59 protein-coding genes and 3 pseudogenes (2 of these 62 running past the window's edge) are annotated in these 57,671 nt (G+C 37.5%); 43 read left to right on the top strand and 19 right to left on the bottom strand.

Annotation, left to right across the window (positions count from 1 at the left end; translation table 11 throughout):
* From I585_RS13755 to I585_RS13740, 4 genes are all read left to right on the top strand, one after another.
* Positions 1–619: the 3' portion of a MurR/RpiR family transcriptional regulator gene (locus I585_RS13755; protein WP_010742397.1), read on the top strand. The gene continues 125 nt to the left of window position 1, outside the view; only the last 619 of its 744 coding nucleotides appear in the window; its start codon lies beyond the left edge, outside the window; its stop codon occupies positions 617–619.
* Positions 620–739: 120 nt separating this feature from the next.
* Positions 740–2,065 (top strand): 6-phospho-alpha-glucosidase, encoded by a 1,326-nt coding sequence (locus I585_RS13750; protein WP_010742396.1) that lies wholly within the window; start codon positions 740–742, stop codon positions 2,063–2,065.
* Between the two features lie 71 nt (positions 2,066–2,136).
* On the top strand, positions 2,137–3,702 hold the full coding sequence (locus I585_RS13745; protein WP_010742395.1) for a PTS transporter subunit EIIC: 1,566 nt from the start codon (positions 2,137–2,139) through the stop codon (positions 3,700–3,702).
* A gap of 26 nt (positions 3,703–3,728) precedes the next feature.
* On the top strand, positions 3,729–4,217 hold the full coding sequence (locus I585_RS13740) for a PTS sugar transporter subunit IIA (protein WP_010742394.1): 489 nt from the start codon (positions 3,729–3,731) through the stop codon (positions 4,215–4,217).
* 623 nt (positions 4,218–4,840) lie between these two features.
* On the opposite strand, the gene istB (I585_RS13735) is transcribed toward I585_RS13740, so the two are convergent.
* Positions 4,841–5,602 (bottom strand): IS21-like element helper ATPase IstB, encoded by a 762-nt coding sequence (istB, locus tag I585_RS13735; protein ID WP_003129321.1) that lies wholly within the window; start codon positions 5,600–5,602, stop codon positions 4,841–4,843.
* 10 nt (positions 5,603–5,612) lie between these two features.
* Positions 5,613–6,839 (bottom strand): annotated as a pseudogene (istA, locus tag I585_RS13730) (IS21 family transposase).
* A 104-nt stretch (positions 6,840–6,943) separates the two neighbouring features.
* Between istA (I585_RS13730) and I585_RS13725 the strand changes: the two are divergent.
* A pseudogene (locus tag I585_RS13725) lies at positions 6,944–7,783 on the top strand (arginine deiminase); the annotation flags it as partial.
* 447 nt (positions 7,784–8,230) lie between these two features.
* Positions 8,231–8,842, top strand: a complete 612-nt coding sequence (locus I585_RS13720) for a DUF6287 domain-containing protein (protein WP_010742392.1) — start codon at positions 8,231–8,233, stop codon at positions 8,840–8,842.
* 105 nt (positions 8,843–8,947) lie between these two features.
* Here the strand turns inward: I585_RS13720 and I585_RS13715 are convergent, their stop codons facing one another.
* The 3 genes from I585_RS13715 to I585_RS13705 form a co-directional block, all read right to left on the bottom strand.
* Positions 8,948–9,232, bottom strand: coding sequence for a hypothetical protein (locus I585_RS13715; RefSeq protein ID WP_010742391.1), 285 nt, complete (start codon positions 9,230–9,232; stop codon positions 8,948–8,950).
* 86 nt (positions 9,233–9,318) lie between these two features.
* On the bottom strand, positions 9,319–9,561 hold the full coding sequence (locus tag I585_RS13710) for a hypothetical protein (protein WP_010742390.1): 243 nt from the start codon (positions 9,559–9,561) through the stop codon (positions 9,319–9,321).
* 160 nt (positions 9,562–9,721) lie between these two features.
* Complete coding sequence (locus I585_RS13705; RefSeq protein ID WP_010742389.1) at positions 9,722–10,333, bottom strand: Type 1 glutamine amidotransferase-like domain-containing protein; 612 nt, start codon at positions 10,331–10,333, stop codon at positions 9,722–9,724.
* Positions 10,334–10,856: 523 nt separating this feature from the next.
* Here I585_RS13705 and I585_RS13700 point away from each other — a divergent pair.
* Positions 10,857–11,678 (top strand): CPBP family intramembrane glutamic endopeptidase, encoded by an 822-nt coding sequence (locus I585_RS13700; RefSeq protein ID WP_010742388.1) that lies wholly within the window; start codon positions 10,857–10,859, stop codon positions 11,676–11,678.
* An 87-nt stretch (positions 11,679–11,765) separates the two neighbouring features.
* On the opposite strand, the gene I585_RS13695 is transcribed toward I585_RS13700, so the two are convergent.
* The 5 genes from I585_RS13695 to I585_RS13670 form a co-directional block, all read right to left on the bottom strand.
* Positions 11,766–12,089: a carboxymuconolactone decarboxylase family protein gene (locus I585_RS13695; RefSeq protein ID WP_010742387.1), complete on the bottom strand. Its 324-nt coding sequence runs from the start codon at positions 12,087–12,089 to the stop codon at positions 11,766–11,768.
* A 394-nt stretch (positions 12,090–12,483) separates the two neighbouring features.
* Positions 12,484–13,128 (bottom strand): 5'-methylthioadenosine/S-adenosylhomocysteine nucleosidase, encoded by a 645-nt coding sequence (locus I585_RS13690; protein WP_010742386.1) that lies wholly within the window; start codon positions 13,126–13,128, stop codon positions 12,484–12,486.
* A 69-nt stretch (positions 13,129–13,197) separates the two neighbouring features.
* Complete coding sequence (locus I585_RS13685) at positions 13,198–13,605, bottom strand: hypothetical protein (protein WP_010742385.1); 408 nt, start codon at positions 13,603–13,605, stop codon at positions 13,198–13,200.
* 209 nt (positions 13,606–13,814) lie between these two features.
* On the bottom strand, positions 13,815–14,138 hold the full coding sequence (locus tag I585_RS13680) for a tRNA-binding protein (protein ID WP_010742384.1): 324 nt from the start codon (positions 14,136–14,138) through the stop codon (positions 13,815–13,817).
* 689 nt (positions 14,139–14,827) lie between these two features.
* Positions 14,828–15,970 (bottom strand): helix-turn-helix domain-containing protein, encoded by a 1,143-nt coding sequence (locus tag I585_RS13670; RefSeq protein ID WP_010742383.1) that lies wholly within the window; start codon positions 15,968–15,970, stop codon positions 14,828–14,830.
* Positions 15,971–16,453: 483 nt separating this feature from the next.
* Here I585_RS13670 and I585_RS13665 point away from each other — a divergent pair, with 483 nt between their 5' ends.
* On the top strand, positions 16,454–16,807 hold the full coding sequence (locus I585_RS13665) for a hypothetical protein (RefSeq protein ID WP_010742382.1): 354 nt from the start codon (positions 16,454–16,456) through the stop codon (positions 16,805–16,807).
* A gap of 137 nt (positions 16,808–16,944) precedes the next feature.
* Here the strand turns inward: I585_RS13665 and I585_RS13660 are convergent, their stop codons facing one another.
* Positions 16,945–17,439, bottom strand: a complete 495-nt coding sequence (locus tag I585_RS13660; RefSeq protein ID WP_010742381.1) for a hypothetical protein — start codon at positions 17,437–17,439, stop codon at positions 16,945–16,947.
* A 1,224-nt stretch (positions 17,440–18,663) separates the two neighbouring features.
* Positions 18,664–18,843, bottom strand: a complete 180-nt coding sequence (locus I585_RS13655; RefSeq protein ID WP_010742380.1) for a hypothetical protein — start codon at positions 18,841–18,843, stop codon at positions 18,664–18,666.
* Between the two features lie 265 nt (positions 18,844–19,108).
* Between I585_RS13655 and I585_RS13650 the strand changes: the two genes are divergently transcribed.
* From I585_RS13650 to I585_RS13620, 8 genes are all read left to right on the top strand, one after another.
* Positions 19,109–20,626, top strand: a complete 1,518-nt coding sequence (locus I585_RS13650; protein WP_010742379.1) for a helix-turn-helix domain-containing protein — start codon at positions 19,109–19,111, stop codon at positions 20,624–20,626.
* Positions 20,627–20,817: 191 nt separating this feature from the next.
* Entirely contained in the window at positions 20,818–21,453 is a 636-nt protein-coding gene (locus tag I585_RS13645; protein ID WP_010742378.1) for an InlB B-repeat-containing protein, read from the top strand.
* Positions 21,454–21,465: 12 nt separating this feature from the next.
* The gene (locus I585_RS13640) at positions 21,466–21,942 is read left to right on the top strand and encodes a hypothetical protein (protein ID WP_010742377.1); all 477 of its coding nucleotides are present in this window, start codon (positions 21,466–21,468) and stop codon (positions 21,940–21,942) included.
* Between the two features lie 28 nt (positions 21,943–21,970).
* Complete coding sequence (locus I585_RS13635; protein ID WP_010742376.1) at positions 21,971–22,447, top strand: hypothetical protein; 477 nt, start codon at positions 21,971–21,973, stop codon at positions 22,445–22,447.
* Between the two features lie 23 nt (positions 22,448–22,470).
* Positions 22,471–22,815: a hypothetical protein gene (locus I585_RS13630; protein WP_010742375.1), complete on the top strand. Its 345-nt coding sequence runs from the start codon at positions 22,471–22,473 to the stop codon at positions 22,813–22,815.
* A 7-nt stretch (positions 22,816–22,822) separates the two neighbouring features.
* The gene (locus I585_RS23420) at positions 22,823–22,969 is read left to right on the top strand and encodes a hypothetical protein (RefSeq protein WP_010742374.1); all 147 of its coding nucleotides are present in this window, start codon (positions 22,823–22,825) and stop codon (positions 22,967–22,969) included.
* Between the two features lie 125 nt (positions 22,970–23,094).
* The gene (locus tag I585_RS13625; protein ID WP_010742373.1) at positions 23,095–24,441 is read left to right on the top strand and encodes a GH25 family lysozyme; all 1,347 of its coding nucleotides are present in this window, start codon (positions 23,095–23,097) and stop codon (positions 24,439–24,441) included.
* A gap of 658 nt (positions 24,442–25,099) precedes the next feature.
* A complete protein-coding gene (locus I585_RS13620; RefSeq protein ID WP_010742372.1) occupies positions 25,100–25,636 on the top strand; it encodes a hypothetical protein in 537 nt (178 codons plus the stop codon).
* 141 nt (positions 25,637–25,777) lie between these two features.
* On the opposite strand, the gene I585_RS13615 is transcribed toward I585_RS13620, so the two are convergent.
* Positions 25,778–26,545 carry a DeoR/GlpR family DNA-binding transcription regulator gene (locus tag I585_RS13615; protein WP_010742371.1) on the bottom strand — a complete coding sequence of 256 codons (768 nt, stop codon included), beginning with the start codon at positions 26,543–26,545 and terminating at the stop codon, positions 25,778–25,780.
* Positions 26,546–26,724: 179 nt separating this feature from the next.
* Here I585_RS13615 and rpiB point away from each other — a divergent pair, with 179 nt between their 5' ends.
* The 6 genes from rpiB to I585_RS13585 are packed head-to-tail and all read left to right on the top strand — an operon-like array spanning position 26,725 to position 29,877.
* The gene (gene rpiB / locus I585_RS13610) at positions 26,725–27,195 is read left to right on the top strand and encodes a ribose 5-phosphate isomerase B (RefSeq protein WP_010742370.1); all 471 of its coding nucleotides are present in this window, start codon (positions 26,725–26,727) and stop codon (positions 27,193–27,195) included.
* A complete protein-coding gene (gene fsa, locus I585_RS13605) occupies positions 27,192–27,839 on the top strand; it encodes a fructose-6-phosphate aldolase (RefSeq protein WP_010742369.1) in 648 nt (215 codons plus the stop codon). The genes rpiB and fsa overlap by 4 nt, the downstream gene beginning before the upstream one ends.
* Positions 27,840–27,855: 16 nt before the next feature.
* On the top strand, positions 27,856–28,638 hold the full coding sequence (locus I585_RS13600; protein WP_010742368.1) for a triose-phosphate isomerase family protein: 783 nt from the start codon (positions 27,856–27,858) through the stop codon (positions 28,636–28,638).
* 1 nt (position 28,639) lies between these two features.
* Positions 28,640–29,020 (top strand): dihydroxyacetone kinase phosphoryl donor subunit DhaM, encoded by a 381-nt coding sequence (dhaM, locus tag I585_RS13595; protein WP_010742367.1) that lies wholly within the window; start codon positions 28,640–28,642, stop codon positions 29,018–29,020.
* 13 nt (positions 29,021–29,033) lie between these two features.
* Positions 29,034–29,534, top strand: a complete 501-nt coding sequence (locus I585_RS13590) for a Lin0368 family putative glycerol transporter subunit (RefSeq protein ID WP_010742366.1) — start codon at positions 29,034–29,036, stop codon at positions 29,532–29,534.
* A 1-nt stretch (position 29,535) separates the two neighbouring features.
* Positions 29,536–29,877 carry a Lin0368 family putative glycerol transporter subunit gene (locus tag I585_RS13585; RefSeq protein ID WP_010742365.1) on the top strand — a complete coding sequence of 114 codons (342 nt, stop codon included), beginning with the start codon at positions 29,536–29,538 and terminating at the stop codon, positions 29,875–29,877.
* A gap of 152 nt (positions 29,878–30,029) precedes the next feature.
* On the opposite strand, the gene istB (I585_RS13580) is transcribed toward I585_RS13585, so the two are convergent.
* Together istB (I585_RS13580) and istA (I585_RS13575) are read right to left on the bottom strand one after the other, a co-directional pair.
* Complete coding sequence (istB, locus tag I585_RS13580) at positions 30,030–30,791, bottom strand: IS21-like element helper ATPase IstB (protein ID WP_003129321.1); 762 nt, start codon at positions 30,789–30,791, stop codon at positions 30,030–30,032.
* Positions 30,792–30,801: 10 nt separating this feature from the next.
* Entirely contained in the window at positions 30,802–32,028 is a 1,227-nt protein-coding gene (gene istA, locus I585_RS13575) for an IS21 family transposase (protein WP_010741239.1), read from the bottom strand.
* Between the two features lie 34 nt (positions 32,029–32,062).
* Between istA (I585_RS13575) and I585_RS13570 the strand changes: the two genes are divergently transcribed.
* The 7 genes and pseudogenes from I585_RS13570 to I585_RS13540 all read left to right on the top strand — a co-directional run.
* Positions 32,063–33,064, top strand: a complete 1,002-nt coding sequence (locus I585_RS13570; RefSeq protein ID WP_306453779.1) for a dihydroxyacetone kinase subunit DhaK — start codon at positions 32,063–32,065, stop codon at positions 33,062–33,064.
* A 32-nt stretch (positions 33,065–33,096) separates the two neighbouring features.
* Positions 33,097–33,750 (top strand): dihydroxyacetone kinase subunit DhaL, encoded by a 654-nt coding sequence (dhaL, locus tag I585_RS13565; protein WP_010742359.1) that lies wholly within the window; start codon positions 33,097–33,099, stop codon positions 33,748–33,750.
* Between the two features lie 5 nt (positions 33,751–33,755).
* Positions 33,756–34,541, top strand: a complete 786-nt coding sequence (locus I585_RS13560; RefSeq protein ID WP_010742358.1) for a triose-phosphate isomerase family protein — start codon at positions 33,756–33,758, stop codon at positions 34,539–34,541.
* Between the two features lie 104 nt (positions 34,542–34,645).
* The gene (locus I585_RS13555; RefSeq protein ID WP_002330482.1) at positions 34,646–35,605 is read left to right on the top strand and encodes an IS30 family transposase; all 960 of its coding nucleotides are present in this window, start codon (positions 34,646–34,648) and stop codon (positions 35,603–35,605) included.
* A 364-nt stretch (positions 35,606–35,969) separates the two neighbouring features.
* Positions 35,970–36,554 carry an RNA polymerase sigma factor gene (locus I585_RS13550; protein ID WP_010742357.1) on the top strand — a complete coding sequence of 195 codons (585 nt, stop codon included), beginning with the start codon at positions 35,970–35,972 and terminating at the stop codon, positions 36,552–36,554.
* Positions 36,538–37,254 (top strand): hypothetical protein, encoded by a 717-nt coding sequence (locus tag I585_RS13545; RefSeq protein WP_010742356.1) that lies wholly within the window; start codon positions 36,538–36,540, stop codon positions 37,252–37,254. Before I585_RS13550 ends, I585_RS13545 begins: the two co-directional genes overlap by 17 nt.
* A gap of 34 nt (positions 37,255–37,288) precedes the next feature.
* Positions 37,289–37,717 (top strand): annotated as a pseudogene (locus I585_RS13540) (IS3 family transposase); the annotation flags it as partial.
* A 10-nt stretch (positions 37,718–37,727) separates the two neighbouring features.
* Here I585_RS13540 and I585_RS13535 read toward each other — a convergent pair.
* Positions 37,728–38,720 carry an IS30 family transposase gene (locus I585_RS13535; protein ID WP_010740092.1) on the bottom strand — a complete coding sequence of 331 codons (993 nt, stop codon included), beginning with the start codon at positions 38,718–38,720 and terminating at the stop codon, positions 37,728–37,730.
* Between the two features lie 68 nt (positions 38,721–38,788).
* On the opposite strand from I585_RS13535, the gene I585_RS13530 reads away from it, so the two are divergent.
* Together I585_RS13530 and I585_RS13525 are read left to right on the top strand one after the other, a co-directional pair.
* A complete protein-coding gene (locus I585_RS13530; protein ID WP_010742354.1) occupies positions 38,789–39,802 on the top strand; it encodes an IS3 family transposase in 1,014 nt (337 codons plus the stop codon).
* A gap of 293 nt (positions 39,803–40,095) precedes the next feature.
* Positions 40,096–40,692 (top strand): hypothetical protein, encoded by a 597-nt coding sequence (locus I585_RS13525; RefSeq protein WP_146751071.1) that lies wholly within the window; start codon positions 40,096–40,098, stop codon positions 40,690–40,692.
* Positions 40,693–41,064: 372 nt separating this feature from the next.
* Here I585_RS13525 and I585_RS22920 read toward each other — a convergent pair whose 3' ends face one another.
* The 3 genes from I585_RS22920 to I585_RS13505 all read right to left on the bottom strand — a co-directional run bounded on the left by I585_RS22920 (position 41,065) and on the right by I585_RS13505 (position 43,250).
* On the bottom strand, positions 41,065–41,652 hold the full coding sequence (locus tag I585_RS22920; protein ID WP_010742352.1) for a DUF2922 domain-containing protein: 588 nt from the start codon (positions 41,650–41,652) through the stop codon (positions 41,065–41,067).
* A gap of 47 nt (positions 41,653–41,699) precedes the next feature.
* On the bottom strand, positions 41,700–42,083 hold the full coding sequence (locus tag I585_RS13515; protein WP_010742351.1) for a hypothetical protein: 384 nt from the start codon (positions 42,081–42,083) through the stop codon (positions 41,700–41,702).
* A 519-nt stretch (positions 42,084–42,602) separates the two neighbouring features.
* A complete protein-coding gene (locus I585_RS13505) occupies positions 42,603–43,250 on the bottom strand; it encodes a CPBP family intramembrane glutamic endopeptidase (protein WP_010742350.1) in 648 nt (215 codons plus the stop codon).
* Positions 43,251–43,835: 585 nt separating this feature from the next.
* On the opposite strand from I585_RS13505, the gene amaP reads away from it, so the two are divergent.
* The 12 genes from amaP to I585_RS13445 all read left to right on the top strand — a co-directional run.
* The gene (amaP, locus tag I585_RS13500; protein ID WP_010742349.1) at positions 43,836–44,411 is read left to right on the top strand and encodes an alkaline shock response membrane anchor protein AmaP; all 576 of its coding nucleotides are present in this window, start codon (positions 43,836–43,838) and stop codon (positions 44,409–44,411) included.
* Between the two features lie 12 nt (positions 44,412–44,423).
* A complete protein-coding gene (locus I585_RS13495; RefSeq protein ID WP_010742348.1) occupies positions 44,424–44,621 on the top strand; it encodes a DUF2273 domain-containing protein in 198 nt (65 codons plus the stop codon).
* Positions 44,622–44,699: 78 nt separating this feature from the next.
* Positions 44,700–45,281 carry an Asp23/Gls24 family envelope stress response protein gene (locus I585_RS13490; RefSeq protein ID WP_010742347.1) on the top strand — a complete coding sequence of 194 codons (582 nt, stop codon included), beginning with the start codon at positions 44,700–44,702 and terminating at the stop codon, positions 45,279–45,281.
* Between the two features lie 23 nt (positions 45,282–45,304).
* On the top strand, positions 45,305–45,550 hold the full coding sequence (locus I585_RS13485; RefSeq protein WP_010742346.1) for a GlsB/YeaQ/YmgE family stress response membrane protein: 246 nt from the start codon (positions 45,305–45,307) through the stop codon (positions 45,548–45,550).
* A gap of 380 nt (positions 45,551–45,930) precedes the next feature.
* Positions 45,931–46,401 (top strand): PTS sugar transporter subunit IIA, encoded by a 471-nt coding sequence (locus I585_RS13480; protein WP_010742345.1) that lies wholly within the window; start codon positions 45,931–45,933, stop codon positions 46,399–46,401.
* A 174-nt stretch (positions 46,402–46,575) separates the two neighbouring features.
* On the top strand, positions 46,576–48,129 hold the full coding sequence (locus I585_RS13475; RefSeq protein WP_010742344.1) for a PTS transporter subunit EIIC: 1,554 nt from the start codon (positions 46,576–46,578) through the stop codon (positions 48,127–48,129).
* A 36-nt stretch (positions 48,130–48,165) separates the two neighbouring features.
* Positions 48,166–49,503: a 6-phospho-alpha-glucosidase gene (locus I585_RS13470; protein WP_010742343.1), complete on the top strand. Its 1,338-nt coding sequence runs from the start codon at positions 48,166–48,168 to the stop codon at positions 49,501–49,503.
* Between the two features lie 129 nt (positions 49,504–49,632).
* A complete protein-coding gene (locus tag I585_RS13465; protein ID WP_010742342.1) occupies positions 49,633–50,397 on the top strand; it encodes a MurR/RpiR family transcriptional regulator in 765 nt (254 codons plus the stop codon).
* Between the two features lie 457 nt (positions 50,398–50,854).
* Entirely contained in the window at positions 50,855–52,333 is a 1,479-nt protein-coding gene (locus I585_RS13460) for a helix-turn-helix domain-containing protein (RefSeq protein ID WP_010742341.1), read from the top strand.
* 1 nt (position 52,334) lies between these two features.
* Positions 52,335–52,664, top strand: a complete 330-nt coding sequence (locus I585_RS13455) for a hypothetical protein (RefSeq protein WP_010742340.1) — start codon at positions 52,335–52,337, stop codon at positions 52,662–52,664.
* A 34-nt stretch (positions 52,665–52,698) separates the two neighbouring features.
* On the top strand, positions 52,699–56,676 hold the full coding sequence (locus I585_RS13450) for a SpaA isopeptide-forming pilin-related protein (RefSeq protein ID WP_010742339.1): 3,978 nt from the start codon (positions 52,699–52,701) through the stop codon (positions 56,674–56,676).
* Between the two features lie 322 nt (positions 56,677–56,998).
* Positions 56,999–57,671 carry the 5' portion of a Gfo/Idh/MocA family oxidoreductase gene (locus I585_RS13445; RefSeq protein ID WP_010742338.1) on the top strand. 353 nt of this gene lie beyond the right edge of the window, so the window shows 673 of its 1,026 coding nt (coding positions 1–673); its start codon is at positions 56,999–57,001; the stop codon falls past the right edge of the window.

Raw genomic sequence — 57,671 nt, 5'->3', positions numbered from 1 at the left:
AGCAGACAGACTCTATGTCTCGCCGAATACGATTGTCAGAATGGCTAAAAAATTGGACTATCGTGGGTATACTGAATTAAAATTAGCTATTGAAACGGAACATAATAAGAGTAGTTTTTTAAAAAAAGGGAACCGGCTAAAACTTATTGATCAAATGAATCGAACAGAGGAGTTATTGAGTTCGAGTACAGTAAAAGAAGTATTACGATTAATTTTAGCTGCTAATCATATTTACTTTTTTAGTTGTGGACCTTCTAAGTTTCCTTGCGAGGAAATGAAAGAGAAATTAAGAATATTAGGTTTTGAGTCGTCTCTTTATTATGAGCCTCATGTGATGAGACAACGAGCTAAAAAACTGAAAGAAAATGATTTAGTATTTGTAGTAAGTCTAAGTGGTGAGACTAAAACCCCTTTAGATGCGGCTCGTTTAGTTAAACTGACTAAGGCAAAGATGATTTCGATTACAGGATTTTCTCAAAATTCAATTTCTCAGATAGCTGATGTTACTATGTATACTTTTTATGACAAATTAACTTACGCCGATATGGATGTTTCTTCTAGATTAGGTATTTATTATGTATTAAATTATATTTTTGAAGAATTAGCACCGTTGTGTTGAGTAACACAACGGTGTTTTTTTTTATTTTATGGGTGTTGTTGATATAGAGTCATCAAAAAAGCGTTTTTTTGATTAAAAATTGTATAGACTAGGATTATCAAATGAAACGGAGTGGTTCGAATGAAAAAAAAGAATAATATTGTTATTGTTGGAGGAGGATCTACTTGGTCTCCAGGAATTTTAAAAGCTTTGACAAAACATCAAGATATCTTTCCTTTTGATAAAATAACTTTGTATGATATTGATGAAAAAAGACAAGAAGTTATTGGGAAATTTGGTGAGATTTTATTTAGGGAGGAAACACCAGATATAGAGTTTATCTATACAACTGATAAGGAAGAAGCTTTTAGAGATGTTGATTTTGTTTTCTGTCAAATGCGTACGGGTGGTTATCCAATGCGTGAAAAAGATGAAAAAATTCCTTTGTCTATGGATCTTATTGGACAAGAAACATGTGGACCAGGTGGGTTTGCTTATGGAATGAGATCAATTAGAGACATGATAGAATTAGTTGAAGATGTTCGTAAATTAAGTCCAGAAGCATGGATTTTAAATTACACAAATCCAGCGGCTATTGTTGCCCATGCATTAAATATGGTGTTCCCAGATGATAAACGTATTTTAAATATTTGTGATCAGCCCGTCAATCTATTGCGTTCGTTTGGACGTTTAATCAATCGTGATTTTAACGAATTTGAACCAACTTATTTTGGATTGAACCATTTTGGTTGGTTCACACATGTGTATGATAAAGAAGGAAATGATTTATTACCTGAAATCAAAAATTATACGATTAAGAATGGCTTCTTACCTGTTGATGCAGAACAACGTGATCAATCATGGCTAGATACTTATGCTATGGTGGAAGATATGATTAAAGACTTTCCAGATTATCTACCAAATACTTACTTACAGTATTATTTATATCCTGAATACAAGTTATCTACATTAGATCCTAATTATACACGAGCTAATGAGGTAATGGATGGACGTGAAAAACGTGTGTTTGAAGAGTGTGAGAGAATTGCTCAGGTTGGAACAGCAAAAGACTCCCATATTGTTCATAATGATGCCCACGGAGATATGATTGTTGAAGTTGCAGCTTCTATCTATGGTAATTTAAGAAAAACCTTTATTGTGATTGTTCAAAATAATGGGATTGTTTCTAATTTACCAAATGATTTAATGATTGAAGTCGCAGCATCATTAGGTGCTAATGGACCACAACCATACGCAGTAGGTGAAATAGGTACTTTTTACAAAGGATTAATCGAAGGCCAATATGCTTACGAAAAATTAACATGTGAAGCTTATTTAGAAAAATCATATACAAAAGCATTACAAGCTTTAACTTTAAATAGAACTATAGGAGATGCTAAAAAAGCTAGAAATATTTTAGATGCTTTAATTGAAGCAAATGTAGATTACTGGCCAGAATTAAAATAATAAGAAGGGGCTTTAAGCTCCTTCTGTTATTTAGTACAAGTAAATGAAATCGTTTTTTTGGGAGGAAAATAATGACAAAAGAGAAGATTTTAGAATCATTTCAGAAATTAGGAAAAGTTTTAATGGCTCCAGTGTTGATTTTACCGATATCAGGTATTTTAGTTGGCGTAGGAAGTGCTTTTTCCAATCCTAACTTAATTAAATCAGTTCCATTTTTAGGCAGTACTTTCTTCGTCTATTTATTTAGTTTGATGAAGGACGCTGGAAATGTAGTTAATAATAATATTCCTGTTATCTTTGCTATTTCAATTGCGTATGGTTTTGCTAAATCCGAGAAAGGAACAGCTGCTTTAGCTAGCTTTTTAGGTTACATGACGCTCAACACTGTGATGGGTTCTTTCTTGGTCTTAAAGGGAACCATTGATCCCGATAATTTATTAACAGGTCAGCGGAGTATTTTAGGAGTTCTAACTTTAGATACAGGAGTTTTTGGAGGTATTATCATTGGACTTTTAGTCAGTTACTTACATAATAAATATTATAAAATTGAACTACCATCTGTTATTTCACTATTTAATGGGACACGTTTTATTCCAGCTATTACTATTATTGCTTCTTCTTTTGTTGGTTTAATAATGGCATTTGTTTTTCCACCAATTCAAAATGCTTTGGGGGCTATGTCTGAATTTATCGTGTCAACTGGATCTTTAGGATCTTTTGTCTATGGAACATCAGAACGTTTACTACTACCATTTGGCTTACATCATTTTATTTATTTACCGTTCTTCTTTACTAGTTTGGGTGGTGTAGAGGAGATTGGCGGTCAAGTAGTGGAAGGTGCGGTTAATATTTATAATGCTATTTTAAATACGCCAGGGGCAAACTTTGATATTAGTGTTAGCCGTTTTTTAATGAATGGAAAAGTAATCTTTGCGATGTTTGGTTTACCGGGAGCTGCGTTAGCTATGTATAAAACAGCTCTACCAGCTAACAAGAAAAAAGTTGCATCCTTAATGATAGCTGCAGTTATTCCTTGTGCTTTAATGGGAATTAGTGAACCTTTAGAGTATAGTTTTTTATTTGTAGCACCGATGTTATTTGGTATTCATGCAATTTTATCAGGAGTCGCTTACCTATTAACTTATATAGTATCATTTAACGTAGTTGGTTCTGCTTCATTTGGGGGACCATTTATGTCGCTTATTTTTAACGGAATTATGGGGGCGGATAAAGGTTCTAACTGGTTATGGGTGATACCTTTAGGTGCTTTATATTTTTGTTTATATTATTTTATTTTTAAATTTGCTATTATTAAATGGAATTTAAAAACTCCAGGTAGAGAAGTAGAGGATGTTGTTATTTCTGGTACTGTTGAAAATACTACAGATTCTAAAGAGCTTTTAGAAGCGATCATTGTTGCTGTCGGTGGTAAAGATAATATTGAAAAAGTAGATGCTTGTTTTACACGTTTGAGAATAACTTTAAAAGAGCCAAGTAAAGTTGAATCAAGTACTCATTTCACGGAAAAACTAGGGGCAAACGGTGTTGTTAATGTTCCATCTGGTATTCAAATTATTTATGGTAATAAAGCAGCAGTCTATAAGACAGAAATGAGAGAATTACTAGAAATGGAGTAATTGTTTCTTTGAAGGGAAGATAAAGTGTGAATTTATTTAAAAAATTTAAAAAGAAGACGAACCAATTAACCCTACATAGCGTAAATACAGGGGTATTTGTTCCAATTACAGAAGTGAAAGATGATGTGTTTTCTCAGAAAATGTTAGGGGATGGTTTTGCTATTAGACCTAATATAAAAGAGGTATATTCACCGATTAGTGGTATAGTCACATCTGTTTTTCCGACGAAACATGCTATTGGTTTGAAATCAGAAACAGGTGTTGAAGTATTAGTTCATATGGGAATTGATACAGTGGAATTGCAAGGAAAACCTTTTGAGGTATTTGTTAAAGAAGGGGATTTGGTTGTACCTTCAACCAAAATAGCAGATATAGATTTAGCTATGTTAAATGTGAGTAATAAACAAAGTGATATTTTAGTTATTATTACAAGCGATGAAGATATAGAGTTTCAAATGGCAAGTAGTATGAATATATCTGCTAATGATTTGGTAGGAAAGGTTATTTTAAAATAACAATAATATGAACTACTTGTAAAGCAAGTTCACTAAATTAATAAAATAGAAATCTAAAGAGATTAGTTTAATGAAGTGAATATTATTTCAGGATACAAGACCAAAATAGCTAATTATATACTTGCAGTGACCCTAAAAGTAAGGCTTTTAAGGAGTGGATTTCTCTGTTGTACGTTCTAAATCGTTTATTCCAACATCAGTAGTTGTTAGCGTTTAGATAACCATATCTGTTATATAGTGAATTTATTACTTTTAATAATGAATTCACACGAGGATCAATTAATAGAGTACTAAAAAGGATAAGAACGAATGTCTTATCCTTTTTTAGTATGTCATTCAATGGACGTTATCCTCCTATTAGATTCCAACAAATTCCTTAAAGGTTAATCATCGTGAGCCAGTGACCTTAGTCACGTTATGGCGAGAGTGAGCCTTAGCTAACAGCTACGTTAGTAGTTGCCTGCAAGGCAAAAGCGCCTTAGCGCAGAAAGAGTCAGGTGAGGAGATTTTTGCGTGAATACTTAGATAGATGTTTGTTACTTTAGAAGATTTGTAGTAATTAGTGTCAAGGGCCATAATAAAATGTTGGTTTTGGGCCATTGAAATTGTAGGTAGTTTTCTCTTTATCGTTTCGTTTCTTTTCCTTTCGTTTCACTATAACTTTTCATTCGATAGGAAGGTCCTGTAATTTGAATAATTTTAGAATGATGGACCAATCGGTCCAATAAAGCATTAGTCAATTTCTTATTACCAAAAATTTCGGACCATTGAGACAGAGGAATATTCGTTGTAATAATCGTTGATTTTCTTTCGTATCGCATATTAATTAGTTGAAACAGTAAGTTAGATCCTTCTTTTGAGAAGGGGAGATACCCGACTTCATCAATAATTAATACAGAATAGCTCGCATATTTTTTGAGCATGGTATCACTTGTCCCACGTTTATGTGCCCGGATAAGTCGATTAACCAGTTCTGTACTAGTGATAAATAAACAGCTCTGCCCTCTATCAATACACTCTAAACCAATTGAAACGGCTAAATGGGTTTTTCCAACACCGCTATTTCCAATGAATAAAAGGTTGTCATACGTGTCTAAAAAGCGTAATGTCACTAAATCTTGAATTTCACTTTTTTTGATTTTGGGTTGAAAATCAAAGTTAAAATCATGAAGGCGTTTATGATAGGGAAACATTGCCCGTTTTAAAATTTTTCTTTGGGTCTCCTTTCTACGATAGCTAATTTCTTGATGTGTTAATTCAAATAAAGAATCAACTAGAGATTGTTCATTTTTAGCTACTTCATCTAAATGGGCAGGTAAAATTTCTTTGATACAGGTAAGATTTAAATCTGATAATTGATTTAATAACTGATGGTAATTTGACATATGAGCCTCCTTATAATTCATCGTAAGCATCTAAATTTTCTTCTACAAAGCGCTCCAACTCTTCGTCTTCTAAGTATTTGAAGACATCAGATCGAAGAATCTCAAGAGAGTCATCACGTTGATAATTTAAGGTTTTTTTGCTTAATGGGTGCGAGTGAATACATTGATGGCCATACCAAATGAATAGACTGTCCTTACGGACATCTAAAGTTACCTCTTTACCAATATATTTCACGGGAACAGAATACTTTGAGTTTTGATATTGGACCATGGATTCAATGGAAACTTTTCTAATTACGTGTTGGGTTCTAGAAACATATCTGACTAATTATAAACGATTGAAAGGACGCAACACCGATTGTTCATCTATAAGAAGCTTAGAGGGATGATTATTCACTGCTTGAGAACGTTCATTATTTAAGTCATTCATAAACTCATAGACGATTCGTTTTAGCTCCTGCTCATTTTCAAACTCGTAGTTAAAGACCATTAAGCGGTTAACAGTACGAGCTAAAGCTTCAACTTTGCCTTTGGTTTGTGGACGAAAAGGGCGACAAGCAATCGGATTGAATCCAGCATCTTTAGCAAATTGACGAAATTTTTCGTTAAAAACGGTTTGACTAAATTGGCTTTTACTTCTATCAACAACTGTTTTCATATTGTCAAACCAAATTTCTTGAGGAACACCATTCCCGCAGTACTCAAACGCATTGACCAAACAATTGAAGACATTCGCTTGGGTTCGATCAAAGGTTACCTCTAAGTATTTCATGCGAGAATAGCCTAGAATATATAGAAAAAGATTGAAGTAAAAGACTTCACCATGTTTACTCACCATCTTAATATTTTCTTTCCAATCGACTTGAGCAGAAAGACCTGGCGTCGTTTCAATTCGAATGGTTGCTTTTTTTACACGCTTTTCTCGATAGTTCCGACAATATCGTTTGACGGTGGTATAGCCACCTTGATATCCTTTTTTCTTAATAAAATAATAAATTGAAGAAGCGGAACAGCTTAACTCCATTTTATCTTTAATAATTTCTTCAAAACCGCTTAATAAAAGAGGAGCAGAAGATTGTCTCTTTTTGATCTGTTCTACTTCCCCTTTAGTTCCAGCTTCATAGTAACGCTTGACTGTTCGGTAATCACAATTATATTGCTTGGCCATGGCTGCATAGTTAGGTTGAATATCGTTCATAATGTGTCGTAAGACTCCTTCTAAGACATCTTTTCGCATGAGTCACTCTCCTTGAATGGTTTCATGAAAAAGAATATCAGATTTTAAATCTAACCTACATTTTCGATGGCCCTTTTCCTACATTTTATCGTGGCCCTTTACATATTGATCATACGATGGCAGGGTTGAAACGAAATCAGCTATCTAGCAGGGTGGATGAAACTTCACCATTTTATATTGACCCAATGCCGAACTTGTATTTTACCCGTGATCCTTTCTTGACAATCGGAAGCAGCATCGCACTGAACAAAATGTATGCCGAAACCCGTCGCAGAGAGACCTTATATGCCAAGTATATCTTCAACCATCATCCCATGTTTATGAAGAATTCTGTGAATCTGCTGTACGATCGTGAAGACAGTACGAGACTGGAAGGCGGCGATGTGTTGGTGCTTTCAAGTAAGGTGTTAGCTGTTGGAATCTCTCAAAGAACGGATATGGAATCTATCAAAAAATTAGCCGCCCGCATTTTTGAAGCAGAGCCAAGCTTTGAGCAGGTACTGGCCTTCAATATTGGCGAAGAACGGAAATTTATGCACTTAGACGCCGTCTTTACGATGGTGGATCATGATAAATTTACGATTCATCCAGAGATCGAAGGGGACTTAGTGGTCTATTCGCTAATCAAAGCCAATCAAAAAGTGACAATTAGTGAAGAAAAAGATACGCTGGAGAACATTCTGTGCCGCTATCTTGATCTGCCTGCTGTCGAACTAATTCGCTGCGGCGGCAACGATATCACCGCAGCTGCTCGGGAGCAATGGAACGATGGCGCGAACACTCTAGCAATCGCCCCTGGCGAAGTGATCGTCTATGACCGTAATACAATCACGAACAAGAAATTAAAAGAAGCCGGCGTCAAAATAAATACAATCCCAGGAAGCGAGCTCGTTCGCGGCCGAGGCGGACCACGCTGTATGAGTATGCCGTTTGTTAGGGAGTAGTTGAGGTTTGACTAGGGTCGCCATATAGAAAAGGAAAATAGGTCATAGCTATTTTAGAAAACTTACTAGCATAGACAATCAACAAGATATTCTGATTTATTGTCAGATAAAACTTAATAAACTGATAAAAGATTTTTTAGTCCAAACGAGATGACCGAGTAACTTGGCATCTCGTTTTTTGTTTGGACGATAGACTAGTGAGTTAAGATGTTCGTGGTTCGATCATTGAAACCTGTTCGTGAAAAGTAGGGTTAGATGAATGAGCTGATTTTTGAGCTTTTTAATCGATGAATGCATTGGCTAGTGTCGCTTAATCATCTGACTAATGATTGACTAGATCCACAAAAAAGGCGCAACAACTAATGAGAAGAAATCTTTCGAAATTAAGGGTTGTGATACAATAAAAGGGATTAAGGAAGAACTGAAAAATAATTAGGAGGGGAAGAAATGAAGTATTTAAAATTTCTTTTACTAGCATCACTTACGGGAATAATATTGGTAGGCTGTACAAATAATTCATCAAAAACTACAGACAGTTCAAAAGAAAAAAGTAGTCAAGTAAGTTCTAGCTCGGCTATAGAATCCACTGCAAGTAGCAGCAAAACGACTAGTTCAACGTCAGCAGAATCTCACACTGCTGCTACAAATAGTTCAGAGAAACAAAACGTTACGACTGGATTGGTGGAAGAAGCTATATTGAATAACGATTATAGTTCTTTGAATGGAACTTGGACAAATTCAAATGGCTACCAATTAACATTCAATAATGGTTCAGTCACTTTATCTGGTGAAGGGGTTGGTGGGGCAACAGAATTTTCATTAAGCAAACCAGAAAAACAGAGCAACGTAATCTTCCTGTCGTTTGATCCGGCTCCTGCACCTAATGGAATGAACTTAATGCTCGCTTTGAAGGGAACCAGTCCATCTGAGGGGATAGATACAGATGGAACTGATTCAAATTACGATCGAATTATCATGGGAAACAACGGCGGAACAACGCTGTTTGCTACTAAGGAAAATGGTGGTATCCCAGATACGGCCTATTACAGAGAAAAATAATAGGGTAAATGAATAATACTCACCTTTACTGAACTTGATTTTATTGCATCAAGAAAAGAAGCAGCCTACATTTTATTGTAGGCTGCTTCTTTGGTTGAACTTAAGTTAGTTTTTTGCTTGCGTACTGGCAAAATAATTATCGATATAGTCCTTTATTGTTTCAAAATCCTTTTCCATAAATAAGACTGCCGGTACTTCGATTATTGGAAGATCATTCTCATTTTTAAAAGGAGTAAATGGCACAGAAACTACCAAATAATCAACGGAGTCTTTATCTCGAAGATAGTTAAGGGAAACGTCGTAATCCTTAGAAAAATACTCTTTCAGAAACTCCGTGTCAGCGAATAATGAACCGAAGTTGACAGTTAATACAAAGCATATTTTTTTCATGATGGATTCTCCCTAAAACTTTAAGAAAACTCTTCGTTCATTAACGGAAGACTAGGGCAACTCTTGAGGTTTATTGTGGAAATCAATTACCCCAAGCTAACCAAATCAAGGATTCCAGCAACAATCAAAAGCGTACCAAGCAGGACATTTATGACAAATCCGATTTTATTATTGGTGTTTAAGCCATTCCCAAAATTCATATATTTAGGGATAAAAATTCTTTTATCTGAAGTAAAATAAACCCCTTGTAATTGTTTGTTTTTCAATAGTTGTGGCACTTTAGCCAACGGCCAGATCAGTACTAATAGACCTAAAATCAATTCAATCATTATCGGCACCTCGCAATATAGTTTTATCTGGATTCATTCTAGCACTTCATTACTCGATAAGAAAGAGTAGGGAAGTTAATTAAGGTACGAGCTGGGATAACTCCATTTTTAAACAAAAAAAGCTGCAGGAAAACCTGCAGCTAGAGATCAAAACCATATTTTAGATAACTGTCAAAGAGGTGTCTTTTACTATAAGCGCTTCACTGTTAGTAAGTGGAATCATGTCATTTATTTTATCGTATTTGTTGAAGATATCGATAGTGATTTGAGAAAATGGCTCTTCTTTATAGTGCGGAAGCGGGTAATAGGGAATCAAATTTAGTCCGGTATAAGAATTCAGAGTAGGAGCTTTAGATTTGTCATCCATCTGAGAAGCGTAGTCGATATTCTCGGAAGTGATTACGGCGCCAGCGGACTCACCGATGTAAATTTTACCTGCGTTTATTTTAGAAAGTAGCACTTCAAATGCCCCAGATGCTTTCAATTGTTCCAACAAATAAAAGGTATTACCGCCTGAGATATAAATGAAATCATTTTTTTCGAGAGTGTTGGCGATCGTGGAGCTGTTTTCAGTTGAAATGTCCAATACATCTACGCTGAAATTCAAATTTTCAAATACTTGTTTAGCCTCATCAACAAAAAAATCGACCTCTTCAACTAAGCTGGCCGTGGGGATAAAAGTAACCCGCCTCTCATTAGGGAAATCCTTGAGATAATTCGTAAATTTTTCGGCTACATCTGAAAATGATGAAGATAAGAACATATTAATCATAAAAAAACTCCCTCCGATTCAATTTAATTAACATGATAGCAGTAGTCTGAATTCTAGTCAAACGTACGTTCGTTTTTGTGTTTCGACTAATAGGAAAATAAGCAGTGCTAATTGGGGTAATTACAGAAAAAACTACTGTTAAATCGATGTAGTCACCAAGAAATAAAGTAATAGATAGATTACTGATGGGAATCGCTAGTAGCTATTAATGCGATGACAATTAGAGAAATGAAAAAGGAGATAACTCCCAAAAATTCAAGTAATAACCGAGATAGTGAGAATAATGGAAAATCAATATGTAAGATATCTTGTAGTTTGATCATTGCCTACAAATTTAGAAACAAAACTAAACAAAATAAGAAAGAGTGTTTATCATAGAATGATAACAATTTGAGTAATCTTTTTAACATATCAGATCATTCTCCACTTGTTTTCAATGAATATACCAAAGAAATAGTGGTATATTCCGATATTTTGCGGGTATACTTGTTCTAATAGAAACAAATAAGAAAGGACTCTATTAATGCACAAATTTCGTAGTCTAGCCAAACGTTTTCCAATCATATTTTCAGTTATTGTCATCTCGATCTCTATGTGGCTCATATTTCTTCCTGATGATGGCTCTCTCGGATGGGGGCTGATACTCACCAACTTAAAAGGACGTTTCGCAGTATCCGTATTACTCGTCGTGCTTATGTTCTTGTTAGGCATGGGGAAAGGCTTATTTCGGGCAAGTGGAATTGTCAAAGTTTTTTTTGATGGTTGGGTATTACTCTTAATTGGAGCCGTATATTTAGTTGTACAAGTATTATCATTGGATTTTTCCGCTTTTGGCGAGGGGTTAAACGCTCTTATTTTGATGGCCTTTCTCTTTGATATGTTTTGTACCGGGCTATTTGAAGAAGTTCTAATGCGCGGTGTCGTTTTTCAGAGCATGGCCTCTTCATGGCGTGACAAAAAGAACGGGATACTCATCAGCGCAATTGTTTCCAGCATATTGTTTGGTTTGGTGCATCTGCTGAATTATACCGATGGTCTTCTGATCGCGACGATGACGCAGATTATTTTTAGTACATTTATTGGGATTTATCTATGTGGTGTCTTTTTAAAGAGAGGGAATATGTGGTCTGTTATTCTGCTGCATTCCGTTTTTGATTTTCTGACTTTGTTTTTCCAGCAAGAGTTTACAGAATCACCCAAAGTTGTCGAAGCCGCTTCAACCGTGACAGACCTGCCCTTATCGATGGGGCTGATTATGATTATGGCGACTCTACCGCTTTGTATATTAGGAATTCGTACAATACGCCGATATGCGAATGTTAATAAACCGATAGAGCTTTCTTAAAAAATAGCCTTGGACAAAGGCGTTTTTGATATACCTTATTTAAGTTGACGAGTTATAAATATCAAGAAAAAAAACTCCTAACTAATGTTAGGAGTTTAACGATTCATTTACGTCGTAAGCTTCAACGGCTATCGGCAGGGCGTTGATGATTTCATTTCCAACGGCAGGAAGGCCGATTAAGATTGCACTGATCACTTCTTGTCTAGACGCACCAGATTTTTTTGCCAGCATAACGTGGAATGGGATACCACTCGTTTTTCCTGTTGCCGCAAGGACCGCGAGATAAGATAAATGATTTGTTTTATCCTCCAGGGCACTTAAATCACCCCAAGTTTTTACTAATTGACCAAAAGCCTGTTGATGTTCAGGAGCATCTTTTGCAAATGATTCGAATGAGCTGCTTAATTTCATATGATATCCTCCATTTTTTCAATGATTATACCATTTAGTTTTTAGTCTGTTAACGGAGGAAATGGAGTCGCTCGGGGAAATGGTTTTGAAAAGACCTTGTACACGTCTCAGAATCGTCAATTCCTCTCTAAAATTCATAGCGGTATCTGTAATAGATATCAAACCTAAAAGTTAATAGTCGAGTAGTCCATCAATGATTAGTGATCTTTTGATGCGTTACAAAATAATCTAGACATATTCCTAAATTTATACTTGTACTAAAAGAATGTCGCCTCCAAGAAATATTTATAAAACTTTCTCCTGTTTTTTGAACATCACCTTGAGCGACCTAAATACATACAGAAAGAAAAACATGAATGAACCCTAAATAAAAAAGCTTAGTCGATTTTATAGATTAAGCATATGAGATCAAAAATTTTGTCATCAATTCTTTTTGCCTCATTTCTCCGATAGTAACCGCCTGAGAATCCGCCTTGTCAGAAACAACACGTATGGATAAAAAGCGAACCCTGTTCAAAAAGCAGCATTGAGCTATCGAGGCTGATTCCATGTCAACGCAGTCAATATGAAAGTCATTAATTAATGCGTTTCTTTGTTCAGAAGTAGTGACGAAACCTTCACCTGTACCAAAAGTACCTAGCTTTAATGTTGGATCATGAGTTGAAAATGAATGAAGGGCATGGTTATCTGCTTCGAAAAAGAGTTGATAAGGGAATTTGAGCTGTGATTGCTTTTTACGAATGTCGTAATGACAATATTTCTTCCCAAGAAAAATGTCTGATAAAGAAGAGCTAGAAGATATACCGCCACAAATACCGATATTAAGAATCAACTCTGGAGCGAATTTGTCAATCAATACCTGGGTGTAAATGGAACTATTCGTTTTACCTTGCCCAGAGCAGAGCAAAATGAATTGATGATCGTTTTGAGTTGAAACAGAGAATTTTTTTCCTAGGTATTCGAATGTTTCTATAGGAGATAATCGTTCTATCAAGGGTTGAATTTCCAATTCCATCGCGGAAATAATTCCAATTTTCAAAATAGTACCTCCATAAAATTTAATAAAAGTGAGGTTCCAACATAATATGGAAGGTAGAACCGCCCGAGCTTAAAGAATTTGCAACAATAGAAGTACTCCCACCGCCAAAATCATTATGCTGAATACGGATAGAAAGATTATTTTACCGTATTTATTTCGTAGGGAACGTGATTGGATAATCCCGACAACTGAAAAGATACCGATAAAAGTAAACAGCCCATTAAAAACGATCGGGTAATAATTAAGTGGCAGAGGGGTATAAATAGCGATAAATGGGAATAAGAAAACTGCTCCTACCATTGATAAAATAGCAAAAACGATAAAAAGCAGAAGCTTTACTGTTCGATCTTTAATAAGAATCGCCGTGGCAGTACCACCAAAGATACTGATAAGAATTGAAGATAAGCCAAATAAAAGGATTGGAATAATCAAAGCAGTAAGGATCAAAGGAAATAGTATTAGTACTAAATGAAACATCAGATCACTCCTTTTCGTTTCAATTTTATCATATTTAGAAATCTGTTTACTTCAAAAATATCAAGAAAAGTGACTATGTAATTGAGAATGAAAAGAATGTGATATCGAATTATCATCGGATTGGTGTTGATCCAAATTGAAGAAGTTCAGTAATCCAACGAAAAAAAAGACCACTTATCCGAAAACAAGCGGTCCAATCAAAATTTATTTTAAAATATTTTGCTTCCGTCTTTAACTTTGCCCAAAGAGGTTAATAGAATACAGCCATCTTCAGTATCACTGCCTAGTATTCTAATCTCACTTTTGACATCGCCAATTCGGATGGGTTCAAAGCTGCATACACAAACAACTTGTTTGCCGATAATTTCTTCTGGTTCATAGTTAGTCAACTGTGCCGAACTCGTTTTACTCCCCAATTCTCCTAGATCGACCGTCACTTTATAAGCCGGTTTTCTGGCTCTCTTATTCAAGGAAACGGCGGTAATCGTACCAACTCTCATGTCAACTTCGTCAAATTGTTCCAACGTAATCATAATTTTCCTCCTAATAGTCATTTATATAATAGTACCATAAATGCAGTCCTGAAAAAGAACGGCAGAGAATAAGCGTACTATTTTAAAGTATAGAAAAAACGAACTAGATCAGCTAGCTCGTTTTAGTATTCCGCTCATTTTTGACTTTAAAAAAGATACTTACCAACAATAATGAAGTTGAAAAACCTTTAGCAAATTCCAACGCCGAACTATTCCAAAAATTCGCCAGGAAAAAGAAGAATATACAAAGAGCAATTGAAAACTTGAAAAAAGCATCATAATTTTTAATCAAAAGACTCACATCCTTTTTATCCTATTATAGCAAATGAAGAGAAGCTGAATATTAGATAAATTATTTATGTTAACCACGCTTATCACACATAAAAAAGGCCCCAATTATGAGGCCATAGATTTTAAATTATTAATGTTAATTTTCTCCGATAAAACAGGAGTAATGGGTATAAAACGAATCCCGATATTACTTCGATAATTTCCCCGCCATAATACCAATGCCGCTTAGTTTGTCGAAATCTAGGGTGGCCCCTTTGCATTTTTTTGCGCTCTTATACACTAGGGCAGCGGTGATACTGTCAACTACCTGCGCTTCGCAGTTTGGGCAAATAGAACTAGGTATATTCATCACTTCAACGGTACTTTCTTTACCGGGAGCCTCCATTTTTGTTGTCGCGTCAGTCTCGCAGCAATACGTTTAATTTGTCGGCCAGCAGTTCATAACGCGGCAAGTCAGACAGCACAGAGAACACCGGATTTTCCAGCACCGCACTAACAATTTCACGCTTCATGGCCCGCTCATCGCGAGGTAGCACGGGCATGATAATAGAACTTCCCGACATCTGCCTTTCTCTGGCTTCTTTGATTAATGGAAAAAAGTCGTCGGACTCTATGCCAAGCGGAAAAATAGGCTCCGAAGCAAGCAGGGTATAGTTTTCCAACATCGTAAGAGTCTTATCGGTGCTTCCAAGGTTCAGGTATCCCAGTGCGACCGTCATATAGAAAGATAGAACCGGTAAGGGAAAAAGGAAGCGTACTTTAAAAATATCCTCTAAAACTAGTGTGCGTTGACAAATTGCTTCAAATTCTTCGGCATCATCGGAGCAGATGGAAAGGTGCGATGTGATCTCATAAAAAAGAGTGATCACAGCATCAAAAACACTGCCTTGCGATATGATCTTAGCTTCCAATTGATTGCCAAGCATTTGGTGTGCCTGGGATAACAGTGTCCCGATGGATGGTTGCGGCTCATGCCTGTTTTCTTTTTCCAATAGTGCGACGATGTTTTGCGGATTGTCACACATCATTTCGCAAAGAGCTTCACTTTGAAGGGCGAGCCTCCTCAGTTCGATGTTTTCGGACAGCTCTTTTACACGTACAAATAGCGCTTTTGCCTTGGCTATTATGGTATTTCTTTGAACATCATCTTCTGCTTCAGGGGCGTAGTTGAGTAAAAGAATTGCGATTTGATAGAGCAGTGAAGAGCAAGCATAGTATTTCTTGGCAATGACGCGGCAGCGTTCCAACACTTCATCCAGTGGTTTTGCGGCAAATTCGTCGATTAACTTCGTATAGAGTGCACGAATTTCTTCATCCGTCAATTGTGGTTCATAGCCCATCAGGTCATCCAGACTGATATTAAAATAGGCGGCAAGCTGTGGTAGAAAATGGACATCGGGATAGCTTTTTCCCGTTTCCCACTTTGAGACAGAGGCTTTGGACACGCCCATGAAACTTGCCAATTCTTCCTGCGTAACACCTTTTTCTTTTCGCTTGCGAGCAATATTTTCAGCTATACGGATCTCTTTCGTAGTGATCACCTCTATTCTTTTTTATCTTGAATTAATTATACTGAACCTGAAGGAGCGTATTCAATGGATTTGTGGTTAACTTTGAGCTGATAAAACAACCTGTAGGAAACATGACGAAATATTATTCTATGGCGCATTTTGATATCTGTTAGGAGAAAAGGTAAGAGGTGCGTACTGAAATAGAAGCTGGTAGAACAGGAGAGGCAACAGTCAGAAGGAAACCACGGAGTAACCTCTGCAAATGATGAAGAGGTTGATGGAAATTATGAGGAAGTATGATTGATGTTGATTAGGATTTACTTTGCTTTTGAAAGTAAAAGATCAGCTAACCACGCCAATAGCAGAGTACTAGTTTCTATATTTGTTGAAAAGAATTAATCAGCATAAGTATCGAGTCTGTAATAAAAAAAATAAATTAAATTGAGACTAATTGCTGTTATGGAAAATGTTAAAGACCAAACTGTCAGACTTAATGTAAAGGAATAGTGTTCTATGGGATTTTCACCGTTGAAAGTGGTATTTAACAAAGTAATTATAAAAGTGGAAATCAAAGCAACAATTGTCAAAATATCTTTATTAGATTCAATAATAAACTTCATCTTCACTCTATTTTTCTTTAAAGCGATTTTAAAAATAATGAGAGTTATCAAGTTAGATATAGTTCCAAAAATTATGATTAATGCAACAAGTAGTAAGAAAGTTTCTTTTGTCAAAATTGTGGTTGATCCAGCCGATTTTATAAATACAGTAAGCGTGATCCAAAATGTTAGTAAACTACTAGCAATGACAAAAAGAAATCCGGATAAAACGGTAAGTAAAGTCTTTCTTTTATCCATTTTCACTTAAATCACCTCGAATTAAGAATACTATAGAAAAACTAATCTCACAATAAGTAGATGGAAGACAAATCTTTAATCAACTAACTCAGCCTATCAAAGACAAAATAAAGAGAGCCTAAAAGACTCTCTAGAGTGTTGTGAAATTTAACTTAAATTAATAATAAAAAAGTCAATTTCAATATCAAATGTTACCTTTCCTGGCGAATAATTTGTCAATTCAAAGTTAACATCATGAAGTTGTGGCACACCAAGCTCTCTAGGTAGTGCCATAGTTATTTGAGGTAATTGAAATCCAGAATCATAGGAGAAAGATTCTTGATTATACCAAGGATCATCAGAACCTAACACAGAAATTTTCATGTGCTTCATTTCGTAATCATTAGAAATAACTCTGAAAGAAGTTCGTGCAGATTGCCCATCATAAACAACATATCCAAACTTTCTAGATATCTTAAACGATTCACCGTTATCGAGAGTCACTTTGGTTTTATAAGGCGTCGCTAGTGGAGATATTTCAGATTGTATACTTGATTTAGCAACTTGTGGTTCTGGTTGGCTTTCAGCAGCACTAACTGAAATTGGGGACATTACATTAACAAACAGTATACCTAATAATGAAAAATTAAAAATCTTTTTCATAATAAACAACTCCTTTTATTTTCAAGGACATTTTATCATTTAATAAAAGTAAAATATATGGAAAATGATTTGAAACAAAACAATCGAACATTTAATAATATATTTTCGGAATGAATTTTAAACATATAGTAAAAATTGATTGATAAAAATAAAAAAGTCAACTAATCGAAGCAATTATATAGAAAAAGACCACCGCAATATGAGGCGGCAGTCCAAGCTAGGTAAGGGAAACTTGTCAGTAGTTTACCTAGCACACACATAGGTTGTCTATTTTCCGATAGACTTATAAATTTTAGCAATATAGAACTATAGTTTTCAACCGCGAACGGTAGCAAGGAGGAAAAATGATTAAGATAATTCTGTATTTAATGGATGGATAAGTTCTTTGAAGAGGAGACAGATTATATGAAAGACTGCTTGTAGTGATTATAGTAAAAGGGAGAAATATTTAGTAAAGATAGAGCGAAGGGGAAGAATAAGCAACGCTAATTGGAGCTATCAAGTAAAAAAGACTCTCTATTCGGAGTCTTTACAAATTTTTTTTCTGTCTTTCAAGTTACTCGAAATAGTAATTCCTGTGATCATTCCACATGAGGCTATTGCAATCCACCAAATAGCCACGATAGGTATTAATTGACGTGTTTTCAAATTCATCACCCCGCTTTTAAGTATGCAGCATTAACTGAAATTGAACAAGTTAAAAAAAGAGAATTGATTACATTAACTGGATCTATGAAAGAAAAAGGTCGTCCCAAAAGTTAGTTTTTTTTCGATGAGAGTTAATACTCATATTGTATACTTGATTATTCTATTAATTATATTAATCTCGAGTTGAACTTGGCAACAATCTAATGAGTAGTTCGGTGACCGACGAAAATACATAGTATAAAACACACAAAAACCGCTGCATTTAGGGGGCAGCGGTTAATGAAAATGAACTAGGAGTTTTTAATAGAGTGTTAGTTTAAGAAAGAGACCTAGCTCACAAATAATAGTAACAAACTGAAAAAGAGTGTCAACCGCGAACGGTACCTAAATAATAATTTTGCTTATCATGTAGTATGCAAACAATAAAAAAAGTCACAATTAAGCAGTAGAATTTAAACTGATTTATGAAAATTTCCGTTTAGCAGCTATTTGACTGATGAATGTAATACCGAAAGTATCGCGAATGATCCTATGAAAAACTAGCCAATCACATGTCTTATAGAAAAAAGCAATCATCTAATGACTGCCTTTTAAAAAAGTATTAATTGCCTCTGTAAAGGTATCTGAAAACAAAATTATAGCGATGCTCAAAAGGGATAGAAAGAAGTTGAAACCTAGAAAGACCGCATTAACAATACCAACAATTATTCCGATATAAAAGAATACATTTGGTTTGATAGAGCTCGTCCATTTCATAAGAAATCCTCCTTTTATCTAAGTGTACCTTATGCAAGGGGGTTATTGGAATAAGACCTTGGGACTAAATTAACAGCTATTTGGAATACATTTCTGTGCTTTATGTATCAACATAAAGATTATAATTTGAATTCTTAATGGCAATAATCGTAGTTGGAACGTCTTCTTAGATACTAAAATAAGTTTAAAAACAAGGTTATCATTGTTAATTCATTTGGGTTTAATCTAATATATTAATATAGAAATAGGAAAAGGACTGAACTGAATGAGAGAGCTGTTGGATTTAAGGTACCAGAAAAAAATCGAGATGATTGAACTCATTTTTTACTCAAAGAACCATTCTATAGCACAAACAGAGCTCTTAGATGCATTAGAGGTCACCTATCCAACGTTAGTCGCTACGGTTGATAAAGTAAATTTGGATGCTAAGGAATTTGGCTATAACGATTTTACGATCGTTCATTCTCCGCAGCAGCAGTTATTTTCTTTGGAGATAAAAGAGGATTTAGGCATTCAATTCATGTTTAGTGCTTACTTGAAAAAGTCGCTTAAATTTCAATTATTGCAGCTGCTGCTGACGGAATCATTTCCTACTATGAAGATATTGGCAAATAAAATGAATGTGTCCTATTTTTCTATTAGGCAGACGGTCAAACAGCTGAATGAAAAGCTGGATAGCAGACATATGTCTATTTCAACGGATAAAGAAGTCGCGATTGTCGGAAATGAATTAGCGATTCGATTGTATTATTCAGTTTTGTATTTGTTTGTATATGGTGGAGGAGAATGGCCGTTTTCTTTCATTCATTATTTTGAAATTTCAAAACTGCTGGCGGATTGTCCAAAGGAAATCTATGTTTCCGGAACGATAGATAAGACCTTACTCGTTCATTATTACACGGCGATCCATCTGTTGAGGGATAAGAAGGGGCAGTTTCTATCAGATATAAATGCTCCGCTGTATTCACCACCTTTAATTGAAGAAGAGGATACGTACCGTTCTTTTGTTCTAAATATGAAAACCTATCTGGTCAATGCGAATGATGCGTATGTCAACTACACATCTAGTGTTTTAATTAGCTGCATTCTGGCATTTGGCAACTATTCGACGATTGAAACGCCGCCACCATTCTTTTATTTAGATAAGCGGCTGCAGGATTTGGATTTTTTAGCCAGTATTTACTTGTTTGTCGAGCAGCTGGAGCAAAATTTTTTGATCCCATTCTCTACTATTGAAAAGAATAAAATTCTTTATGCATTGATGAGTACACATTATCGGACACTTCTGTTTGAAGATATGAATCTGGATTTAGATAGTAGTTTGCCTGTTTATAGGGCGCTCACTCGGCACCCAAGCAAGCTCTTTAAAATTGATTACCTTAAACAGCTGATTCGAAAAATAATGGATTCAAATGCGTCGGCTTATACAAAGTTGGATCAAACTTATCTTGAAAAGGAGTATGTTCTGATTCTTGATAAATACATTAATCTTTCCAAGCATACTAAGGAGATCAAAGTCGCTGTTTTATCGATCGTCTCAAATGAATTGTTGACGCAGGAATTCAAGGCCAATTTTTCTGCCTATTATAATATAGAAGTAGTAGAAGAATATGATCGGAAAATTGATCTGTTTATCAGTGACTTTCTATTGTCAAAAGAAGTAATCAAATCACTTAAGATTAAGCATCCGATTGTCTATGTGCATACAAAACTAGCTGAAGGCGACTACGAAAAGCTGAATAAGCAGCTCGCAGAAATAGCGACGAATAAATTGAAAAAATAACTGCTCCATTATGAGCTGATAGTCAACAACGATAAAAGTTTGTTGACTATCAGTTTTTTTATTTGTCATAAAACAGTGAGGCGATGATGTTCTAGCGAGTGAAGTCATTTTTTAAATATATAAAATAAGCCGACATTCGCTGGCCGACAGAGCTGATAAAATACAAATTATAGTATTGAGAGGAGGGCACAATGAACAAGAAAAATAGTGTGTTAAAAAGCGCTGTTCTTTTTTTAGTTGTTGGGAATCTTTCACCGATCGCTGTTCAAGCTGTTTCACTAACGTTTGATTCAATGGGCGGGAGTTTGATTAACGATGTTGAAACGAACATTGGGGGCATCTGGACGGAACCGGCCAAACCAACGAAGGATGGCTTTACCTTCTTGGGTTGGTATCTCGACAGGGAGTATGCACAACGGTTTGATTTTAATACGATCGCGGAACAAGATACCACTGTCTATGCTAAATGGATCGAAGAATACGTTGTCCAAATACCTGCGAAAATATCTTTGAATTCAGAGGAAGAGTTATCTCTATCGGCAACAAATAATGGAGAAAAGACACTAGCAGTCAGCCTCAAAAATGAGAATAGCGAATTGAACGATGCGACGCAGCTAACGTTGACGAATAAAAATCATTCAGAAATCAAGGCAGTGACTCAGTTGTCTTGGCAATCTATGGACCCGGAGTCAAAATGGAATGTTGTGTCTGTCAAATCAGATGAGAATGAAAAAACAAAGGAAGCAAGTATAAGCTTTGAGAAACCAAAAGAAGTCCAAACTGGTTCCTATCAAGGGATTCTAACGTTTGATATCACGTATCGATAAGGAGGAGATGAAATGACAAATCAAAAGAAAATAATCACTATCGTCCTATCTGGGCTGCTGCTTATCGGTGCGCTCGGCGGGTATTTCTACCTGCAAGGTGAGAGAAACTTGATGGGGATAGATTCTTCCGCTGTTGATTGGGATGGAAACAAGAATAAAAAATCGAACGGCGAGACAGATTCAATTGCTATCCCGGGTTTTTCTGAGCTGCAATTTGCTGCAAATTCAAAACAGCAGCAAGTAAATTTCCATAATCCCGACGTCAATGATTGCTACTTTAAGCTGACGTTGATGTCTCCTGATGGCGATCAACTGTGGCAATCGGAATTGATCGAGCCGGGGAAAGGTCTCTATACGATCGATTTAGCAAACGAATTGGCTGAAGGTACGCTTGAAAATGCTGTACTGAAATATGAATGTTTTACCTATGACGAGGTTCAGTCACCATTAAATGGTTCTGAAATAAATTTAACAATCAATGTAGTGTAATAAAAAAATGAAGTTGGAGGAAACGATTATGATGAACAAACTTTTAGGTGGAGTAACAATTGGAATGATTACGCTGGGAATTTGCGGGTTAGGCTCTATTGCTTCCGCGGATACTACAGCGGTGGAATATGATGTCGATAGCACGTATACATTAATTATTCCACAACGAGTGGAGCTAAATGCGGATACTGTAACGAATATGAGCATCAAGACGGTCAATCGCAATCTAGATCCTGGACAGACGATTGGCGTATCGATTACAAGCGGAATGGATTCAGATGGACAAATCAAATTGGAGAGAAATGGAAGCAGTTCGGATACGCTAACAAGTTCACTTAATGTTAATAGCTCACCGGTACTAATGAGTGATCCGATCGTAGGAAGTTTCTCAGGATATGAAGTGGCTGAAACAGAAATTGCTTCTATTGAATTTGGTGTTCCTCAGGGTAATAAATTGGCAGGCGGGTATTCTCAAACATTGGTATTTACTGCTAGTCCTCAGTAAACGTATTGGAGGAAGTGAAAAACATGAAGCGAATCTATTTTATTATTGGAAGTGTTTTTCTGCTGATAGGCATGGTTCAAGCGCCAACTACTGTAAAAGCTGCTAATCAAACGACGATTGATCTAGTCATTCCTGAAAAAGAGAGTATGACTGAAATAGACAGACAACCACCCAATGAGCAGCTACCGGATACGAAAAGCAACTCAGCACAAGCTGGCGGCAGCCTCGCAGCGAATCAGTCGTATCTGCCTAGAACGAATGATTTAATCAAACACGGTATGAGTCTGCTAGGCATTTCACTCGTATTTCTCTCATTTTTAATCAGGTGTTTTCTAAACAAACGAAAGAGCCTAACAGAGAGGGGATAGGATTGATATGGGCTTTCGCACAATAAAGGTATTCAAGTTAGAAGAATACAACAGCAATACAAGCAAAGATGGCTGCCATCCCCAAGAAGGTATTGTGATTAATGTCTTTTTGAACTACTTAGGATTTAATTCAGTGGCAGTAGGCTATAAATAGTTGAAACGGTAAACGCTCATCCAAGGCGATAAGAGGTCAGACAGAGTGAATTGTCCGACCTCTATTTCTATCTATGATTTTTCAAAACTGTGAACTACAAAATAAAAACAAAACTGGAGGCAGACATGAAGAAAAAACTTTTAGGAATCACTTTATTAACCATAATAAGCTTGAATATCACTAGTGTGAACGCCAGCGAAAGTCAGGAAAATACTTCTGAAACAGCTGTCAGCGTCACGGATTCTTCTGAAACTGCTCCTTCCAGCGAAGAAGCAAATCAGACAGCAGAAGAGGTTATCGAAGAAGAGGGAAATGATGTTGCTGATCTTTCTCAATTGGATACCACAGATGGGACCGTATCGATGCCGCGTGGGAGATCGGATATCTATCAGTCTATTCAGCCGTATGCTTCGCTACCATCTGTCTCTGCTACAAATAACAATACTCCAAGCAAGAGCTTTATTGATATCTCTTCACATAATGGCAATCTAACCGTTGCGAACTTTCAGAAGATGAAGGAGTATGGCTTAACTGGCGTTGTGGTCAAGCTCACTGAGGCGACAAGCTACACGAATCCTTATGCACAATCGCAAATCAATAATGCTCAAGCGGCTGGGATGAAGGTATCTGCGTATCATTACAGTTGGTTTACGACAGATGCTCAGGCCGCAGCTGAAGCGGATTACTTTGCGGCTACTGCGAAAAGATTTGGCTTGAGTACCAGCACAGTCATGGTAAATGATATTGAAGAGCCGAATATCGCTGGGAAATCAGATCATACAACTAATTCTCGAGCCTTTGAAAATCGGCTTAAAGCATTAGGTTATGGAAATGTTCGTCATTATATCGGATTGCATTGGCTCAATTCCGGGCTGATCAATGGGAATACTATCGGCAATAAGAATATCTGGGTTGCGGCGTACCCATACACGTTATCGACAACAAATCTTTATACGCAATATGGTGCGTGGCAATGGTCCTCCCAATTCTCGTTTCCTGGGATAAGTGGAAATTTCGATATCAATGCTGATTACACCTCGATTTTTAGTAACCCAACGACGACACCGCCAGCGGACAGTGTACAAATGTACAGACTGTATAATCCCAACAGCGGAGAACATTTTTACACGCAAAATGTCGCTGAAAAGAATAATTTGATCTCTAAAGGCTGGAGAGATGAAGGAATTGGGTGGAACGCACCAACATCAGGCAATCCAGTCTACCGCCTGTATAATCCGAACGCCGGGGACCATCACTATACGCTGCATGCTTCAGAAAAAGACCATTTAGTGAAAGTTGGCTGGAGATACGAAGGAGTCGGCTGGTCTTCAGGTGGAGCTAACATGCTGCACCGACTGTACAATCCTAATGCTAAAGCGGGAGCGCATCATTATACGCTAAACAGCTATGAAAAGGATAATCTAGTCAAACACGGTTGGCGTTATGAAGGTCTTGCATGGTATGCCAAGTAACACAATACATGGTTTAGCTAAATTAATAATGTTTATTAAAGGACTGCAAAAGAACAGTTAGCTATAGGATTAGAGATAGATAATTACTTAGATAAAATGAATGAAGATAAAAATTTATGGACAGATGAAGCCGTAGAAAATGCTCCAAAATGGGAAAAATTCAGGAAAATGGGATTAGAGCTGTTGTTATCTTTAGGATATTAAAATCAATGTTGTAGAAACTAATATAAGTATTAAATCTAGGATCGTTTTATTTTTCCCCAAATAGAAATTTGAACTATTTATTATCATCATGAAGCTCAATCATCCTTAGTTGATGATTGGGCTATTTTTCATTCAAGAGAAAGAGTATCGATACAATCTATCAAATATAATCGTCAAAATGGCAAATTTTTGAATCAAACTCACATCCAATAACTATACAGAAAGTAAAGAAAACTGGTATTTAATTTCTAGTAGTTTCTTAAAAAAATGGACTCAAAAACGCTGATATATCGGGAAATATCATCATTTTTCTATCGTATTACCTTTATTTACTGACATCGTTTATCGTTGTATACTATAGTTGTTCAACTATTCACAATTTTATATCTTAAATTTTGATACCAATGATATTTCCTAAGTAAATTGCCCATGAGTTGATAGGAGGTAACATTCAATGAAAGATGTAAGTAAAATGAAGAATTTTTGCCTTGTAGTTTTTATTGTTGTAGCAGTTAGCGTTGTACTTGGTGGTTGTAGTCAGCAGAATGCCAAAGTAATAAATGAAAGCACTCAATCTGGTCTTAAGGATAATCGAGCTGCGCCAACGGATAAGACTAATTTGGATGGATTAAACAAAGAAATAGATCGAGTTTTGCAGTTCAATAAAGAGCAAAATGAGGATTCAGATTTTAAGTTTATTCGGAAGATTGTAGTTGAGAAGGACAAGACATTGACAATCTACGTAATGGATCAATTTGCTGTCTTTCAGTCGCCGAGAAAAAGGAGAAAAATAATCAATACTGCTCAAAGGCTTGCAATACCAATTGCTGGATACCATTTAAATTTATTGGAAGATAAGGATGCATTAGGGCTTCCCACCAAAATTACTTTAGAAAGTGGATTAGAAGGGAAATCCCTCAAGGATAACAATTTTGATTTTATGTGGGATAATTTGCATATAGACAGTCATTCTAAAAAAGAGACTGAGTAAATGAAAAGTAGAATTTGTTTCATACAGGTCCCAATTCTACCCGAATGATCTAGAATTCATTACCAGCAAAAAAACTAAGGCATTCCTTTCAATCCAAAGGAATGCCTTAGTTTTTGTTTAACATAATATACGTTAGTGACCTTATATGATAGGCACGATCTTTTCGTATTCGGATTTCAATTCAAAGAGCAGGTCGTTGTCGGTGATTATTTTTGAAAGCTTTGAGAGTTCGCCAAATTTAACGATTGAATTTTTTTCAAACTTGGTATGATCGATGAGAGCGAAGGTCTGACGCGCATAGTCGATCAGCTCGGTCTTTAGCTCGGATTCATAAATACTGAAGTCGGATAGGCCATCATCGATGGAGACGGCATAGCTTGAAGTAAAGAATTTATCAATCGTAAATTTTTTTACGATATCTAATCCCAAGGTTCCTTCGATGGCGTTTGAGCCTCTTTTTACGACGCCGCCAATAATGATTACGTTAAAAAAAGGAGATTCTTTTAAGAGATTGGCGGTTCGAAGCCCGTGAGTCAAAATGGTCAAATTCATTGATTCTGAAAGAAGCAGCTTGGCTACTTCATAGCAGGTGGAAGAAGCGTCTAGGACGATACAATCACCGTCATCTATAAAATTGATCGCTTTTTGAGCGATTATTTTTTTTTCGTCATTGTTTTTGTTTTTCCGATTATCATAAAGCTTTTCAATGCTTAATTCCTGTGTTTCTTGTTCTGCTCGGATCGCACCACCATGTGTTCGAATCAACAAGTGATTCTCGGCAAGCGCGTTTAAATCCGCTCGAATCGTTGGTGCAGAGACGTTAAACTTAGCGACTAATTCTTCGACAGTAATGTTTCCTGTTTTTTCAATCATATTTAGAATGATCTGCTGGCGCTGTTTAATAAACATGTTATCCTCTCCATTCCTATCTGCATTATACATGATTTGCTCAAATAATCAATAACGAAACTTTCGTTTACTTTCGTAAATAATTATTTAACTTTCGAAATGTTTTGTTTCGTTGACTATGAATGTTTCGAAAGCTATTATAACCGTGTAATCAAAGAAAATGAAAGAAGGAACCCTAGATGAAAGTTGCAATTGGTTGTGATGATAACGCGCTGCAGTTGAAAGAAGCAATAAAAGATTATTTAGATGAAAAAGGCTATGAAGTTGTAGATTACGGGATTTACGAGCAAGCACCTGCAGATTATCCCAAAGTTGCCTTTAAAGCAGCAAAAGGAATTTTGAATGGTGAAGCAGAAAGAGGCATTCTGTTTTGCGGAACTGGAATCGGGATGGCTCTTGCGGCCAACAAAGTAAAAGGAATTAGAGCGGCTCAAACCCATGATGCTTACTCAGCTCAACGTGCTGAATTAAGTAATCATGCCCAAATTATTACGATCGGGGCTCAAGTGGTTGGGATCGAGTTAGCCAAAGTGATCGTTTCAAATTACTTGGATCAGCATTTTACAACTGAAGGTCGAGGCAAAAATTCAGCAAGAAAAATCGATGAAATTACTACGATTGAAACAGAACAAGGAGTGGAAGAAAAATGAAATTTTTTCTAGATACTGCCAATATTGATGAAATAAAACGAATCAATGTCTTAGGATTAGTGGATGGCGTGACGACCAATCCGACCATTATTTCTCGTGAGGGAAAGGATTTTGAGACGGTAATTAAAGAAATCGCTCAGCTTGTTCACGGACCTGTCAGTGCGGAAGTTGTTTCACTAGACACTGAAGGAATGGTTGATGAGGCACGTAAGATTTCTAAATGGGCCGATAATATCGTTGTAAAAATTCCGCTAACGGAAGCAGGATTAGCAGCGGTTCATATCCTTTCAAAAGAAAATATCAAAACGAATGTCACGTTGATCTTCTCAGTTGCGCAAGGTCTGATGGCCGCAAAAGCTGGAGCAACTTTTGTCAGTCCGTTTGTTGGTCGCTTGGATGATACTGGAACAGATGGCGTAAAAGTTGTTGCGGATCTGAAAAAAGTCTTTCGCGAATATGGTTATAAATCAGAGATCATCGCGGCAAGTGTTCGAACGATTGGTCATGTTGAAGCGGTAGCTGCTGTAGGTTCTGACATTGCAACGATCCCAGGATCATTGTTTTCAAAACTATGGACGCATCCACTGACGACGAATGGCATTACTCAATTTATGAAGGATTGGGAAAATTTCAAGAGTAAATAAGTTTAGGAGAGAAATTATGAAAAAAGCGATTGTTGGCATGAGCTTGAAAAATTATATCAATCTCCCAGAAGAAAGTGTGAAGTTGGCCTCAGCGATTCAGTCAGTCGCTGAGGGGCACACTCAAGAGGCAGAAATATTTATCCTGCCGAGTATAGGTACCCTGGAGAGTGTTGCCGAGCAATTATCTAATACAAAGTTAGGCTTCGGCGCGCAAAATATTTCCCCTAAAAGCAATGGTGCGTATACTGGCGAGTATTCAATCGAAACGTTAGACGCGATTGGCGGACAGTACGTAGAAATCGGTCATTTTGAAAGAAGAAACTATTTTAACGAGACCGACGCCATGATCAAACAAAAGGTTGAACTAAGCTTATCCTTCGGAATGACGGCTATATTATGTGTCGGTGAAAGAGATGAGAACCTCACTTACAGCGAACTTTATACGTTTCTCGAGGGGCAGCTGGTTGGCGCGCTTCAAAATATCAACGTTGAAGATGCGGATAAGCTGATTATTGCCTATGAACCGGGTTGGTCAATTGGAAAAGAGCAGGCGGCGCCTAATAGCCATGTATGGAAGACGCATGAGATCATCTACACGATTCTCAAAAACAATTTCGACGATATAGTTGCAAATTCGATCAGATTGATCTATGGTGGCTCAGTATCAAAAGAAAATGCCTACGAAATAACTAAATCGGATCACGTAGATGGAGTGTTTGTTGGCCGGTTTGGCCACAAGCCAGAAAATTTTGAAACTATTGTGAAAGCGATTTTAAAAAATAAAGCAAAGGGTGGATGACATGAAAGGAATATTGTTAGTGTCTCATAGTCAGAAAATCACTGACGGACTGAAAGAGATGATTGAAGAGATGGTATCAGAATCAAGTCCAGTCCGAATTCTTTCTTTGGGCGGTACAGAGGATCAACGCTTAGGGACAAGTGCGATGAAGATTCTTGATGGCATTTATGCATGTAAAGATTGTGAGGACATTTTTATTTTTTGCGATATAGGAAGCGCTATCATGAGTGCTGAAGTTGCGATCGAAATGTTGGAGGAGCCTATAAAGGAAAAAGTGTCATTGGTTGATGCGCCGTTAATTGAGGGAGCCTTTGCGGCTGCTATTCAAGCTTCGATCGGCGATTCCAAGGAAAACATTTTTCTGGAACTATCAAAAATCTAAGGAGATGAATCAAATGAAATTTGCGAGATCATTTTTCGGTTATATGATTGCAGGTGTATTGGTCATGGCGGTGTGGAAAGAATTAACAGCGGTGGGCGGTATTTTTGGCGGCTATCTTGCTTCAACGATCCTAATCGGACCACTATGGTTTATGAATCATTATGTCAATTTGGTGGACAATAAGGACGATGCGGCCTGGGTCGATATGGGGCTTGCGATCGGAGTTTGCGGCATCTTCAGAGATACGTTCCTAACTGGCGGACATGCTTTTCAGGGATCATTACCGACCATCGGTGTGGTTATTTTAGGGGCGATAGCCGGCGGATTCGTGGCGGCGGCTTTTGAAAAAGACATTGCCAAAGATTTGTTAGAGGCAAACGATTCAACTCAAGGCAAAAATGCACCAGAACCTGGGATGACCACAAAAGAAGAACATGCGATCATCTCGACGGGTATTGTTGATGGAATGGCAGATAAAAACGAGAACGATATGATTTCTAAAGGAGGAGCCTAACATGACTATTTCAGCTTTTATTGCGACTTTTTCCGGTGCTTTTCTCTTCCCATTCTTTATTCGGATGGCTTGGGGGAAGATGGTCGATTCTTGGGGACCGATTGGTGGCTGGATGGCTGCGGCCTTTATCACAGGGACGATTTGGACGCTAAATCATGGAATCCCAACTCCGATGATCACTCAATCTGGTAAAGCCTGGGTCGACATGGGGCTTGCAGCGGGAATTGGTTGTTGGGTAGCAACGGCTAGATTAGGCTTTGGTGTTAAGAAATCAATGAAGAATGTCTTTGCGGCAATCTCTGGCGGTATTGTTGGGGCATTCCTATTATCGCTATTTTTATAAACTATATGAAAAGAGGTATTTAGTATGAAAAGACTAGTAAATGATGGATATGAAGTAGTAGAGGAAATGCTTGAAGGATACGCTGCCGCAAATGTCAAGGGCCATAATAAAATGTTGGTTTTGGGCCATTGAAATTGTAGGTAGTTTTCTCTTTATCGTTTCGTTTCTTTTCCTTTCGTTTCACTATAACTTTTCATTCGATAGGAAGGTCCTGTAATTTGAATAATTTTAGAATGATGGACCAATCGGTCCAATAAAGCATTAGTCAATTTCTTATTACCAAAAATTTCGGACCATTGAGACAGAGGAATATTCGTTGTAATAATCGTTGATTTTCTTTCGTATCGCATATTAATTAGTTGAAACAGTAAGTTAGATCCTTCTTTTGAGAAGGGGAGATACCCGACTTCATCAATAATTAATACAGAATAGCTCGCATATTTTTTGAGCATGGTATCACTTGTCCCACGTTTATGTGCCCGGATAAGTCGATTAACCAGTTCTGTACTAGTGATAAATAAACAGCTCTGCCCTCTATCAATACACTCTAAACCAATTGAAACGGCTAAATGAGTTTTTCCAACACCGCTATTTCCAATGAATAAAAGGTTGTCATACGTGTCTAAAAAGCGTAATGTCACTAAATCTTGAATTTCACTTTTTTTGATTTTGGGTTGAAAATCAAAGTTAAAATCATGAAGGCGTTTATGATAGGGAAACATTGCCCGTTTTAAAATTTTTCTTTGGGTCTCCTTTCTACGATAGCTAATTTCTTGATGTGTTAATTCAAATAAAGAATCAACTAGAGATTGTTCATTTTTAGCTACTTCATCTAAATGGGCAGGTAAAATTTCTTTGATACAGGTAAGATTTAAATCTGATAATTGATTTAATAACTGATGGTAATTTGACATATGAGCCTCCTTATAATTCATCGTAAGCATCTAAATTTTCTTCTACAAAGCGCTCCAACTCTTCGTCTTCTAAGTATTTGAAGACATCAGATCGAAGAATCTCAAGAGAGTCATCACGTTGATAATTTAAGGTTTTTTTGCTTAATGGGTGCGAGCGAATACATTGATGGCCATACCAAATGAATAGACTGTCCTTACGGACATCTAAAGTTACCTCTTTACCAATATATTTCACGGGAACAGAATACTTTGAGTTTTGATATTGGACCATGGATTCAATGGAAACTTTTCTAATTACGTGTTGGGTTCTAGAAACATATCTGACTAATTCTAAACGATTGAAAGGACGCAACACCGATTGTTCATCTATAAGAAGCTTAGAGGGATGATTATTCACTGCTTGAGAACGTTCATTATTTAAGTCATTCATAAACTCATAGACGATTCGTTTTAGCTCCTGCTCATTTTCAAACTCGTAGTTAAAGACCATTAAGCGGTTAACAGTACGAGCTAAAGCTTCAACTTTGCCTTTGGTTTGTGGACGAAAAGGGCGACAAGCAATCGGATTGAATCCAGCATCTTTAGCAAATTGACGAAATTTTTCGTTAAAAACGGTTTGACCAAATTGGCTTTTACTTCTATCAACAACTGTTTTCATATTGTCAAACCAAATTTCTTGAGGAACACCATTCCCGCAGTACTCAAACGCATTGACCAAACAATTGAAGACATTCGCTTGGGTTCGATCAAAGGTTACCTCTAAGTATTTCATGCGAGAATAGCCTAGAATATATAGAAAAAGATTGAAGTAAAAGACTTCACCATGTTTACTCACCATCTTAATATTTTCTTTCCAATCGACTTGAGCAGAAAGACCTGGCGTCGTTTCAATTCGAATGGTTGCCTTTTTTACACGCTTTTCTCGATAGTTCCGACAATATCGTTTGACGGTGGTATAGCCACCTTGATATCCTTTTTTCTTAATAAAATAATAAATTGAAGAAGCGGAACAGCTTAACTCCATTTTATCTTTAATAATTTCTTCAAAACCGCTTAATAAAAGAGGAGCAGAAGATTGTCTCTTTTTGATCTGTTCTACTTCCCCTTTAGTTCCAGCTTCATAGTAACGCTTGACTGTTCGGTAATCACAATTATATTGCTTGGCCATGGCTGCATAGTTAGGTTGAATATCGTTCATAATGTGTCGTAAGACTCCTTCTAAGACATCTTTTCGCATGAGTCACTCTCCTTGAATGGTTTCATGAAAAAGAATATCAGATTTTAAATCTAACCTACATTTTCGATGGCCCTTTTCCTACATTTTATCGTGGCCCTTTACAGCAAATGGCAAGTATGTAAAAATTGATGAAGAACATCCCCGCGTGATTGTCAGCAAAGTGATGAGTGAAGAACCTCGTGTGCGGATTATTGTTGGTGGCGGAGCAGGTCACGAACCGTTATTTTTAGGGTATGTTGGCAAGGATTTCGCCGATGCTGCGGTTGTAGGAAACATCAATACTTCTCCTGCCCCTGATGCTTGTTATCGATCAGTTAAAGCCGTTGACAGTGGGAAAGGCAGCTTGTTCCTTTATGGAAATTACGCTGGCGATGTAATGAACTTTGATATGGGTGCTGAGATGGCATTAGACGAAGATGGCATTCGGGTCGAAACAGTTGTTGTAACGGATGATGTCTATTCTTCAAAAAATAAAAAAGATCGCCGCGGTGTTGCGGGTGATGTTCCTGTTTTCAAGGTAGCCGGCAGTGCTGCCGCAAAAGGCTATGATTTGGATACAGTCAAGGCCGTGACCGAACGAGCAAATGACAACACTTACTCAATGGGTGTCGCTCTTTCTTCATCAACCTTGCCAGTAACAGGTAAAGCAATTTTTGAAATGGCTGAGGATGAAATGGAAGTTGGCATGGGAATTCATGGTGAACCAGGGATCGAACGCTCGAAAATCAAACCTGCGGATGAAGTTGTCGATGAAATTATGGACCATATTTTGGCTGATTCTGGAATTGCTAAAGGAGACAAAGTCTATGTTTTAGTCAATGGGTTAGGCGGACTTCCTGTAATGGACCAATACGTTTGCTACCGCAGAGTCAATCAGATTCTGAACGAAAAAGGCATTGAGATTCATAAGGCTGAAGTAGGCAACTATGCGACATCAATGGATATGATCGGTATGTCTGTCACACTTCTTAAATTGGATAATGAAATCGAGGAATTGCTGGATACCCCATGCGATACGCCTTACTATAAGATATAGTCTTTCATTCAAACTAAGGAGCTGGTAGAGTCATGAGTTCAATAAACAAGCTAGATAAACAATTTTTTGTCGATTCATTAAAGGGAATGGCAAAGCTTTCTGAAGAACAAAGAGATCATTGGACGAAGTTGGATTCCGATATTGGAGATGGCGACCATGGAATCAATTTGAGTATTGGTTTCAGAGGAATTATGGATAAAATCGACCAACTAGCCGAAGAAAATCCGGATATAAATTCACTCTTAAAGAAATCTGGGATGATTCTGCTATCTAAAGTGGGTGGTGCGGCTGGTCCTTTATATGGAAGCTTCTTCATGAAGATGGGCGGAAACTACCCTGATCGCACAGAGGTAACATTCTCAGAATTTTTGGATATGATCCGGACAGGGATCGAGGCTGTTCAATTCCGCGGCAAGGCTGAGTTAGGGGATAAAACCATGATTGATGCCTTTCTTCCGGGCTTAAAATTAATCAATGACTATCAAGAATCAGAAGATCCATTAAGCTTTTTCGACTCATTTGTTCGTGCAATGAGAGCAGGATCTGATGCGACGATCCCATTGGTTGCCAAGAAAGGAAGAGCCATGAGGCTAGGCGAACGAGCAATCGGACATCGTGATCCAGGTTCCGATTCCTCATGGATGTTAATGAATGTGTTTGATCAGGAACTTAAAAAAAGGAGCTGATACAAATGTCAATTCGAAAACCTGTTGTTGCTATGAGTTGGGCAATGAGACAAAACAAAAAAATAGATGCAGTAAATTTTGCTTCTGAAATAATCAAGGAACTTAACAACGATACGGAGATAGAAAAAATTATTTTCCCATCAATTGGAACATTGCCGTTTGTTTCAGAAGTCACCAAGGATACTACCGTACTTCTGGGAGCTCAAAATATCGCACCCTATAAACATGGTCAGTATACAGGTGAATATTCGATTGAATCACTGATTGATATTGGCGGGAAATACGTCGAAATCGGTCATTGGGAACGGCGTGAATTGTTCGGCGATACGGATGAGATTATCAATAAAAAAGTTCGTTTGTCTTTGGAAAACGGCTTGATTCCAATCCTGTGTGTAGGCGAGAAAGATAAGACCGATGATTATCATGAAATCGAGCTTCAATTAAGAAGACAACTTTATATAGATACGCTTGATATAGCTGCTTCAGAAATCAACAAAATAATTATCGCCTACACACCAAAATGGGTAGTCGGAAAAACCTTAGCGGCCTCCGCACCTCAAGTGCATAAGGTAGGCGAGATGATCCGAAAAATCATCGCTGACTTTTTCACTGACGAAGCAGCACAAAATGTTCGCATTATTTACGGCGGTTCAGTCAGTCCCGAAAACACACGGCTACTAGTAAAAGATGAAAACATCGACGGCGTTCTAATCGGCCGCTTCGGCAGCGACCCTAAGAGATTCGCCCAAGTAGTTCAAGTAATAGAAGAAATAAAAGAAAACGCGGATTAAACGTTTAATATCGCCGATTGTAAAATTAAGCTAGACAACTAAAAAAGCCATTTGTGCTACACTCAAAATAGTTCTGACCAAAGAATTATAAGGAGTGAGTACAAATGACCTATACCCATCTTACAACGGATGAACTTGTAATGATAGAGTCTTATTTCAAAATAAATCAATCTGTTGCGAAAACTGCGCATTGCTTGAATCGTTCAAGACAAACGATCCATAAAGTATACCTATTCTTCAAGCAAGGAAAATCAGCCTTAGAATACTATCAACAGTATAAGAAAAACAAATCAAACTGTGGTAGACGCCCGCTTGTTTTACCCGAGGAACAATCAGAATATATTCAAAGAAAGGTTGTTCAAGGATGGACACCCGATGTGATTGTTGGTCGTGCAGCGTTTCCTATTCGTTGTTCTGCTCGTACCATTTATCGTATGTTCAAAAAGGGGCTATTTAATCCTTCTGACTTACCGATGAAAGGCAAGCGTAAACCGAATGGACATCAAGAAAGGCGTGGAAAACAAGCTTTCCGCCGCTCTATTCATGAACGTGAAAAAGATTATAGCCAATTCTCAAATGAGTTTGGTCACCTTGAAGGTGACACTATCGTAGGTCTGAAACATAAAAGTGCTGTAATTACCTTAGTTGAACGATTATCAAAAGTTATCATCACATTGAAACCGTGTGGTAGACAAGCGATTGATATTGAAAAAAAATTAAATCATTGGTTTGAATCTGTACCGAAAAATCTATTCAAATCCATCACTTTTGATTGTGGAAAGGAATTTTCAAATTGGAAACAAATCAGTAATGCCAATGATATTGCCATTTATTTCGCTGATCCAGGAACGCCGTCTCAAAGAGGCCTAAACGAGAATTCTAACGGATTGTTACGTAGAGATGGTTTATTGAAATCTATGGATTTCAATTCAGTAGATGAATCTTTTATTCAATCTGTCACATCTAAACGAAATAATATTCCTAGAAAATCACTGGATTATCGAACACCTTTGGAAGTATTTTTGAGTTACGTAAGTATTGATGATTTGTCTAACTTAATTTGACAATTAAGATATAGTAAAACGATGAAAAAAAGTTTTGCTGTAGCAAAGTTTAAAATGATTCACTCAAGAGTGTATTATTTAACTGTGATCCAATTAATACCTGAGATAATGGGTATTTAGGCAGTTAAATGGTGCACTTTTTTTATCCCTAATAAGATACAATTCATATAGACAGTGACAAAATCCACTCATCAATAGTTGAGTGGATTTTTTTTGCTTTTTCGATTGTGTATACTTTAATGTAAACGGTTAATTTTTGTTGCCTCATTCTTCGGATATAAAAAAGTTGAAAAAAATTTAGTATATTTCCGATTTCTCTGTGTATATATATATGACTGAAACAGTAAAAAGAGGAGGGATAATTTTGGAAGACTTAGACTTGTTGCGAAGGATTGAGCAGCATAACGAAGAAGCCTTCGAAATGTTAGTTGACAGGTATTCAAAACTGCTTTGGGTCGTTTCCTTATCAATACTAGGGAAAAATAATGATCCACAGGATATTGAAGAAATTGTAAGTGAGGCCTTTTTACGGGTATGGAGGTCCCCGGCAAAGTATCAACCGAAACGCGGATCACTCAAGAATTATCTAATATTGATTACGAGGAGTCTCAGCATTAATAAGCTTCAACGCAACCCAAAAGATTATCTGCTCAATGATAATTTCACGCTGGATGATCTAGCAGCAGCGGAAGAAAAAAACGAGTTTATTAATGAAATATTTTATTTGATCAACAGTTTGAATGATCCAATGCGTGAAATTTGTTTGCAGCGCTATATTTTCGAAAATACACCGGCTATGATCAGCAGTGATCTAAAAATCCCTCAAAAGACGGTTAATAATTATCTTTATCGTGGGAAAAAAATCTTGCAGCAAGCTTTTGCTGAACAAGATATGGATTTTTTATTTTCACTAAATAAAGGAGAAGATAGAAATGGCAAAAAGATATGATGATTATCCAATGGGTAAGCTTTCTGATGAAGAGCTCGATCAACTTTTAAACTATTACGATAGCAGCTTTTCCTCTAAAAATACAGAGAATATCAAGCATAAGATCCAGCTGAAAAAGAAAGAACCAATTATTTTTGCGACTTTTACTAAGCGCAAGCTATTGATGATAGCAATTATAGTACTATTCTTCTTTCCTGTAGGAACCTTTATTGCAGCGAAACTTTGGGGGATTACCGTTGAAAAACAGGATTATCAGCTCACAACCAAAATCGACAAAACAGCTTCTCAGCAGCCGGATACGGGTAATTACCGTCTAGTGGCAGACTATGTCCCAGCCTATTTTATTGTAAATGATGATCAAGGAGAATTATCATTTTATGAGGAGCCAGATTTTACCTCTGATAGCGCAGAAAACCTCGAGGCTTTGAACAACGCTCGAGGAGTAACCATCACTCTGTATGAATTAGATAAAAAAGATAAGGTTATTGATGACTACGTAAAGGATTACAAAGAAATCAAGCTTTCAAGTGGGTCAGCCTATATTGTTGAAAAACTAGATGATTTTGCGGGGAAAGAGGCTACTATAGCTAGGAAATTCTTTGAAAAAGAAAACAAGTTTGTTGAACTGAAATGCTATGGGGATATCTCGGAAAAGGACATAAAAAAAATCCTTGATAATGTACCGACCCCCAAAAGTTAGACCAAAAATCTAACTTCGGGAGGTCGGTATTTTTATGGCTAAATATAGTTTTGAACTCAAGGTAAAAATCGTTCAAGAGTATCTTGACGGGAAAGGAGGAGCGAAATATTTATCAAAGAAACACGGGATAAAGTCTGAAAGACAAGTAAAAGATTGGATCAATGTCTATCGAGAATTCGGCGAAGAAGGACTCCTTCGAAAACGGCAAAATCAAATTTATTCTGTTCAATTTAAGATGGATGCGATAGAGTTATATCAAACAAGTGAGCTGTCCTATCGTGAAGTGGCGAATCAATTAGGGATGAATAACCCTACGCTAATTGCCAACTGGATGAAAAACTTTCGTGCAGAAGGTTTAGACGGACTCTCAAAACCGAAAGGACGTCCAACCATCGTGTCTAAGAAAAAAGAAACTAAAAAGACAAATAAGGAAACACCTGAAGAACGCGACCGAATTAAGGAACGAGGAATTATCAAATTAAGTGCAACACTTTATCATAAAAGACTTCATATGGTGTTTTCCAGCCTAAACATTTTCTAGGTCTAAGATTCATTTTGTCAACGAATTGCTCTATAAACTCGTCTGTATAGTCTCCTATATCTTTTCTCTTAGGCAAGTACTCACGAATCAATCCATTTGTATTCTCGTTTGTTCCTCTTTGCCATGGCGAGTAAGGATCAGAAAAATAGAACTCAACCGAATGTTTTTTAGTAATGTCTGAATGTAATGCAAATTCAGAACCTCTATCGGAAGTAATGCTTTTCAAGTTCATTGGATTTAACGAGACTAGTAAACTGTCCAAAGACGAGTAAATAGCTGCTGCTGATTTATTCATAGTTCTTCCCGCCAATAAAAAACGCGATTTGCGATCTACTAAAGTCACTAGGCAATTCTTTCCCTTTTTTCCATGCACAGTGTCTATTTCCCAATGTCCTAATTCAGAGCGCAATTCAGCTTCAGATGGACGTTCATGTATTGCATGAGAAATAGGAAGATGCCCACGAGTTTCTTCAAAATCTTTGGTTTTTCGTTGCTTTCCCTGATGACGCAATTTGCGAATAGCACCTTTACTATCACGGGAAAGAGTGCTATTAAACAGTCCGTGATAAATAGCTCGGTAAATGGTATTGTAGCTCACCTGAACGTTGATATCTTCGTGTTTTAGACGATGCACTATTTGTTCCGGAGACCATTGACGTATCAGAAATAAAGGTTCGATGATTTTTCTTAGAGACGGATTAGCTAACAATCTTTTCCTACCGCAGCGACTACGATTCTTCTTATAACTATTTTGAGAGAAGTGAGGAGAATAGTATCTTCTCTCAGTATGCCGTCGTAACTCTCTTGAAATAGTGGACGGACTTCGTTTCAACAGTATTGCAGTGCGGCGGACTGAAAAGCCCATACCGTTATAAAGGTAGATTAGTTCTCTTTCCTTAATTGATAAATGTCTGTATGTTCCCATGATCGCTCCTCCTTCGTCTCTGAAAAATCCTTGTTTTAATTATATTAGAAAGACTAGGGAAACACATCGTGTTGCACTTGTATTGTAAAATAAAGACTAGAAAAACAAGTGCGTTCCCTTCAGATCGAGAATGCCTTTTTAAAAGAATTGAGGAAGCTGCGAAAACAGGAAGCCCAACAAAGACGAACGAATCAATCGCGCGAATCATCGACAGCCTCCGAGGATCATTCAAATTAATTGAGCTTCTTGAAACCTTGAAATTTCCTAAATCAACCTTTATGTATTGGCAAAAACGGTTTGATCGCGAAAATCCAGATCAGGAAATCGAAGAGGAAATGCTTAAAATAAGAGAGAAACATACAAATTATGGCTGCTTACGTATGACAAATGAACTGAAAGATCGAGGATTCCATGTAAACAAAAAGAAAGTGCAACGTTTGATTCGAAAGCTAGGACTAGAAGTCCGTTCCTTCACGAGAAAATCCCGCCGCTATAACTCTTATCGTGGGAAGATCGGAACGCTTGCGAAAAATCGAATTCATCGACGCTTTTACACAAGCATTTGTCATCAAAAGATTACAACAGATACGACAGAGCTAAAGTATTTTGAACCGGACAAATCTGGTATTATTCGTGAAAAGAAACTGTATCTTGATCCATTTTTAGATATGTACAACAGCGAGATTATCTCTTATCGCATTTCAGAGAAACCGAACGCATTGGCGATCATGGAGGCTTTAGAAGAAGCGATTCATGTAACGGAAGACTGCGTTTATCGACGCACGTTTCATTCCGATCAAGGATGGGCCTATCAAATGAAAGCTTACAATCATAAGTTGAAAGAATATAAAATCTTCCAAAGTATGTCCCGTAAAGGTACTTGCTTGGACAATTCGATCATGGAGAATTTTTTCAGTCTGTTGAAACAGGAAATCTATCACGGACGAGAATACCATAGCTTTAATGAATTGAAGCGGGTCATTGATGATTATATTCACTACTATAACCATGAAAGTATGAAAGGAAAACTCAATTGGCAGAGTCCGGTACAATTTAGAGAGACGGCATTGAAAGCTGCCTAAATAGAATTGACAATAAAAGCAACAAAAAAAAGGAGTGGATTTCTCCACTCCGAAAAAAGTCTAACTTTTGGGGGTCACTACAAAATCTTTCTCTTACTAATGTAGCTACTAAAGAAGAAGCCACCCGTGCAATCGAATACATGAGCCCGGATGATTTTAGCGAAAAGATTTCAAAAATCTCAGAGGGTATTGAACCGATGATGTTAGATATAAATAACAAAAGTGAGGTAGTCCAACTTAATGAGGCAATCAACACTATTGATCTTAATGGTAACCCTCTGGAGGAACTCACTGTGGTCAAAGCAACACTTAGTGATACAATCGCTTCGAAACAATTGGCCATCTTAAATAAACAGATAAAAGCCGGAACCTATGATAGCAACGACTCATTCGGTGAGGAATGGGATAAAAAAGGGAAGCTTAAACCTATGATAGCGACAGAATACGTACTAGGTGATGGAAAACATACGGTAAACAAAGAAATCAGAGAATTTGAAGTAAGACCAAAATATCTAGAGATTGAATTAAAGGTCAAAAATCTGACTGAAAAAACAATCAATTACTCGCCTTATATACAGTTAAGGCGTTTAGCTAAACAAGGGGATTTTTATACTGACTTACCTACAGACACAACCTATATTCATAAAATACCGTCAGACCCATTCAATACTTTCTACTATTTAGAAACTCCGGCCTATCCTTTACCAACAACAGTTGGAAAAGTTGTTGATCATATAGTTGAAGAAGAAGTCGATGCTCATCCCATTTTACCGGGAGAAACAGCCACGTTTACCGTCAATTACATCTTGGCAAACATAGAATACAGTAATTTATTTTTGAACTTGAACGCTTATAGTCCTGGAGATCGCTACATTCAAATAACCCAATGATTTTAAGCGGCTGAAAAGCTGGATTATATTAATTAATTGGGTTTAAATCATACCAGCGATGAAATGAAGTGATCGATGAAATATTCTCTGGCTTATTATAGGACCAAATAATTTGGCTGTGTCTCGTTCACTGAGGACAAAAGTCATTCTATAGTTAAAGTAAACTGCCCCTGCGATTTTTAATCGCAGGGATATTTGTCTTACAGCCGATATAGACTACTCCAATCAGCGCTAGGCATATCGAATAAGCGTGCCCAACCTCGCATCACATCCATTCCGGAGTGGAGAGATGACGGTTAGAGCAAGTTTACCTATGTGTATTTGGTTAGAGAAGGGCAGAATTTAGTTGTCGTTAGTTTTATCAGATATCCTTCAAGAAGGGTCCTCCTTATCTGTTCCGTTTTTGTTCCAGAGTTGGGTGAATCTTTGCCGAAGACTATCGATGGTCTTTTCTGGTGATAGATTCGGCGGCTGTGGAATTTTGTTATTAGTTTGTCTGTTCATTTTTTTTGCCCTAATCATTGATTTTGAATCGTTACCATTTCTCTGTGATAAACGATTCGGATTTCTAAGAACCTGTGAATCTGGCAGCGAGACAGCAGGGAAACTGGCAGAAGTATTTTCACACTTTACTGTGCCAAGTTCTCCAATTTTCGGTTCTGCAGATTCTTCTTCCTTCGCTGTTTTCACTTCTTCTAAAGGTTGCTTTTCCTCATTTTTTGGATCATTCTTCACATCGAAAATCTCAGTCTCTTTGGTCGTCACGATCTTTGCCGTAACAATAGAATCAAATAGTTTTACGCCGTTTTGTTCAAAAATATCTAAGTTCGTCAGTAATTCGCAAGCATCTTTGATTGCTGGTGCTGGCAGATCAGGGTTCACATCTTTGTACGTCCAGTTGTGTTCTTTTCCTAGACCATTTGTAAATGTCGCAACTAAATCATGTTGATTATTTATCATTTTGATTGTCCTTTCTCTTATTTTTTTGCGAAGGTAATTAGTTAATCTCAAGTCTCATTCGTTTCATCTGGACGGGCAAAGGGGATTAATGAACGGAAAAGTGATATAGCCTTCTGACCAAAGTTTCGTACAGGAAATACTTTTGAGCTTAACGCACGCCATTCAGGTGCCATGAAATAATCCTGAAAGTAGTAAAAGAAACGTTTCATGGTACGAGTAGCCTTGGTATTCATAAAAATCTTTCGGACAAGATCTTTCAGAAAATGAGCAAACTCCTCCGCACCAAGTTGGTGCCTTACTCGCAAAGCTAAAATATATTTTATGGTTAAACTGCTATTTTGTGTTTCGTAATAATAGTCGGTAATTCGTTTTTCTAAGGTTTTCGATTTCAAATTGAAAAGTTGTCGATGAGACAATGTTTGTTCATTCATGTGATATTTTTCCTCTCTTTCTTAAGCAAGTGAGGGTAGTGCATGCAATATTCTCACTTGATTTTTCCTTTACTAGTTTCTTTGTGGTTTAATGCTCAGCATTTTTATTTCGTCCGGTGACTTAACAATAAAGCACAAAATAAAAATAGGTCAAACCCGTGAAAATTGCATTTGGGCATCAAAAATGCAAGCTTTTTTACGATTGGTTTATTGGAAAGGTTGGTTTCATAGGGGCAGCCGAGAAAAGAGGATAGAAATAGCTGCAATTTTCAGGAGCAAATTCAATTTTGAACACTTTGACAAAGATAAAGTTTTGTGAACAAGTTGAAAGGTTGTCATATCAATGCCTTTGGAAAGAGTCGGCCTTTATTTAAGTAGAAACAAGTTGTGCGTGACGACGTGCACAATCCCAATATTAATGCTTTCTTAATAAATAGCAGAATGTGAAGTACAGAGAAATGAAATCAGTAGGGACATGCTTGTTATGATGAAAAAACCGTCATATCTGACGGTAATAGGTTAAAGGAGTTTTATCAATATCGGTAAGGCAATTGTAGAAAAATCAAATAGTACATGAATAATCCAGCTGGTCCAGATAGAATTGCTTTTGATTGCAGCTTGACTTAGCAAAAGTCTTGTAACGCCTTGAATTAGGATAATATGAATAAGTGTAATTACTACGCTGCCATTATAGTAGGTTGAGTAGTGAGCCAAACCAAAAATGAGTGCACTGAAAACATTGGAAATGAATAGGCCAAATTTACTAGTAAAAATACTTAAAAAGTAAATGCAGAATAGTTCTTCCCCCATCAAACTAATGGGCAATACTAGGAGTAATAGCGGTTTTACATTGATAGTATCAATCGGATTAGCTTTTAGATTCAATCCGAAAATTACAGTTAAAGCTACGCCAATAGCCATACTGATTATCCAGCTTAGTAAAAAATATTTAATTGTATTTTTTAAAGGATGAAGAGGTTTAGAAAAAAGTAAGAGTAATTCTTTTGGTGTGTAGACAATGGAAAAACCAATTAATGTTGTTACTACTAAGGAAACCGTATTGATGAATAGTGACCCATATAATTGACCAATGTATCCTAGAATGACAATTAAGGTAGCAAAAAATCCTTTTTTTAAATCAATTTGTTTGTGAAATAGACTGTTCATGAAAAAGCTCCTTTTAAATTTTTTATTAAAACGTTTTAACAGATTCGACTTAGTGAGTATATAGTATATCCATTGGAATTTCAGCTAACAGTTTTGCAACCTAATGTAAGGAATTTATCAGGGAAATCAAAAGTGTGTTTACGGAAGTAGCTCGTAGGAAAATTGAAATCAAGTCAAAATGAGGGATTCAGTTAATCTATTTTTTTGGGAAAAAACAATTATAATATTGTAAACCTATTTTCACGTAACTTATTATCGTTATATTGTCAAATTTAATGCTTAAATAATGCGTATTTGGATATTGTGAGCAGAATGTTTTAAAAATAAAATAATTCAAGTTACCATAATATTATAAAGCGAGGGGAGAGCATCAAAAGTAACTTTGAGTTTCTATCGGAAAATAGACAAAGATCTGTTTTAGAAAAGAATGAGTTGGAAACAAAATCGTAGAGACAAGAGTTGCGATTGCCCCAAGTCTGGAACCTTTATTATTTGATCTTACGTAAGTAATCACTCAAAATTAAAGGCTCTCAGATGCACGAAAAGAAGTTCCATTTTTATCACTATTGTTAAAGGAGGTGCACCATGAATCGTGGAATAAAAGCGATTGGGATTATTCTCTCAATTATAGTGATGTCGGTGTTCTTGATGGTCATTGCGATTAGTTCACCTTATCTGAATCTGCCGTTTGGGATTCGACGCACTGAATTTTTGAGAAATTCTCTATCAAATGATTATTTCCGCCAGTACTTATTTTGGATAGCCTTGGTTTTTACAGTTCTCTTATTGATTTTCATCTTGGTATTAATCTTTTATCCAAAGGTGAAACAAACATTTGTACTCAAGGAAGGGAAAGGTCGTTTATCTTTAGACAAAAAGGCGATCGAAGGATTTGTTCGTTCGAAAACACAGAAGGTCGGCTTTGTTTCTTCCCCTGATGTCAAAGTTCGAGCAACGAAAAATAAGATCAAAGTCAAAGTAAAAGGTCAATTGAATCGTACGTCTGCCCATGTTGAAAAAACAGAAGAATTGATGACAGATATCCAACGTGAACTGCAGGAAATTTTAGGTAGTCGTGAAAAAATCAAAGTGGATGTTGCTTATAAGTCTTTTGATGATGGGGAAGACAAGTATACTGCGAACCGCTCGCGAGTTGAATAAGGAGGGAGTCATATGAAAGATATCTTTAAACACTACAAACTCCCGATTATTTTCGGGGTCGTTGGCTTGATTTTAGCGATATTACTTGTGTCTATCGGTTTTTTCAAAACGCTATTGATTGTTTTGTTAACGGGTTTAGGCACAGCACTTGGTTATTATTTGGAACAAACAAACTTACTAGACGATTTTTTTAGCCGCAGGAATAACTAAATGGTTATCCGCTCCTAAATAAGATTGATGGACTAGCATGTGAAACAACTAATTTTATACAAACAGGAGGAATTTATAATGGAAAACAATTATGGAAACAAAAATGTAAACGAGAAAGCAGCGGTATCTGGACAAACCAATGCAAACAGCTCTTCAGAAGTGAAAGGCGATTTGACTTACGAGGACAAAGTGATTCAAAAAATCGTCGGTACGGCTATTGAACAAATTGATGGATTGTTAACAGTGGACGGCGGTTTCTTCTCAAATATTGCAGAAAAACTAGTGAATACAGACAACGTTACTACCGGTATTGAAACAGAAGTCGGTAAAAAACAAGTGGCTGTCGACATGGATGTTGTCATTGAATACGGACGCGATATTCCTAAGATCGCTGATCGCATTAGAGAAGTAATTCGTGACGAAGTAGCAAAAATGACGCATTTAGATGTTATTGAAGTGAACATTCATGTAGTAGACATCAAATCAAAAGCAGAATACGAAGAAGACAGTGAAACGGTTCAAGACAAAGTAACCAGCGCTGCGAAAACAACTGGTGAGTTTGCGTCAAAACAAACAGACAAAGCTAAAGGCGCTGTCAGCCGCGGAACAGATAAAGCACAAGAAAAAATCGAAGAAAATCGTGAATCACGAGTAAAATAATTATTTAATAGGAGGAATTTATCATGGGTTTATTATGGTCATTAATTATCGGAGCAGTTATCGGTGCAATCGCAGGAGCGATCACTGGTAAAGGAAATAGTATGGGATGGATCGCAAATATCGTAGCTGGTTTAGTAGGTTCAGCTTTAGGTCAAGCATTGTTAGGTTCTTGGGGACCTTCATTAGCTGGTATGGCAATCGTACCGTCAATTATTGGTGCGATCATTCTAGTCTTAATTGTTTCATTCTTCTTAGGAAGATCGAAATAAGTTTCTACTATATATTGACTTTTAATGATACGAGATCGACAGAAGCAGAGAACCTGTAAATGAAAAGATACAGCTCCACTGTGAAGCTTGTACCCAAAACGCATGCGTTAGATTTACAGAGTGTTTCCCCCGAAGAAGACTTCTATCTTATATAGAAAAGACAAGACAAAAAAACAATTAGGTATTAAAGCTCAATCATCATGGAAGAAGGAAAGCATGTCATGTGCTTTCCTTCTTTTTTTGTAGTGCGTCCGTTCAAGCAGGAATCATGAAGAGCTCGTTTTTTGTTCCCGTTTTTGGACTTGGGTCCATAACTGCGAAACAGCATTGAATGCGATTCGGATACCATTTACATTTATAGGAGCAAAGGAGGAGACAAAATGTTTTGTAAGAAGAGAATAAAAATCTATGCGCCAATCAGTGGAGAATTTATTGCGTTAGGAGATGTCGAGGACGAAGTTTTTTCGAGTGGGATGATGGGACAAGGCTTCGCTATTGAACCAATTAAGGACAGGATCGTCGCTCCGGCAGATGCCGAGGTAGTCAGTGCAAATCAACGTATGCGTCATGCACTGGGTCTGCGGTTAAAAAATGGCTGTGAATTGTTGATTCATGTTGGGATCGATACTGTTTCGCTGCAGAATCAAGGATTTAATGTTTTGGTAAAGGAAGGTGAGAAAGTCCGGCAGGGGGATTCATTGATAGAGTTTGATTCTCAAGTGATTAAGAAAGCTGGGCTAAAAAATACGGTCATGCTGATTGTAACGGAAACGAAGGGTCTCTCATTAGAAATTCCTTCAAATTTGAAAGAGATGACGGCTGGGGAAACATTGGCAATGACTCTCAACTAAGTGGCGTTTTCTATCAAGTTGACATATTTGTTATTAAAAACTATTTCGCCGATTTCTGGTTCCTAACCGTGGACTTGGGTCCAAAGAGCCTATGAAGGATTGTAACTGGTTTCATAAGTTGTTAATCTAAGGTCAAGAGATACGTATACTCAATAAAACGAATGGAGAAAAAAGATGAAAAGTAAATTTTCTCAGACAATGCAGGACTTTTCCAGAGCGGTGATCGTTCCAGTCAAGTTCATGGCGGTGATGGGGTTATTCCTGGCAATTTCTGTTATTTTACAATTGGAATTCATGCCGAATGTTTTACAGACCTTTGGCGGATTGATCAAGACGATGATGGACAGCATGTTAAATAATTTGGCATTGATCTTTTGTGTAGGAATCACAGCGTCTTTAGCAAAAAAGAAAAAAGTTGAGGCAGCACTTATATCATTGATCGCATTTTTATTCTTTTTGGCGGCCAACAATGCTTGGCTGACGTTAACGAATCAATTGGCTGAAGCGGGTGGAATGGGACTTTTTGGGACCGGTCAAGCGGTTGTTTTAGGATTTCAGGTTGTGGATATGAACGTTTTTCTAGGAATGTTGGTGGGCTGTCTCGTAGCTTTTATTCACAATCGTTTCTCAGATAAAGAGTTCGTCGATTTCTTAAGCATCTACGGCGGCTCACGTTTCTCCTTTATGATTTTGATCCCGGTCATTTTAGTGACGGCGATCGGCATGAGCTATATCTGGCCGGTAGTAAACGGCTGGATTTCGTCCTTATCAGGATTTATTTTGACAACTGGATTATTAGGCGTCTTCATTTATTCATTCGGAAATCGTTTCTTGATTCCAACGGGGCTGCACCACCTATTATGGATGCCGTTTTGTTTTACCGCTTTAGGCGGAACCGCAAAAATCGGCGGACAGGTTTACAATGGCGCGGCGAATATCTTTTATGCAGAAATGGCGAATGCCGGATCAATCACGACTTTGGATCCGTCCTTAAGGTTCGCAACGTTTGGGTTTGTAAAAATATTCGGCTCGATCGCCGTTTCCTTAGCGTTGATCCATTGTGCAAAAAAACACCGCAAAGAAGAAGTGAAAGGAATGATCTTGCCCTCCATGTTTGTGGCGGCCGTTGCAGGGATCACTGAGCCGTTAGATTTCTCATTCCTATTTGCGTCGCCGTTATTGTGGTTGATCCACAGTTTATTGACGGCCGTTTCAGAAACGATTCTTTGGGGAATCGGAGCGAGAACGTATATGCTGTACGGATTGATTGATACGGTCGTTTCAAATTCTGTTTTCAGTCCGTCAGTCACCAAATTTTATTTAGTGATTATTGTCGGCGTCATCATGTCGGTCATCTGGTACTTTGTTTTTGTTCTATTGATCAATAAATTGAATATCAAAACTCCTGGCCGAGAGGATGACACGGAAGAAGATGCCGTTTTGGCTACCATTTCGAATGGTGAACTTTCAGTCGATGGCGGCAATGACTTTGATTTGGTAGTTGCGGGTCTAGGAGGAAAAGTGAATATCGAGAGCATCTCAAACTGTTTCACCAGATTGCGAGTGACCGTCAAAGATGAAGCGTTAGTAGATTCTGCTCAACTAGAGAAAATCTCTCAGCAAAAGGGAGTCGTTTTGAATGGAACGAATGTCCAAGTGATTATTGGTATGGGGGTTCAAGGATTTAAAGAGGATATCTGCGAAAGACTAGGAATGAGTGAACCATAAAAATTAAGCAGTGGTTATTTTGAAAGGAAGAGAAGAATGATGTTGGAAAAACAGTCAGTTGTAATTGCAGGCGGAGGAAGTACCTATACCGCAGGGATCGTCATGATGCTAATTGAAAATCAGGATAAATTTCCTTTACGCAAATTAAAATTTTACGATAATGACGAAGATCGTCAAAATATTGTCGCAAAAGCTTGCGAAGTAATCGTCAAAGAACGCGCACCAGAAATCGAATTTTCAGCAACAACGGATCCGGAGGAAGCATTTACGGATATTGATTTTGTGATGGCACATATCCGTGTCGGTGGTCTATCAATGCGGGAAAAGGATGAAAAAATTCCGTTAAAATATGGTGTCGTTGGTCAAGAAACCTGTGGACCTGGTGGGATGGCCTATGGGATGCGTTCTATTCCAGGGGTCGTTGAATTGATCGACTATATGGAAAAATATTCGCCGGATGCTTGGATGCTTAATTATTCTAATCCAGCTGCGATCGTAGCAGAAGCGACACGGAGAATGCGTCCGAATGCGAAAATCATTAACATTTGTGATATGCCTGTTGCAATCAAAAAATCAATCGCCGACATTGTCGGTTTAGAAAGCGAAAGTGATATCGTTGATCGCTATTACGGATTGAATCATTTTGGCTGGTGGACTGAAATGACTGACAAGCAGGGCAACGATCTGATGCCGAAACTGAAAGAACACGTGGCAAAATATGGCTATGCGGCGGCTGAGGGTGAAGGAAATCCATTATTGGAAGAAAATAGTTGGATGGACACATTCCAAAAAGCTAAAGATGTTTATGCCGTTGATCCAACGACCGTACCGAATACCTACTTAAAATACTACTTGTATCCTGATTATGTCGTGGCCCACACGGACCCAAATCATACGCGGGCCAATGAAGTAATGGACAATCGTGAAAAAAATGTTTTCGCGGAGTGTGAAAGAATCGCGGCTGCTCAGACAGCAGAAGATACAACGATTGAAGCCGGTGAGCACGCAGAATTTATCGTTCAATTGGCCGGTGCGCTGGCATATAATACCTATGAACGGATGCTTTTAATCGTCAAAAATGAAGGTGCAATCGTTAATTTGGCCGACGATGCGATGGTCGAGGTACCTTGTATCGTCAGCAAACGCGGCTATGAACCTTTATGCATGGGAAAAATCCCTCATTTTCAAAAGGGGATGATCGAGCAGCAAGTCGCGGTCGAAAAACTAGTCGTGGATGCCTTTGAAGAGAAATCCTATCAAAAATTATGGCAAGCGATGACGCTCTCCAAGACAGTTCCGTCAGCCTCTGTCGCCAAACAAATTTTAGATGAAATGATCGACGCCAACGGTAACTGGTGGCCGGAATTAAATTAGTAATCGCCAACGGAAGTATTAATGATTGGAAACGATCATTAATACTTTTTTCTATCGAGAATCTTTTTAGGAAAGTTGAAATCGTTTTTTTGTAAGGTAAAATAAGAATAAAGGATAAGGAGGATGGTTATGCTTTTTTCCGATATTGTCAATCAGCATTATGAAACATTAAATGAGGTTGATATACAAATGGTTCACTACATCCGTGCCCATCCGAATGAAATGACGACGATGGGGACCAACGATTTTGCGAAAATCTGCCACTCCTCAAAATCTTCAGTGATCCGCTTTACACAGAAGCTGGGTTTTACTGGTTTTAGTGAATTGCGCAATTTTTTGAAATGGCAGAATAATCCGAACGAGGCTGTGAAGGACACGACCTTCAAGAAAAGGATTTTTTCTGACGCGGAACGTACGATAAAATATCTCGAAGATAACAACTGGGAGACAATCTATCGTGCACTTGAAAAAAGCCGAAATGTGTATTTATTAGGAACCGGTGTTAAGCAGCAGAACCAAGCAGCAGAATTGCAACGCTTACTGCTTCTAATTGGAAAACCAGCACAAATGATTCCAGCATCTTCACAATCCAATGAGTTTAAGCGAATCATGGAAAACATTACCGAAGATGATCTTATTTTTGTCTTGTCATTATCTGGTGAGAATCAGCATCTCTTTAATGTTCTAAATGTTCTTTCAACCTATCGTTCAACGATCGTATCAATCACGAATATGCAAAACAATTTATTATCTGGCCGATCCGATTATTCCCTTTATGCTTCCAGCAGCCGCAGTCCCAACCCGACTGATTGGTGGCTGCAGACTTCATCATCTTTCTTTTTATTGATTGAAGCCTTTGCTTTTGGTTATGTCGATTATTGTCGAGGTAAGTAGGAAGATCCGGCTAGAGAAAATAAAGTATCAGCTGTAAAAAAGACGGCGGATTTTTTTGATAGTTTCTAAAGGTAAGAAGGACTCATTTTTTTTGAGTTCTTCTTTTTTGCGTAGTCAAAAATAAAATTTTTCTCAGATGGGTAAAAAAATTTGAACAGGACATTTTTTTTTAATATTTTACTTTTGACGAAAAAATAAAAAAAAATAGTGGCACATTGCTCAATTTAAAACGCCATTATGTCATAAGATAGCAAATGGGAGGAAAACGCAATCTGCGAACAAGAAAATGGGCCATTAGCCGCTAATCTGCTGCTTAGTTATCGTTAGGAGCAAACATAACAACTGTGTTATTCTCGTACTAAAAAAAACTTTTTTGCCATTCTCTGCACTGTTTTCGTTGTCAGAGATAAGGCTGAATTCTTAAAAATATATAGACGAGTGAGAGGGAAGAATAGAATTGGATATCTATGAATTGCTAGATGAAGAACAACGATACCAATTGTTTATTGTTCGGCTGCTAGATCTGACGATTGATGAGTATATTTCTATATCAAAGCTGGAAGAGTTAACCGGTCAATCCACGTTTAAAATTAAAAAATATATCCATAATATCAATTATGACCTGCACAATAACGGCTTTGATTCGAAAGTAATCGTACAAGACGATGTGGTACAGCTTCAGGATATCGATTTGAAAGTGATCAAACTCTTACAGATTCACTATTTTGAGACGAGTCATATTTTTCCGCTGATGATCTATTTGCTGGAAGGGCAAGGGACGATTGATGGATACGCGCAAGAGCATTTCTTGAGTACGTCAAAAGCTTATGCTGCACGCAAACAGCTGATCACCTTTTTTAAACCACTGGGGATAAAAATAAAAAAGGGCAAGTTTGCAGGGGATGAACTTATGATTCGAAATAGTATCAGTACGATCATCTTTGAAGCATTGAATGGGTATTATTGCCCCTTTTCTGATTCGATCAATCAGGCGGCAAAAAAAGTCATTGAGTTTTTGACGTTCCACTTTGATTTGCGATTGACTCCGACGCAAAAGGGCAAGTTGAAGGTGTTAACGGCACTAAGTTTGGTTCGTTGCAAGAATGATCGTTCGCTTGATGATTCTTTTTTGTCTTCTAACAAGGTGTTTCAAACCGCAGAGTTGAATCAGCTGTCAGCGTATACTCAAGTTGACTCGGATAAATTAGTTGATGAATTGTCCTATCTATTAATGTTCTTGTATGTGGAAGGCTTACTGAGAAAAGCGGATGAAATTGAATTTAAGTTTGACTATTTTGCAACGATTGATACTAAGAGCCAGCAGATCAGTACCCAGATCCTTCATCAAGTAGAAGAAAAATATCAAATCCAGCTTCCCGAAGAAATCAGTCATTCCTATAGGCAAAGGGTCAGGCAATCAAACAGGCGGCACGCGATATACAGCTTCTATACCTCCAGTTTTTCAACGAACAAACAAATACAATCGGTCAATGAAGTCTATCCCGTTTACTCTGAAATTATTTGGGGCGTGATCAAAGAGCATCTTCCTAAAGAGCAACAGGATCTCAATGGACAAATGGTTCGTTTTTTTTATGACTATTTGTTTATTTTGCTGGATATTCTTCCGCCAGAGCAAGTGGAGAAGCCGATCGATGTGTTCGTTGATTTTTCACAAGGAAAGGAATATACGAAGTTCATTATTAAGCAAATTGAGGGATTTAAAGACCTGAACTTAGCGATAGGGGATCGGCTGACGAGCCATACAGAAATTTTAGTATCCAACTGTGTTGTTCCTCGCTTCAAAGGAAAACAAATTGTTTGGAAAAATCCGCCGGCTCCCAGTGATTGGGAGGTTTTTGGCGATTCAATCGTCCAAGTAAAAAAAGAACGATTACTCAATAGGGATATGAAAAGACTAGAAGATACAGGTGAGTAAAATGAAAAAAAGATTTATTTTATTTGGAACGTGGCTGATTGTTCAACCAACCTTTTTTGTCTGGAGCTTCCTTGAACAGGAAAAAAGCGATAGTCAGGATACAGCATTGCCGGCAGTGGTTGAATATGAAGACAATCAAGTTCGGATCGTCAAAGCGAATAGAAAGAAAAAAACAAACTTCCCTGATAAGAAGGTGCCAGATATAGGGTCCTTGGAGATGCTGCTTGCCAAGATGGAAAATGAACCTACATCGTCGGGAGATCCACCAAAGACAACAAGTTTAGGCAAGAAAATGAGTTATCTGGCTAAGACGATTCTATTTACAGGATGATCAAGATTTTTTTCATAACGAAAGGTGAAAGAATATGAATAAAAAGGTATTGAATAAAACAGTTTACTTACTAGCAAGCTTCTTTATGATTTTAGGACAGTTAGGAATTATGCAGGTGTTCGCAGAAACAACAAATACGTCATTGCAGATTTCCACTGCTTCAAAAGAGGCCAAAGTCGGTGAGACCTTTGCAGTAGATCTGCAAGGAACACCTGAGCAGTTAAGCAATTTTCAATTTACTAAAGATGGATCGATTTCTGAAGTGAAAAAAGAAACGATCAATGACAATCAACAAAAGATTTATTTGAAAGGCAATAAAGCCGGTACATTTAAACTAGCGGGAAAATCAGGCACAACAGTAACAAATGAACTATCCATCACCATTACTGATGGTCACCAAGCTACCCAAAACAGTGCGGCGGTTTCGCCTAATTTACCTGTAGAAGGAAACTCAATCTCTACGCCGGTTGAAAAGGCTGGCATCCAACCTGCTGCTGGAAATTTAACTCCCGATCCTAAGGCAGCTGGCGATGATCCGGGTGTCACACTGACGGCTACGAATCCGATCGGCTCACAGCAGCAAGTTGAATTAGATGTTACACTCTCTACTTCTGCGGGGAAACTAAGCAAAGATGGATCGGTTAGTGTTTCTATCCCTAAAACCATTGTTCAGGACCCAAGTCAATTGGCTGATCAAATCGTTATTGGAGATCCATTCTCCTTGGGTACACCAGCATATAGTGAAGATGCCAATGGAAACTATGTTCTTAACGTAAAGTACGATTCGACGAAAATCGACCAAACATCTGCTCAAGGATATACCTTCAAGGTCCGATTCAGAGCACCGTATTTTGAAAATAATGAAACAGTTCCTAAGGAAGTAAACTTTGGCGTGCAATTAGACGTAAATGGGGAACGGGTCAGTGAAGATAAAAAGACTTCTGAAACACAGCCTTCCCAAAGCGGCGCTCCAGCATTTCTTAAATACAGCGGTCTGCCCTATAACGAAATAAATGGGCAGAAAGTTTATTTGCTCGATACTACGCCAGATACCTACAATAATAATTTTGTGATTATCGTGAATTATAATCATAACAGCTATGACAACGTGACTGTAAATGATCAGTTGCCTAATAATACTGTTCTTCATGATGGATACAAAATATTAACAGATGTCACTTCAGGCGATGCGTCACCATATAAACACATAAACATTTATAAAGTAGATCAATGGAATTCGAATGGAACACCAAAACATTATACCTATGTAACGTCTGATTTTAAGGATAAAATCTCTACAACAGATGGGTCCTTATCAGTCAATCTTGGTGGAGTCAGCTCGAATGATGCCTATGTCATTACTTATGGATTATCGGTGGACCCTACCGTCACGGCAAAAGACTTTGGAACGAGATACAATGATGCACGAGAATTAGAAAATGGCTCGCAAATCAATCAAAGCAAAGTTCCAATGATCATTGATGACAGTCATTATCAAGCCATCAAATTAAATAAAACCGTCGATCAAAAAACACTGGCATCGAAAAAAGGTACTATCGGCTATTCATTAACGCTATCCAGCTCAAGCGATGTCGTTCATGCGGGTACCATTATTACCGATCCATTGCCAGAAAATACCCGTTTTGATAAGACGACTTCGTATGATCCTAACTATATTTCGGAAGTCAGCTATGATAAAACGAAGAATAGTATTTCCTATAAACTATTAAAAGACATCCATGCAAATGAAAGTACAGCAATAAAATTCGATGTCTCGTATGCAAATGCAGCGTCTGTCCCAGGTGAAAAAATAGTCAATAAAGCCTCTATTAACTATGCGGGCAGTACAATCTACAGTAATGATGTCACAACGACACTAGCAGGTAGTGCTTATTTATACAAAACAGATAAAGATTCAGGCGATCCGTTAGCGAATGCAGAATTTAAGATCGTTGATTCCGCCAATAAAACGATTGTTGAAGGCTTAACCTCGGATGGAAACGGCTTTATCAATTCAGGATTATTAGATCCGGGAAATTATTCATTTATCGAGGTCAAAGCACCTAACGGATACGATTTAGACAACACGCCGATTCCGTTTGTAGTGAAGGAGGGGCAAGAAACACCCATCAATCTATCTGTGACGAACAAAAAAACACTGACAGGAACCGTTGTACTAACCAAAATGGATTCAAAAAGTGAAGCCCCATTGCAAGGTGCGGTCTTCGAACTAAGAGACAAAGATGGAAAAGTCCAACAAACTGGTTTAACAACTGGCTCTGATGGAAAACTAACGATTGATAATCTAGTACCGGGCGACTATCAATTAATAGAAACAAAAGCCCCAGACGGATATGAGTTAGATAAGACACCATTAACATTTACTATTGAAAAAGACCAGACGAAACCAGTTCAAGTATCAATGATGAATAAGAAAAAAGCTCCTGGAATCGTCATATTGACTAAAATGGATTCAAAAACTGAAGCACCGTTACAAGGAGCGGTCTTTGAATTAAGAGACAAAAACGATAACATTTTAAAAAGTGGGTTAACAACTGGGCCAGATGGAAAACTGACAATTGATAATTTAGCGCCGGGTGAGTATCAATTAATAGAAACAAAAGCGCCAACAGGATACGAGCTAGATAAAACACCACTAACATTTACTATTGAAAAGGACCAGACGAAACCAGTTCAAGTATCAATGATGAATAAACAAAAAGACACTGGAGCGGTCATATTAACGAAAAAAGATGCCACGAGTGGAGAAAACCTGCAAGGCGCTGTTTTTGAATTAGAAAAGCGAGATGGCACACCTTTAAAAAGTGGTCTACCAACCGGGGCCGATGGGAAACTAGCAATCGATAACTTAGTACCAGGAGAGTACCAGCTAGTTGAAACAAAGGCGCCGACTGGTCACGATTTAGATAAGACGCCAGTCACATTTAAAATTGAAACGGGAAAAGACGCTGCGGTTCAAGTATCAATGACCAATAAACAATCTGTTGATAGTGTTGTACTAACTAAAACGGATGACGCTACTGGAGAAAACTTGCAAGGAGCGGTCTTTAAATTAGAAAAACAAGATGGCACACCATTAAAAAACGGCTTAACTACCGGACCAGATGGAAAACTAGCAGTTAATAACTTAGCTCCAGGCAAGTATCAATTTATCGAAACCCAAGCGCCAACAGGATATGAACTAGATAAAACCCCGGTCAGCTTTACTATTGAAAAAGACCAGGAAACTGCGGTTCAAGTATCAAAAACGAATAAGGCAACTCCCGGAGCGGTTATTTTAGAAAAGATCGACTCTGAGACCGGAAGTAAATTAGCCGGTGCCACTTTTGAACTAAGAGATAAAGACAATAAAGTGGTTCTTAAAAATCTGGTCACTGATAGCAATGGGAAATTAGCGATTAAAAAATTGCATGCCGGCAACTATCAATTAATAGAAACAAAAGCACCAGAGGGGTATATATTAGATAAAACTCCGGTCAAGTTCACAATCAAAGCCAATGAAAATACGCAGAAACAATTGACTAAGACCAATAAAGAAAAAGGGAAAACCGTGAGACTTGAAAAAAGAGATGCGTTAACAAATGAAGTTTTAGCCGACGCAAACTTCAAATTAATCGACAATCACGGAAAGACGATTCAAACCAAATTAGTTACCGATAAAAACGGCAGCTTATCTGTCAGCGGATTAAAGAACGGAAAATATAGTCTTGTGGAAACGAAAGCCCCAGACGGCTATATATTAGACCAAATACCGCTTCACTTTGTAATATCCGACAAGACATCGTTTGTCCAATTGACGAAACTGAATATAAGAAAGATCAATCTAACAGTGAAGGTACCACACGTTACTCATCGGTCGCATACTTATTCAGTGAAAACATATCCTAAGACAGGCGAAAGCAAATCTACTGTCTTAACGATAATAGGATTAATAGTCATCGGACTTTTGGCGGTGTTGATGTGGATGAATCGTAGACGTCAACAAGGATAATTTACTCTGCAGTGCTACTATTTCTTAGAATAGTAGTACGATTATGAGTAGGTTCAGAGCATCATCAATTTCAAAATGCACTCGATAGTTAGATTACATGTCTAATTATCGGGTGTATTTCTATTTCTGAAGTTGTGAGTGAAAGCCGCTTTCACAAAAAATCTGCATTTATGAAAGCGCCACCCTATTTGTCGGCATGCCATCGAAATGGTTGAAATCAGGTGGTAAGGTTGAGCTGTACCAATCAGCTGATGGTCGTTGTTAGTTGCTATTGTAATAGTGATTAATACTTGAATAATTGTTGAATTAGGAGGGAAAGTTTATGTTAGTCATTGCCTATATTGGTTTTGGCAACAGTGTTTGCCAATATCACTTGCCATATGTAGAAGCACGTAAAAACAAGATGAAAGTCAAATATATTTACCGCAGAGAAGAAGATCGAGTGGGGGACTTAGAACGGGAAAGCTGGTATCCAGCGATTCAGTTTACGTCGTCGATTGAAGAAGTAATGCAAGATCCTGAAGTGAATCTGATCGTGGTCAACACGCCGGATCAGTTTCATGTTGCCTATACCAAAATGGCCTTAGAGAGTGGAAAGAACGTTCTGACTGAAAAACCTTTCGCTATGACCAGTGAGGAAGCAAAAGAAGTTTTTGCTCTAGCGAAGGAAAAGGGACTTTTGGCTATGGCCAATCAAAATCGTCGTTTTGACGCGGATATGCGCACGGTTCGTAAAGTGATTGAATCCGATGTTTTAGGTGAGCTGATCGAAGTTGAATCTCACTATGATTATTATCGTCCAAGTATTGCGGATCATAAAGGGATGGGTGTTCTTTATGGACTGGCTGTTCATCCGGTTGATCAGATTGTTGGAGAGTTCGGTGTTCCAGAAAAACTTGTCTATGATGTGCGCAGCATTGATAACCCAGGAATCTCGGATGATTATTATGACATTGATTTCTTCTATCCGAATGGATTAAAAGCGATCGTGAAGA

This window comes from Enterococcus malodoratus ATCC 43197, assembly GCF_000407185.1.
Taxonomy (GTDB): Bacteria; Bacillota; Bacilli; order Lactobacillales; family Enterococcaceae; genus Enterococcus_A; species Enterococcus_A malodoratus.
The sequence above is the reverse complement of the archived record's forward strand: the minus strand, read 5'-3'. Positions and strand labels throughout refer to the sequence as shown.

Bases quoted from the DNA above. Each gene is read 5' to 3' on its own strand.
- I585_RS13600 (WP_010742368.1), top strand. From the start codon at position 27,856: ATGAAAAAAGCGATTGTTGGCATGAGCTTGAAAAATTATATCAATCTC.
- I585_RS13515 (WP_010742351.1), bottom strand. From the start codon at position 42,083: ATGAATGAACAAACATTGTCTCATCGACAACTTTTCAATTTGAAATCG.
- I585_RS13490 (WP_010742347.1), top strand. From the start codon at position 44,700: ATGGAAAACAATTATGGAAACAAAAATGTAAACGAGAAAGCAGCGGTA.
- I585_RS13710 (WP_010742390.1), bottom strand. From the start codon at position 9,561: ATGATTGAATTGATTTTAGGTCTATTAGTACTGATCTGGCCGTTGGCT.
- I585_RS13745 (WP_010742395.1), top strand. From the start codon at position 2,137: ATGACAAAAGAGAAGATTTTAGAATCATTTCAGAAATTAGGAAAAGTT.
- I585_RS13485 (WP_010742346.1), top strand. From the start codon at position 45,305: ATGGGTTTATTATGGTCATTAATTATCGGAGCAGTTATCGGTGCAATC.
- I585_RS13535 (WP_010740092.1), bottom strand. From the start codon at position 38,720: ATGGGAACATACAGACATTTATCAATTAAGGAAAGAGAACTAATCTAC.
- fsa (WP_010742369.1), top strand. From the start codon at position 27,192: ATGAAATTTTTTCTAGATACTGCCAATATTGATGAAATAAAACGAATC.
- I585_RS13590 (WP_010742366.1), top strand. From the start codon at position 29,034: ATGAAATTTGCGAGATCATTTTTCGGTTATATGATTGCAGGTGTATTG.
- I585_RS13475 (WP_010742344.1), top strand. From the start codon at position 46,576: ATGAAAAGTAAATTTTCTCAGACAATGCAGGACTTTTCCAGAGCGGTG.
- istA (WP_010741239.1), bottom strand. From the start codon at position 32,028: ATGCGAAAAGATGTCTTAGAAGGAGTCTTACGACACATTATGAACGAT.
- I585_RS13750 (WP_010742396.1), top strand. From the start codon at position 740: ATGAAAAAAAAGAATAATATTGTTATTGTTGGAGGAGGATCTACTTGG.
- amaP (WP_010742349.1), top strand. From the start codon at position 43,836: ATGAATCGTGGAATAAAAGCGATTGGGATTATTCTCTCAATTATAGTG.
- I585_RS13705 (WP_010742389.1), bottom strand. From the start codon at position 10,333: ATGATTAATATGTTCTTATCTTCATCATTTTCAGATGTAGCCGAAAAA.
- I585_RS13715 (WP_010742391.1), bottom strand. From the start codon at position 9,232: ATGAAAAAAATATGCTTTGTATTAACTGTCAACTTCGGTTCATTATTC.
- I585_RS13465 (WP_010742342.1), top strand. From the start codon at position 49,633: ATGCTTTTTTCCGATATTGTCAATCAGCATTATGAAACATTAAATGAG.
- I585_RS13505 (WP_010742350.1), bottom strand. From the start codon at position 43,250: ATGAACAGTCTATTTCACAAACAAATTGATTTAAAAAAAGGATTTTTT.
- I585_RS13585 (WP_010742365.1), top strand. From the start codon at position 29,536: ATGACTATTTCAGCTTTTATTGCGACTTTTTCCGGTGCTTTTCTCTTC.
- I585_RS13450 (WP_010742339.1), top strand. From the start codon at position 52,699: ATGAATAAAAAGGTATTGAATAAAACAGTTTACTTACTAGCAAGCTTC.
- I585_RS13480 (WP_010742345.1), top strand. From the start codon at position 45,931: ATGTTTTGTAAGAAGAGAATAAAAATCTATGCGCCAATCAGTGGAGAA.
- I585_RS13615 (WP_010742371.1), bottom strand. From the start codon at position 26,545: ATGTTTATTAAACAGCGCCAGCAGATCATTCTAAATATGATTGAAAAA.
- I585_RS13555 (WP_002330482.1), top strand. From the start codon at position 34,646: ATGACCTATACCCATCTTACAACGGATGAACTTGTAATGATAGAGTCT.
- I585_RS13650 (WP_010742379.1), top strand. From the start codon at position 19,109: ATGAGAGAGCTGTTGGATTTAAGGTACCAGAAAAAAATCGAGATGATT.
- I585_RS13695 (WP_010742387.1), bottom strand. From the start codon at position 12,089: ATGAAATTAAGCAGCTCATTCGAATCATTTGCAAAAGATGCTCCTGAA.
- I585_RS13560 (WP_010742358.1), top strand. From the start codon at position 33,756: ATGTCAATTCGAAAACCTGTTGTTGCTATGAGTTGGGCAATGAGACAA.
- I585_RS23420 (WP_010742374.1), top strand. From the start codon at position 22,823: ATGGGCTTTCGCACAATAAAGGTATTCAAGTTAGAAGAATACAACAGC.
- I585_RS13470 (WP_010742343.1), top strand. From the start codon at position 48,166: ATGATGTTGGAAAAACAGTCAGTTGTAATTGCAGGCGGAGGAAGTACC.
- istB (WP_003129321.1), bottom strand. From the start codon at position 30,791: ATGTCAAATTACCATCAGTTATTAAATCAATTATCAGATTTAAATCTT.
- I585_RS13495 (WP_010742348.1), top strand. From the start codon at position 44,424: ATGAAAGATATCTTTAAACACTACAAACTCCCGATTATTTTCGGGGTC.
- I585_RS13655 (WP_010742380.1), bottom strand. From the start codon at position 18,843: ATGAAATGGACGAGCTCTATCAAACCAAATGTATTCTTTTATATCGGA.
- rpiB (WP_010742370.1), top strand. From the start codon at position 26,725: ATGAAAGTTGCAATTGGTTGTGATGATAACGCGCTGCAGTTGAAAGAA.
- I585_RS13640 (WP_010742377.1), top strand. From the start codon at position 21,466: ATGACAAATCAAAAGAAAATAATCACTATCGTCCTATCTGGGCTGCTG.
- I585_RS13635 (WP_010742376.1), top strand. From the start codon at position 21,971: ATGATGAACAAACTTTTAGGTGGAGTAACAATTGGAATGATTACGCTG.
- dhaM (WP_010742367.1), top strand. From the start codon at position 28,640: ATGAAAGGAATATTGTTAGTGTCTCATAGTCAGAAAATCACTGACGGA.
- istB (WP_003129321.1), bottom strand. From the start codon at position 5,602: ATGTCAAATTACCATCAGTTATTAAATCAATTATCAGATTTAAATCTT.
- I585_RS13645 (WP_010742378.1), top strand. From the start codon at position 20,818: ATGAACAAGAAAAATAGTGTGTTAAAAAGCGCTGTTCTTTTTTTAGTT.
- I585_RS13620 (WP_010742372.1), top strand. From the start codon at position 25,100: ATGAAAGATGTAAGTAAAATGAAGAATTTTTGCCTTGTAGTTTTTATT.
- dhaL (WP_010742359.1), top strand. From the start codon at position 33,097: ATGAGTTCAATAAACAAGCTAGATAAACAATTTTTTGTCGATTCATTA.
- I585_RS13625 (WP_010742373.1), top strand. From the start codon at position 23,095: ATGAAGAAAAAACTTTTAGGAATCACTTTATTAACCATAATAAGCTTG.
- I585_RS13700 (WP_010742388.1), top strand. From the start codon at position 10,857: ATGCACAAATTTCGTAGTCTAGCCAAACGTTTTCCAATCATATTTTCA.
- I585_RS13660 (WP_010742381.1), bottom strand. From the start codon at position 17,439: ATGAAAAAGATTTTTAATTTTTCATTATTAGGTATACTGTTTGTTAAT.
- I585_RS13455 (WP_010742340.1), top strand. From the start codon at position 52,335: ATGAAAAAAAGATTTATTTTATTTGGAACGTGGCTGATTGTTCAACCA.
- I585_RS13665 (WP_010742382.1), top strand. From the start codon at position 16,454: ATGGGATTTTCACCGTTGAAAGTGGTATTTAACAAAGTAATTATAAAA.
- I585_RS22920 (WP_010742352.1), bottom strand. From the start codon at position 41,652: ATGATAAATAATCAACATGATTTAGTTGCGACATTTACAAATGGTCTA.
- I585_RS13630 (WP_010742375.1), top strand. From the start codon at position 22,471: ATGAAGCGAATCTATTTTATTATTGGAAGTGTTTTTCTGCTGATAGGC.
- I585_RS13720 (WP_010742392.1), top strand. From the start codon at position 8,231: ATGAAGTATTTAAAATTTCTTTTACTAGCATCACTTACGGGAATAATA.
- I585_RS13545 (WP_010742356.1), top strand. From the start codon at position 36,538: ATGGCAAAAAGATATGATGATTATCCAATGGGTAAGCTTTCTGATGAA.
- I585_RS13685 (WP_010742385.1), bottom strand. From the start codon at position 13,605: ATGTTTCATTTAGTACTAATACTATTTCCTTTGATCCTTACTGCTTTG.
- I585_RS13680 (WP_010742384.1), bottom strand. From the start codon at position 14,138: ATGATTACGTTGGAACAATTTGACGAAGTTGACATGAGAGTTGGTACG.